Annotated in this window: 53 protein-coding genes (2 of these 53 only partly in view); 34 read left to right on the forward strand and 19 right to left on the reverse strand. The window is 67.5% G+C overall.

From position 1 onward, the window contains the following. The 5 genes in view from DAT37_RS08410 to DAT37_RS08430 are tightly spaced (at most 36 nt apart) and all read right to left on the reverse strand, a layout consistent with a single transcriptional unit that may run on beyond the window. Positions 1-1,712, reverse strand: partial view of a CaiB/BaiF CoA transferase family protein gene (locus tag DAT37_RS08410; RefSeq protein ID WP_109524146.1) — the 5' portion only. 757 nt of this gene lie to the left of the window's left edge; 1,712 of the gene's 2,469 nt are visible here — the first part of the coding sequence; the start codon lies at positions 1,710-1,712; the stop codon falls past the left edge of the window. A 36-nt stretch (positions 1,713-1,748) separates the two neighbouring features. Then, positions 1,749-2,795, reverse strand: coding sequence for an enoyl-CoA hydratase/isomerase family protein (locus tag DAT37_RS08415; protein WP_109524147.1), 1,047 nt, complete (start codon positions 2,793-2,795; stop codon positions 1,749-1,751). A gap of 8 nt (positions 2,796-2,803) precedes the next feature. Next, entirely contained in the window at positions 2,804-3,925 is a 1,122-nt protein-coding gene (locus DAT37_RS08420; protein WP_109524148.1) for a M24 family metallopeptidase, read from the reverse strand. Beyond that, on the reverse strand, positions 3,915-5,150 hold the full coding sequence (locus DAT37_RS08425; RefSeq protein ID WP_109524149.1) for a M24 family metallopeptidase: 1,236 nt from the start codon (positions 5,148-5,150) through the stop codon (positions 3,915-3,917). The genes DAT37_RS08420 and DAT37_RS08425 overlap by 11 nt, the downstream gene beginning before the upstream one ends. Positions 5,151-5,183: 33 nt before the next feature. Further along, positions 5,184-6,353, reverse strand: coding sequence for an amidohydrolase family protein (locus DAT37_RS08430; RefSeq protein ID WP_109524150.1), 1,170 nt, complete (start codon positions 6,351-6,353; stop codon positions 5,184-5,186). Between the two features lie 440 nt (positions 6,354-6,793). Between DAT37_RS08430 and DAT37_RS08435 the strand changes: the two genes are divergently transcribed. The 11 genes from DAT37_RS08435 (at position 6,794) to DAT37_RS08485 (ending at position 18,528) form a co-directional block, all read left to right on the forward strand. After that, positions 6,794-7,399: a TetR/AcrR family transcriptional regulator gene (locus DAT37_RS08435; protein ID WP_109524151.1), complete on the forward strand. Its 606-nt coding sequence runs from the start codon at positions 6,794-6,796 to the stop codon at positions 7,397-7,399. Beyond that, positions 7,396-7,902 (forward strand): hypothetical protein, encoded by a 507-nt coding sequence (locus DAT37_RS08440; protein ID WP_109524152.1) that lies wholly within the window; start codon positions 7,396-7,398, stop codon positions 7,900-7,902. Before DAT37_RS08435 ends, DAT37_RS08440 begins: the two co-directional genes overlap by 4 nt. A 314-nt stretch (positions 7,903-8,216) precedes the next feature. Beyond that, the gene (locus DAT37_RS08445) at positions 8,217-9,710 is read left to right on the forward strand and encodes an aldehyde dehydrogenase family protein (RefSeq protein ID WP_109524473.1); all 1,494 of its coding nucleotides are present in this window, start codon (positions 8,217-8,219) and stop codon (positions 9,708-9,710) included. A 49-nt stretch (positions 9,711-9,759) separates the two neighbouring features. After that, a complete protein-coding gene (locus tag DAT37_RS08450; protein ID WP_109524153.1) occupies positions 9,760-10,554 on the forward strand; it encodes an MlaE family ABC transporter permease in 795 nt (264 codons plus the stop codon). A gap of 10 nt (positions 10,555-10,564) precedes the next feature. Next, positions 10,565-11,410 (forward strand): MlaE family ABC transporter permease, encoded by an 846-nt coding sequence (locus DAT37_RS08455; protein ID WP_109524154.1) that lies wholly within the window; start codon positions 10,565-10,567, stop codon positions 11,408-11,410. A 4-nt stretch (positions 11,411-11,414) separates the two neighbouring features. Continuing rightward, complete coding sequence (locus DAT37_RS08460) at positions 11,415-12,569, forward strand: MCE family protein (protein ID WP_109524155.1); 1,155 nt, start codon at positions 11,415-11,417, stop codon at positions 12,567-12,569. Further along, entirely contained in the window at positions 12,566-13,591 is a 1,026-nt protein-coding gene (locus DAT37_RS08465) for an MCE family protein (protein WP_109524156.1), read from the forward strand. The genes DAT37_RS08460 and DAT37_RS08465 overlap by 4 nt, the downstream gene beginning before the upstream one ends. Before the next feature lie 2 nt (positions 13,592-13,593). Then, positions 13,594-14,628, forward strand: coding sequence for an MCE family protein (locus DAT37_RS08470; RefSeq protein WP_109524157.1), 1,035 nt, complete (start codon positions 13,594-13,596; stop codon positions 14,626-14,628). Further along, positions 14,625-15,863 carry an MCE family protein gene (locus DAT37_RS08475; RefSeq protein WP_109524158.1) on the forward strand — a complete coding sequence of 413 codons (1,239 nt, stop codon included), beginning with the start codon at positions 14,625-14,627 and terminating at the stop codon, positions 15,861-15,863. Before DAT37_RS08470 ends, DAT37_RS08475 begins: the two co-directional genes overlap by 4 nt. Before the next feature lie 5 nt (positions 15,864-15,868). Continuing rightward, a complete protein-coding gene (locus DAT37_RS08480) occupies positions 15,869-17,026 on the forward strand; it encodes an MCE family protein (RefSeq protein ID WP_232839590.1) in 1,158 nt (385 codons plus the stop codon). Beyond that, entirely contained in the window at positions 17,026-18,528 is a 1,503-nt protein-coding gene (locus DAT37_RS08485; RefSeq protein ID WP_232839591.1) for an MCE family protein, read from the forward strand. The genes DAT37_RS08480 and DAT37_RS08485 overlap by 1 nt, the downstream gene beginning before the upstream one ends. Before the next feature lie 121 nt (positions 18,529-18,649). On the opposite strand, the gene DAT37_RS08490 is transcribed toward DAT37_RS08485, so the two are convergent. After that, complete coding sequence (locus tag DAT37_RS08490) at positions 18,650-19,918, reverse strand: PucR family transcriptional regulator (protein ID WP_109524476.1); 1,269 nt, start codon at positions 19,916-19,918, stop codon at positions 18,650-18,652. 202 nt (positions 19,919-20,120) lie between these two features. Beyond that, a complete protein-coding gene (locus tag DAT37_RS43950; RefSeq protein ID WP_157978359.1) occupies positions 20,121-20,285 on the reverse strand; it encodes a hypothetical protein in 165 nt (54 codons plus the stop codon). A gap of 229 nt (positions 20,286-20,514) precedes the next feature. Between DAT37_RS43950 and DAT37_RS08495 the strand changes: the two genes are divergently transcribed. The 6 genes from DAT37_RS08495 (at position 20,515) to DAT37_RS08520 (ending at position 25,980) form a co-directional block, all read left to right on the forward strand. Then, a complete protein-coding gene (locus DAT37_RS08495; protein WP_109524477.1) occupies positions 20,515-21,183 on the forward strand; it encodes a GntR family transcriptional regulator in 669 nt (222 codons plus the stop codon). Positions 21,184-21,238: 55 nt separating this feature from the next. Beyond that, on the forward strand, positions 21,239-21,709 hold the full coding sequence (locus DAT37_RS08500; RefSeq protein ID WP_232839592.1) for an NUDIX hydrolase: 471 nt from the start codon (positions 21,239-21,241) through the stop codon (positions 21,707-21,709). Positions 21,710-21,770: 61 nt separating this feature from the next. Further along, positions 21,771-22,073: a hypothetical protein gene (locus DAT37_RS08505; RefSeq protein ID WP_109524159.1), complete on the forward strand. Its 303-nt coding sequence runs from the start codon at positions 21,771-21,773 to the stop codon at positions 22,071-22,073. A 195-nt stretch (positions 22,074-22,268) separates the two neighbouring features. Further along, on the forward strand, positions 22,269-23,657 hold the full coding sequence (locus tag DAT37_RS08510; protein ID WP_109524160.1) for an allophanate hydrolase: 1,389 nt from the start codon (positions 22,269-22,271) through the stop codon (positions 23,655-23,657). Continuing rightward, positions 23,654-24,352 carry a cysteine hydrolase family protein gene (locus tag DAT37_RS08515; protein ID WP_109524161.1) on the forward strand — a complete coding sequence of 233 codons (699 nt, stop codon included), beginning with the start codon at positions 23,654-23,656 and terminating at the stop codon, positions 24,350-24,352. The genes DAT37_RS08510 and DAT37_RS08515 overlap by 4 nt, the downstream gene beginning before the upstream one ends. A 26-nt stretch (positions 24,353-24,378) precedes the next feature. Continuing rightward, positions 24,379-25,980, forward strand: coding sequence for a SulP family inorganic anion transporter (locus DAT37_RS08520; RefSeq protein WP_109524162.1), 1,602 nt, complete (start codon positions 24,379-24,381; stop codon positions 25,978-25,980). 55 nt (positions 25,981-26,035) lie between these two features. Here the strand turns inward: DAT37_RS08520 and DAT37_RS08525 are convergent, their stop codons facing one another. Then, a complete protein-coding gene (locus tag DAT37_RS08525; protein WP_157978360.1) occupies positions 26,036-26,539 on the reverse strand; it encodes a hypothetical protein in 504 nt (167 codons plus the stop codon). A 102-nt stretch (positions 26,540-26,641) separates the two neighbouring features. Next, complete coding sequence (locus DAT37_RS43955) at positions 26,642-26,818, reverse strand: hypothetical protein (RefSeq protein WP_157978361.1); 177 nt, start codon at positions 26,816-26,818, stop codon at positions 26,642-26,644. 411 nt (positions 26,819-27,229) lie between these two features. Here DAT37_RS43955 and DAT37_RS08530 point away from each other — a divergent pair, with 411 nt between their 5' ends. Further along, positions 27,230-28,849 (forward strand): amidohydrolase, encoded by a 1,620-nt coding sequence (locus DAT37_RS08530; RefSeq protein ID WP_109524164.1) that lies wholly within the window; start codon positions 27,230-27,232, stop codon positions 28,847-28,849. Between the two features lie 15 nt (positions 28,850-28,864). On the opposite strand, the gene DAT37_RS08535 is transcribed toward DAT37_RS08530, so the two are convergent. Beyond that, positions 28,865-29,875: a polysaccharide deacetylase family protein gene (locus DAT37_RS08535; RefSeq protein WP_232839593.1), complete on the reverse strand. Its 1,011-nt coding sequence runs from the start codon at positions 29,873-29,875 to the stop codon at positions 28,865-28,867. A 115-nt stretch (positions 29,876-29,990) separates the two neighbouring features. Between DAT37_RS08535 and DAT37_RS08540 the strand changes: the two genes are divergently transcribed. From DAT37_RS08540 to DAT37_RS08560, 5 genes are all read left to right on the forward strand, one after another. After that, the gene (locus tag DAT37_RS08540; protein WP_232839594.1) at positions 29,991-31,568 is read left to right on the forward strand and encodes a putative glycoside hydrolase; all 1,578 of its coding nucleotides are present in this window, start codon (positions 29,991-29,993) and stop codon (positions 31,566-31,568) included. Between the two features lie 125 nt (positions 31,569-31,693). Then, positions 31,694-32,707, forward strand: a complete 1,014-nt coding sequence (locus tag DAT37_RS08545) for a crotonase/enoyl-CoA hydratase family protein (RefSeq protein WP_109524165.1) — start codon at positions 31,694-31,696, stop codon at positions 32,705-32,707. A gap of 135 nt (positions 32,708-32,842) precedes the next feature. Further along, positions 32,843-34,252 (forward strand): amidase, encoded by a 1,410-nt coding sequence (locus DAT37_RS08550; protein WP_109524166.1) that lies wholly within the window; start codon positions 32,843-32,845, stop codon positions 34,250-34,252. Between the two features lie 184 nt (positions 34,253-34,436). Continuing rightward, a complete protein-coding gene (locus DAT37_RS08555) occupies positions 34,437-36,371 on the forward strand; it encodes an MFS transporter (RefSeq protein ID WP_109524167.1) in 1,935 nt (644 codons plus the stop codon). 64 nt (positions 36,372-36,435) lie between these two features. Continuing rightward, positions 36,436-37,974 carry a DHA2 family efflux MFS transporter permease subunit gene (locus DAT37_RS08560; RefSeq protein ID WP_198654152.1) on the forward strand — a complete coding sequence of 513 codons (1,539 nt, stop codon included), beginning with the start codon at positions 36,436-36,438 and terminating at the stop codon, positions 37,972-37,974. Between the two features lie 116 nt (positions 37,975-38,090). On the opposite strand, the gene DAT37_RS08565 is transcribed toward DAT37_RS08560, so the two are convergent. Continuing rightward, positions 38,091-38,522: a type II toxin-antitoxin system Rv0910 family toxin gene (locus DAT37_RS08565; RefSeq protein ID WP_109524168.1), complete on the reverse strand. Its 432-nt coding sequence runs from the start codon at positions 38,520-38,522 to the stop codon at positions 38,091-38,093. A 165-nt stretch (positions 38,523-38,687) separates the two neighbouring features. On the opposite strand from DAT37_RS08565, the gene DAT37_RS08570 reads away from it, so the two are divergent. The 6 genes from DAT37_RS08570 to DAT37_RS08595 all read left to right on the forward strand — a co-directional run bounded on the left by DAT37_RS08570 (position 38,688) and on the right by DAT37_RS08595 (position 43,810). Continuing rightward, positions 38,688-39,239 carry a YceI family protein gene (locus DAT37_RS08570; protein WP_109524169.1) on the forward strand — a complete coding sequence of 184 codons (552 nt, stop codon included), beginning with the start codon at positions 38,688-38,690 and terminating at the stop codon, positions 39,237-39,239. Between the two features lie 532 nt (positions 39,240-39,771). Further along, positions 39,772-41,205 (forward strand): ATP-binding protein, encoded by a 1,434-nt coding sequence (locus DAT37_RS08575; RefSeq protein ID WP_109524170.1) that lies wholly within the window; start codon positions 39,772-39,774, stop codon positions 41,203-41,205. Continuing rightward, complete coding sequence (locus DAT37_RS08580) at positions 41,205-41,636, forward strand: roadblock/LC7 domain-containing protein (protein WP_109524171.1); 432 nt, start codon at positions 41,205-41,207, stop codon at positions 41,634-41,636. Before DAT37_RS08575 ends, DAT37_RS08580 begins: the two co-directional genes overlap by 1 nt. After that, a complete protein-coding gene (locus DAT37_RS08585; protein WP_109524172.1) occupies positions 41,633-41,983 on the forward strand; it encodes a DUF742 domain-containing protein in 351 nt (116 codons plus the stop codon). The genes DAT37_RS08580 and DAT37_RS08585 overlap by 4 nt, the downstream gene beginning before the upstream one ends. Beyond that, on the forward strand, positions 41,958-42,563 hold the full coding sequence (locus tag DAT37_RS08590; protein ID WP_109524173.1) for a GTP-binding protein: 606 nt from the start codon (positions 41,958-41,960) through the stop codon (positions 42,561-42,563). Before DAT37_RS08585 ends, DAT37_RS08590 begins: the two co-directional genes overlap by 26 nt. Before the next feature lie 29 nt (positions 42,564-42,592). After that, positions 42,593-43,810: a cytochrome P450 gene (locus DAT37_RS08595; RefSeq protein ID WP_232839595.1), complete on the forward strand. Its 1,218-nt coding sequence runs from the start codon at positions 42,593-42,595 to the stop codon at positions 43,808-43,810. Positions 43,811-43,856: 46 nt separating this feature from the next. Here DAT37_RS08595 and DAT37_RS08600 read toward each other — a convergent pair whose 3' ends face one another. The 3 genes from DAT37_RS08600 to DAT37_RS08610 form a co-directional block, all read right to left on the reverse strand. Continuing rightward, positions 43,857-44,237, reverse strand: coding sequence for a DUF1304 domain-containing protein (locus DAT37_RS08600; protein ID WP_109524175.1), 381 nt, complete (start codon positions 44,235-44,237; stop codon positions 43,857-43,859). 109 nt (positions 44,238-44,346) lie between these two features. After that, positions 44,347-45,582, reverse strand: coding sequence for an MFS transporter (locus tag DAT37_RS08605; protein ID WP_109524176.1), 1,236 nt, complete (start codon positions 45,580-45,582; stop codon positions 44,347-44,349). Further along, a complete protein-coding gene (locus tag DAT37_RS08610) occupies positions 45,582-46,223 on the reverse strand; it encodes a GntR family transcriptional regulator (protein ID WP_109524177.1) in 642 nt (213 codons plus the stop codon). Before DAT37_RS08610 ends, DAT37_RS08605 begins: the two co-directional genes overlap by 1 nt. Before the next feature lie 106 nt (positions 46,224-46,329). Between DAT37_RS08610 and DAT37_RS08615 the strand changes: the two genes are divergently transcribed. Next, positions 46,330-46,785 (forward strand): DoxX family protein, encoded by a 456-nt coding sequence (locus DAT37_RS08615; protein ID WP_109524482.1) that lies wholly within the window; start codon positions 46,330-46,332, stop codon positions 46,783-46,785. Here DAT37_RS08615 and glpK read toward each other — a convergent pair. Then, a complete protein-coding gene (gene glpK, locus DAT37_RS08620) occupies positions 46,762-48,318 on the reverse strand; it encodes a glycerol kinase GlpK (RefSeq protein ID WP_109524178.1) in 1,557 nt (518 codons plus the stop codon). The two genes, DAT37_RS08615 and glpK, sit on opposite strands and share 24 nt — an antisense overlap. Next, a complete protein-coding gene (locus tag DAT37_RS08625) occupies positions 48,315-49,133 on the reverse strand; it encodes an IclR family transcriptional regulator (RefSeq protein ID WP_232839596.1) in 819 nt (272 codons plus the stop codon). The genes glpK and DAT37_RS08625 overlap by 4 nt, the downstream gene beginning before the upstream one ends. A gap of 134 nt (positions 49,134-49,267) precedes the next feature. Between DAT37_RS08625 and DAT37_RS08630 the strand changes: the two genes are divergently transcribed. Further along, positions 49,268-51,049, forward strand: a complete 1,782-nt coding sequence (locus tag DAT37_RS08630; protein WP_109524179.1) for a glycerol-3-phosphate dehydrogenase/oxidase — start codon at positions 49,268-49,270, stop codon at positions 51,047-51,049. Positions 51,050-51,078: 29 nt separating this feature from the next. On the opposite strand, the gene DAT37_RS08635 is transcribed toward DAT37_RS08630, so the two are convergent. Both DAT37_RS08635 and DAT37_RS08640 read right to left on the reverse strand, forming a co-directional pair. Then, positions 51,079-51,633, reverse strand: coding sequence for an Lrp/AsnC family transcriptional regulator (locus DAT37_RS08635; protein WP_109524484.1), 555 nt, complete (start codon positions 51,631-51,633; stop codon positions 51,079-51,081). A 194-nt stretch (positions 51,634-51,827) separates the two neighbouring features. Then, entirely contained in the window at positions 51,828-52,553 is a 726-nt protein-coding gene (locus tag DAT37_RS08640; RefSeq protein ID WP_109524180.1) for a uracil-DNA glycosylase, read from the reverse strand. Positions 52,554-52,876: 323 nt separating this feature from the next. Between DAT37_RS08640 and DAT37_RS08645 the strand changes: the two genes are divergently transcribed. From DAT37_RS08645 to DAT37_RS08655, 3 genes are all read left to right on the forward strand, one after another. Beyond that, on the forward strand, positions 52,877-55,330 hold the full coding sequence (locus DAT37_RS08645; RefSeq protein ID WP_109524181.1) for an ATP-dependent Clp protease ATP-binding subunit: 2,454 nt from the start codon (positions 52,877-52,879) through the stop codon (positions 55,328-55,330). 158 nt (positions 55,331-55,488) lie between these two features. Continuing rightward, positions 55,489-56,151 (forward strand): LutC/YkgG family protein, encoded by a 663-nt coding sequence (locus DAT37_RS08650; RefSeq protein WP_109524182.1) that lies wholly within the window; start codon positions 55,489-55,491, stop codon positions 56,149-56,151. Between the two features lie 176 nt (positions 56,152-56,327). Continuing rightward, positions 56,328-57,287 (forward strand): acyl-ACP desaturase, encoded by a 960-nt coding sequence (locus tag DAT37_RS08655; RefSeq protein WP_109524485.1) that lies wholly within the window; start codon positions 56,328-56,330, stop codon positions 57,285-57,287. Positions 57,288-57,293: 6 nt separating this feature from the next. Here the strand turns inward: DAT37_RS08655 and DAT37_RS08660 are convergent, their stop codons facing one another. Continuing rightward, positions 57,294-57,671, reverse strand: the 3' portion of a protein-coding gene (locus DAT37_RS08660) for a QsdR family transcriptional regulator (RefSeq protein ID WP_109524183.1). The gene runs 231 nt beyond the window's last position; only the last 378 of its 609 coding nucleotides appear in the window; its start codon lies off the right edge, out of view — the gene reads right to left on this strand; the stop codon is at positions 57,294-57,296.

Below are 57,671 nucleotides of genomic sequence, written 5' to 3' on the forward strand. Positions count from 1 at the left end.
ATGGAATACGGCTCCACCGGATTCATGTCGGGATGACCGGTCAGCCAGGTCAGGCCGGAGGTGTCCTCGATGACGTAGGCGAAGGCCGGATTCTCCCGCCACGGGCCGTCGAGCCCGAAACCCGGCATCCTGACCATGATCGCGTCCGGGCGCAGCGCGCGCACCGCCGGATAGTCGAGTCCGATCTGTTCCAGGACGCGCGGGGTGTAGTTCTCCACGATCACATCGCAGCCGCGGATCAGTTCGGCGAGCAGTTCACGTCCGCGTTCGGTGCTGAAATCCAGTGTCAGGCCCTTCTTCCCGGTGTTGAGACCGGAGAAGATCGGGGATTTCTCCCACCACAGATCCTCGGTGACCGGCACACCCGCGATGAGCCGGGTGCCGTCCGGGCGTGCCGCGGACTCCACGTGGATCACCTCCGCGCCGAGCATGGCCAGATAGTGGGTGCACGACGGTCCCGCCCAGAAAGTGGTCAGGTCGAGGACGCGCAGCGCGCGGAACGGCAACGGGTCAGGTGCGCGTCCGGAGTCGGGAACCGCGCGGCGCGGTGGTTCGGCTCGATAGTGTCCGGTGTGCTCGCCGAGGCGCGGGGCGGGTCCGGGGCCACGCAGCAGTTCCGGGCTGGTGCGGAAGGGACGACCGGGCTGGGTGAAGCCGTCGCGCGGATTGGTCGTGAAGAACTCCCGCGCCCGATGATGATCCATCCGCGCGACATTCTCCCCGTTGGCCACCGGCCCGTTCGGTATCCGGAAAGCCGTGGCCAGATCACGGATATCGGCCACGGTCTGCTCGGCGAGCCAGCCGTTGATCTCCGGCGCCTTCTCGGTGGCGCGCTCGGTGATCGACGGCGCGATACCCTCGTCGATCCATTCGTCGTGTCCGACCATGGCGCACAGATCGAACCACTGCTGGGCCGTCCCGCAGCCGAGCGCGACCATGCCGTCGGCCGCCGAGGCGACGCCGGGCACGCTGAGCCTGCGCTGGGTGCGGAACGGACGCCCGAGGGCCTCGTGGAACGAGACGGGGAAGTAGGTGAGGCTCAGGATCTGGGTTTCCAGTATCGCGAGATCCACCAGTTCACCGATATCGGTGCCCGCGGTGCGCATGCGCGAGGTGATGGTGGCCGCGGACGCGTAAGCGCCCGCGAACCATTCCCCGATGCGACCGCCGACGTGCACCGGAGCCCGATCGGGCGCGCCGCGCCCGAGTCCCATGATCCCGCCGGACCACGCCTGGAGCGTGAATTCCGTCGCGGGCCGGTCCCGCCACGGGCCGTCGAGCCCGAACGGGGTGATCGTGGTGACGACCAGGTGGGGGTGCTCGCGTCGGATCTCGGTGGGGGACAGGCGCGGATGCTCGGAGACCGATGTCCCCGACGACCACACCACCACATCCGCCCCGGCCAGGAGCGCGGCCAGGAAATCGAGATCGTCCGCGACGGTGACGTCGGCGACCACGCTGTCCTTGGTGCCGCTCAGGAAGGCGAACAACGCCCCGTCGTCCCCGTCGGCGATCTCGGCGCCCGACGCCGACCACCGTCGCAGCGGATCGCCCTCGGGCGGTTCCACTTTCACGACCTTCGCGCCGCCTTCGGCGAGCAGTTTCGTGCAGTAGGCCCCGGCGATCCCGGTCGAGAGATCGATGACGACGACACCGCTCAACGGCGGTTCGGTCCGCGATGCCGACGTATCGGGGGCATGTTTCGACGCCATCTCACTCCACCTGTCATACCCGCGTGAACGCGCGGGTCACGAATCCTGTTTCCCGGTCGCCTTTTTCGCGGCGGGCCTGCGCGCGGGTGCCTTCTTCGCGGCGGCCTTTCGCACGGGAACCGTCTTGCCCGAACCGTTGCGCCCCGATTTGCTCAGCCGGAAGTCGGGCGGGTACTTGCTGTCGACGTCCTTGACCGCGTTGTTGAGCCCACCGCTGATCGCGTCGTCGAGCATGAGGTCGTTGTCGTCGGGCCGGACATAACCACCCATGGATTCGAAGAAGCCGCTGAGCAGGCTGCCCATGTATTCGCCCTGGTGCTGCTTCATGATCTCGAAGAACACCTTCTGCATGAAGACGGTGTCCGTGGGACGGGTGCGGGCGCAGGCCAGCGCGTACTTCTCCGTCTCGGCCTCCAGTTCGTCCCTCGGCACGACCTTGTTGAGGAAGTTGCAGTCGTACATCTCCGAGGCCGTGAACGGCCGACCGGTGAACACCATCTCCTGGAACCTGCGCATGCCCATGGTCTGCACCCAGGTCCACATGCGCGGTCCCCAGCCGTAGTACCGGAACGACGGATGCCCGAACAGCGCGTCGTCGGAGGAGATGACGAGATCGGCGTCGGCGGCCTGGTAGAAGTGCCAGCCGTAGCAGTAGCCCTTGACCTCCAGGATGCTGATCTTCTTGAACTCCTGCAACGTCCGGCACCCCGCCTGCGCGTTGGCGTACCACTGATTGATCGTCGCGCCGTGCCGGAAGGAACCCTTGGGCGGGTACTGGACCTCGTCCGCGCCGATCTTGTACTCGCCCAGCCGCGGCCCCGGATCCGGGGAATCCTGTATCTCCATGAATTCCGGCAGATCCGCGCCGGTTCCGAGATCGTCGCCGACTCCGCGAATGACGAGCACCTTGACCTCGTCGTCCACGCTGGAGCGGTGGATCAGATCGGCGTAACGCAGCCGCGCGGCCGTGGTGGGCGCGTTGAGGTGGTCGGGCCGATCGAAGGTGATCGTCGCGATCCTGGTCTTCGGATCCTTCTCGTAGCGAATGATCTCTTCGGCCGACGGTCGCTCGGAACCGGGCATCGGGGCTCCTACTCTTTCCAGTACGGGCTCGAGGTGAGAACCTCGCAACCGCTGTCGGTGATGAGCACCGCGTCACGCCCGAAGACCGCGCCGACCCCCGACTGCCACACGTATCCGGTGACGGCGAGAACCATGCCGGGCTCCAGTTGTTCGGCCGCGGCGGTCGCCCGCAGGTGCGGGGAGACGACCGGGGTGTCGAAACCCATGCCGAGTCCGCGCGCCACCGGCATCGGCGGCAGCGGTTCGCCCGCGTGCTCGTAGACGGCCAGCAGATCGGAGGCGAGAGCTCCCGGTCGGCACGCCTCGAGCAGCCGGGACCACAGGGCCTCCGAGCGGCGATACAGCTTGCGCGCGGCGTCGTCGGGTTCGCCGACCGGGATCGTGCGGCCGACTTCACCGATATACCCGTCGCCGAGCACACTCGAGGAGAAGGCCACCAGATCGCCCTCGCGCGCGGTGCGGTCACCGCTGGCGCGGCGCCACGGATGCTCCTTGGAGGTCACCCAGGTCGAATCCTGGGTCGCGGGCGTGCTGATGCCGCCCGCGGTCATCGCCTCCAGCAGGATGCCGGTCAAATCCTGTTCGGTACTGCCCGGGCGCAATTCGGCCACGGCGGCCGCCAGACCCGTCTGCGCGACCCGCAGCGCGTCGCGCAGGATCTCGATCTCCGGCGCGGTCTTGATCCGCCGGGCCGCCCGCATCGCGAGCTCCCCGTCGACGATGTCGGCCTTGGGGAAGGCCATCGGCAGCAGGGCCGCGTAGCCGGGCGACAGCGCGTCGGTGCCGACCCGCTGCGCGGTGTCGGCGCCCTCGATGCCGCGCAGGACGGCGACCAGGGTCATCGGATTCCACGCCAGGCCGTACAGGTGCTCGTGCGGGATGTCGTCGGGAATGCCCTCGTCCCACGAACTCAGCAGGTGCACGTCACCACTGCTGCGGACCAGTGTCGCCACCGGGCCGAACGGTCGCGTGCCCGCGACCCACAGCTGCGGCGCTCCCGCGACGTACCTGGCGTTCGCCTGTCGTCCGAGTACGAGGATATCCAGGTCATGGGCTTGCATCTGTGCCAGTGCGCGATCGCGCCGCCCATGCCGCAGGGCGCGATCGTCGGGCAGTACCTCAGTTCCCATAGGGCGCATAGGGGTAGTCGGTGAGGGCGGTCCAGCCCTCTTCGGTGATGACCACGATTTCCTCGCTTCGATAGCCGCCGGTGCCGTCCTCCCAGACCACGGGCTCGAAAACGAGCACCATGCCTGGTTTCAGGACGAAACCCTCGTCGTATTCCTGGCCGAGATCGGTGCCGAGCATCGGCATCTCCGCCGCGCTCACGCCGATACTGTGTGACAGATAGAAATGCGGCAGCCACGGACGGGTGCCGCCGTTCGCCGCGATGGCCGCGGCGGTGAGATCCGCGCCGGTGTTACCGGGACGCAGCTTGTCGAGTACCGCGGTCATGATGTGACGCCATTGCTCGAACTGCGCCTGCTGGCGCGGGGTCGGATCCTGTCCGACGATCCAGGTGCGCCCGAAATCCGAGCAGTAGCCGCCGTAGGTGATGCTGACATCGGTCCACAGCACATCACCGGCCGCCAGTTCGCGCTCGGTGGTCAGCAACGGCAGGGCCAGATCACCGTGGGTGGTCCAGACGCCGTCCTGTTTGCGATCCGGCATCACCTGCCAGATGGCGTCGAGCATGGTCGCGGTCGCGCCGAGTTCGAAGGCCCTGCGCACGAAACTCGCCGACAGATCGATCTGACGACGTCCCGGCGACAAGGCCGCCTGCACATCGACGATCGCCTGCTCGGTGATCCGGCAGGCGGTGCGAATGCAGGACAGTTCGTCGGGGGTCTTGATCAGTTTGGCCGGACCGATCACCGCGGCCGCGTCGCGGGCCGGGCTCGCGGGGAACAGCAGATGCGGCGCGCGCATCATCGCGCCGGTGCATTCGTCGACCGCGACGGTCGCTCCGCCCGGCACGATCTCGCGCAGCAGATCCACGAAAGTGTCGACGCCCTCGTCGAACTCGAGATACACCGGGCCGTGCAGGTGGTCGGCGGGCAGATCCGATTCCTCGGCCGCGCCCTCCCGGAACGGGAGGAACAGGTGCGGCCACGGATCGTCCGCGACGACCACGGCGACCGGGCGTTCCACGTGGGAGACGCCCGCGTCGCCGAGCGGCCAGCTGGTGCCGGTCGCGTAGGCGACATTGCTGTTGTTCAGCAGGATCAGCGCGTCGACGCCCTGTTCGGCCATTGATGCGCGTAAGCGCGCGCCGGTTTCCCTGCGCATCCGAGCACGGTCGGGGGTATCCGGTATGACGAGGGACGAGGGAGTCGCGGTCGCGAACGTTGTCATGGAGTGTGCGTCACTTTCCGAGGCGGGTACGGCTCAGAGGCCGAGGAAATCCTTGATGTTGCCGCTGACGATCTTGGCGGCGGCTTCCGGGCCGACCGCGTCGACGACGGCCGTCAACGACTTCTCCGAATAGCCGAAAGTGCTTTCGTTGTGGGGGTAGTCGGAGGACCACATGATCCGGTCGATGCCGATCTGATCGGCCAGCGACAGACCGAGCGGGTCGACCATGAACGACGCCCGCATGTTGTTGTCCCAGTAGTGGCGCACCTCGTGCTCCACCGGACGGTTGAGCATGTGATGGTAGGAGGCGTTCAGATGCTCGGCGTCCTGGAGCGCCGCCGGAATCCAGTTGATACCGCCCTCGAACCAGCCGATGCTCAGGCTCGGGTGCCGGTCGATGATTCCGCTGAAGATGTACTTGCCGAACATCTCCCGGAACGGCGCCAGATTGTGCATCATGCCCACCGCGACGCTGTTGAACTCGCAGGGGGCCGCCAGCGGCGCCTCCCCGATGTGGTGGGAGACCGGAACACCGGACTCCTCGATCGCGTCCCACACCGGGATCATCGAGGTGCTGCTGTAATCGATCCGCTCACCGTCGCCGTTCTTGCCCGCCGAGAGCGGGAGCAGGAAGGTCTTCAGGCCCAACGACTTCAGTTCGCTCAGGGTCCGGGCCGCGCCTTCGGCATCCCACCAGTTGATCAGGCCGACGCCGTAGAACGAGCCCCCGGACTCCTCCTGCAACTGGGAGATGTATTCGTTGTACACGCGGAAACACAGTTCGCGGACCTCGGTGTCGGGGTAGAACAGCAGCGCGAGCAACGCGTTCGGGAACGCGAGCTCCTTGGCGATGCCGTCACCGCGCAGATCGGCGGCGCGCGCGGGCATATCGGCGCTACCGGAACCGGCCAGCGGGTCGTACTGCATCAATACATGGCTGAAATCGCCTGCTACGAACGACTTCCCCTTGCGTCCCAACATCCAGGCGCCGTCTTCGTACCAGACACGCGGCGCGCGGTCCTTCATCTCCTCGGGGAAGCGCTTGTAGAAGATGTCGTCCGCCAGGGAGATGTGGTTGTCGGCCGAGAACACCTCGGTGCCCTCGGGCAGGCCGACGTTGCCCTCGGTATGTCCACGCCGATCCTTGGGCGGTGCGAAACCGCCGGGGGGATACAGCGAGGAGCTGCTGGTGGAAACCGACATCGTGAGCCTCCAGGGGGAGTGAGTCGTCGCGGAACGTGTCGTATCTGCGCGCGTGCGGATCGTCGATCGGTGCGGTGTGCGTCGACTCGCGTCGGGGCCGTCCGAGGACGCGCGCCGCGTCAGGTGCCGCGGGAGCGGCGTACCAACCAGATGATAGACGCGATTCCATTTGAGGGGAATGACATTTTCATTTTCAGTTGTGCAGACTCTCGGAACGGTAAAATTTGCGGAAGGATAACGCCAGCTCAAGCAATGAGAATGACATTTCCGTAAATGAGAATGAGAAGGCCCCGTAGGTGTTTGCGCACCGTGGGGAACGTGCGGCGCGCCGCACGAACCGCCGTGTGACGAATGCTGATAATTCGCACGCCTGAGACCCTTGTCACAGGGTCGAAACCGGCCTACCGTATGTTCACTAGGTTAGTTGAACGGGGTTCGCAATGACATCACCGCGCCCGTACGAATCCCTGCTCGCCAAGGGTGAGGATCGTCGGCAACGCATCTTGGCTGTCGCCCAGCGGATGCTCACCCGCAGTGGTTGGCGCAGTACGACACTCGCGCAGATCGCACGGGAGGCCGGGGTCACCCCGGCGGGACTCCTGCACCATTTCCAGTCGAAGGAGCAGTTGCTGCATGCCGTACTCGATGCGCGTGACGCGGACGACGCCGCCGTCTCCGACCTGACCGGCGACCTGATCGAAGAGATTCGCAAGGTCGCCGATCGCATCGAGCGCTCACCGGAACTGGTGGGCACGTTCGTCGTTTTACTGGTGGAGAACCTACTGCCCGAGGCTCCCCTCCACGACCGGCTCCTCAACAGGTGGAAGGTCGCCGTCGACATCGTCGCCGAGACCATTCGCCACCACCAGGAGATCGGACGATTCCGGACCGATTTGGATCCTGACATTCGGGCTGTGGAAATCGTCGCCTTCATCAATGGAATGGAGCTCTCATGGCTGCTCGATCACACGATCCCGCTCACCGAGGTGTTCAACGAGTACACGAGGTCGCTGGCTCAGGACTTCGCCCCGGTAGCGAAGTCATGAGGTATCGCCTCGACGTCGTCGGCACCAGCGTCGCCGACGTGGTGCAGAACGCGGGCGGCTGGCTGTTCGACCGCGCCGTGGCGGGCTGGGACGTCACCGTCATGGTTCCGCGCGCCGAGGACACCCGGCCGCTTCAGATCCTCGGGGCGGAGATGCTCGACCTGGAATCGGTACTCGCCGGGGGTGGTCGCGGTCGCAGGCCGCAGGCGCTCGCGGTGGCCGCCAATATCTGCGAGGTCGACTCCCGTGCGCGCAGCGGACTGCTGAAAGCATTGGGCCACGGCGGAATCGAGGTCGTCGTCTGGGGCGACGGCTGGCCGCTCGGCAGCGATCACGGCGTCGATCCGGTGCTGCACCGGCTCAGTCTCGCCGCCCAGGCCTTCAAAGCGCACGCGCTCGCCGCTGGTGCGGTGCCGACGTCCGGGGTCGGTTCGACCGAACTGTTCCGCAGCGGCGTCCTCGACCATCCTCCCGTCGGTGCGGATCTCAGCCCCGTGGGCTGATCCGTCACGTGCTCCTCGCTGGCGGCGATCTCCGGTAGTCCATATCGGAGATCGCACCGTGAAATCCGCTGTACCCCGGTAACTTCCGCCTGTCCGTCCCGCGGACGGCGATTTCCGGACAGCGTGCGGACCGCTCCCGTCACCGGACGCGGGCCGCGCGCCGATCGAGCGTGTCCGTGCACCGCCCGACCGACCACTTACGCGCGTCCACCAGGGAAATCCATCACTCGCGGGTATTGAATTCTCGGATGAGAGATGTGACCCTGTTCACGAATGAGAATGGCATTTTCATCGAATCTCGAGTGGGGCTGACGATGCACTCCGAAACCAGCACAGACCAGGCGGCCGCCGAGGGACAGTCCCCGGCGCGCGAACGCAGGTTGTTGATCGACGGCGAACTCGTCGGGGCCGCCACGACGTTCCCGACGATGAATCCCGCTACCGCAACGGTTCTCGGGCACGCGCCCGACGCCACGGTCGAGGACGCCGAGGCCGCCGTCGACGCCGCGCGTCGCGCTTTCGACACCACCACCTGGTCGACCGACGCGAAATTCCGCCTGCATTGCCTGGAGCAGCTGTACCGGGCGCTGCACGACAACAAAGAGGAATTGCGCGAGCTGACCATCGCCGAAGTCGGCGCGGCCCGGCTGTTGACGCCGGGACCACAGGTGGAAGGTCCCTTCGAGATCGTGCGCTACTACGCCGATCTGCTGCGCGACTACCCGTTCAGCGAGGAACTCGGCGAGATCGAGTCGCGCGGCATGAAACACCGTCGGTGGGTCGAGAAGGAGGCCGCCGGTGTGGTGGCGGCGATCATCGCCTACAACTATCCGACCCAGCTCGCCCTCGCGAAACTCGCTCCCGCGCTGGCGGCAGGCTGCACGGTCGTACTCAAGGCGGCGCCCGACACCCCGCTGGTCACCCTGTGGCTCGGCGAATTGATCGCCGAGCACACCGATATCCCCGCGGGCGTGGTGAACGTGCTCAGTTCCTCCGAGGCCGCGGTCGGGCGCGCGCTGACCTTCCACAGCGGCGTCGACATGATCACCTTCACCGGATCCACCGCGACCGGACGCCGCATCATGGCGGCGGCCAGCGAGACGGTCAAGAAGGTCTTCCTCGAACTCGGCGGCAAATCGGCCATGGTCGTGCTAGACGACGCCGATTTCGCGGCGCCCGCGATGTTCTCGGCGTTCAGCATGGCCTCGCACGCGGGGCAGGGCTGCGCGCTGACCACGCGCCTGATCGTGCCCCGACAGCACCACGACGAGATCGTGGAACTGGTCGCCAACGGTTTCTCCAACATCCCCTACGGCGACCCGTCCCATCCGCACACCTACATGGGTCCACTGATCAGCCAGGCGCAGCGCGACAAGGTCGACGGTATGGTCCGACGCGCGATCGAGGCGGGCGCGACCCTGGTGACCGGCGGCGAACGCGTCGATCCCGGCTACTTCTACACCCCGACGCTGCTCACGAATGTGCACCCGGACAGCGAGATCGCCCAGGAGGAGATCTTCGGGCCGGTGCTCGTCGTCATCCCGCACGACGGTGACGACGATGCCGTCGCGATCGCGAACAACTCGATCTACGGTCTGGCCGGCGGCGTCTTCAGCGGTGACGAGGCCCGCGCGCTCGCGGTCGCGCGCCGAATCCGCGCCGGGGCGTTCATGATCAACGGCGGCATGTACTTCGCGCCCGACACCCCGTTCGGCGGCTACAAACAGTCCGGCATCGGCCGTGAGATGGGCCGGGCGGGGCTGGAGGAATTCCTGGAGAGCAAAACCTTCGCCACGGTGGTCGCGTGAGGTCCCCCGGGTTTCCCGTGACCCGCACACCCCGGGGACCGGCGGTTTGATGACGCCGGGGGGAAAGTGGTCACCGGCGATCGCGCGCGGCTACCGGACACCGTTGCAGATGGTGGGCGGGTTGTTCGCGATGTCGGCCGACGCGATCAAATTCGCGTTCCGGCGGCCCTTCCAGACCCGCGAGTTCTTCGAACAGTCCTGGTTCATCGTCCGGGTGTCGATGGTGCCGACGCTGCTGGTCGCGATCCCGTTCACGGTGCTGGTCAGCTTCACGCTCAATATCCTGCTGCGCGAACTCGGCGCGGCGGATCTGAGTGGGGCGGGCGCGGCGTTCGGGGCGGTCACCCAGGTCGGTCCGATGGTGACCGTCCTGATCGTGGCCGGTTCCGGCGCCACCGCGATGTGCGCCGATCTCGGATCGCGCACCATCCGCGAGGAGATCGATGCCATGCAGGTCCTCGGCATCGACCCGGTCCAGCGCCTGGTGACCCCGCGCATGCTGGCCTCGGGGCTGGTGGCGCTGCTGCTGAACAATCTCGTCTGCATCATCGGCATCCTCGGCGGCTACGCCTTCTCGGTGTTCGTCCAAGACGTCAATCCCGGCGCCTTCGCTGCCGGAATCACCCTGCTGACGGGGATCAACGAGGTCATCATCTCCTCGATCAAGGCACTGCTGTTCGGTCTCGTCGCCGGTCTGGTCGCCTGCTATCGCGGGCTGATCGTGACCGGCGGGGCGAAGGCGGTCGGCAACGCGGTCAACGAAACCGTTGTCTACGCGTTCATGTCGCTGTTCGTCATCAATGTCGTCGTCACCGCCATCGGTATCCAGATGACGGTGCGCTGAGGAGCCCACCATGACCCTGACCGCGCGATATCCCGTGGCCATCCGTCGAATACGCATGCCGATCGTCGGCCTGCGCCGCATCGGCGACCACACCCTCTTCTACTCGAAAGCGTTGGCGTACGCACCCATCGCGGCGTGGCGCTACAAACGCGAGACCATCCGCCTCATCGCCGAGATCAGCATGGGCACAGGCGCTCTCGCGGTATTCGGCGGCACGGTCGTCATCGTCGGCTTCCTCACCCTCGCCACCGGCGGCACCCTCGCGGTGCAGGGCTACAGCTCGCTGGGCAATATCGGGATCGAGGCGCTGACCGGATTCCTCTCCGCCTTCATCAACGTCCGCATCTCCGCGCCGGTGGTGGCCGGGATCGGCCTGGCCGCGACCTTCGGCGCCGGTGCCACAGCGCAATTGGGGGCGATGCGCATCAACGAGGAGATCGACGCGCTGGAAGCGCTGGCCATCGATCCCATCGCCTACCTGGTCGGCACCAGGATCGTCGCGGGCATGATCGCCATCACCCCGCTCTACGCGCTCGCGGTCATCGCCTCGTTCATCGCCAGCCGCTTCACCACGGTCTTCCTGCTCGGTCAATCCTCCGGGCTCTACGACCACTACTTCTCGACCTTCCTGAACCCGATCGACCTGATCTGGTCGTTCGTGCAGGCCATGCTGATGGCATTGACGATCCTGTTGATCCACACCTATTTCGGCTTCTTCGCCAGCGGCGGACCCGCCGGTGTCGGCATCGCCGTCGGCAACGCGGTGCGCACGTCGCTGATCGCCATCGTCTCGGTCACCCTGCTCGTCTCGCTGGCGGTCTACGGCGCCAACGGCAACTTCGATCTGTCGGGGTGAGGCAATGTTCGACAACTTCCTACGTCCGTTCGTCGGCCTGCTGACGCTCGTGGTCGGCGTGGTGATCGTGGCCGTCTCGGTGATCATGTTCGGTGGCGGTTTCACCGATACCGTCGCCGTCACCGTGCTGTCACCGCGCGCGGGCCTGGTGATGTACCCGGACGCCGATGTGAAGATGCGCGGCGTCACCGTCGGCAAGGTCGACGCGATCGAGGAGCGCGCCGACGGACTCGCCGAGATCCGCCTGGCCATCCGTTCCGATCAACTCGCGCTGATCCCGGCCGACGTCACCGTCGAGATCACCTCCACCACGGTGTTCGGCGCGAAATTCGTCCAGTTCATCCCGCCCGCGCGTGCCACGTCGCGGACCATGTACGCGGGCCAGGTCCTCGACGCCGAACACGTCATGGTCGAGATCAACACGGTATTCCAGCAACTCACCACGGTGCTGGCCGGAATCGAACCGGAGAAGTTGAACCAGACCCTCGGCGCGATCGCCGCGGCGACCGGCGGGCACGGCGACCAGATCGGTCTCATGCTCAGCGATCTGGAGAGTTTCCTCGGCAAGCTGGAACCCGGATTACCCGCGTTGCGTACCGATCTCGCGTTCGCGCCCGGCGTACTGAACACCTACGCCGATTCCGCGCAATCGCTGGTCGACACCGCGGCGAACGCCACGCAGATCAGCCGCACCCTGGTCGACCAGCAGCGGAATCTGGACGCGCTGCTGGTCGGGTTGATCGGTCTGGCCGATGTGGGCACCCCGGTGCTGAGCGCCAACGGCGACGCGCTCGCGACGACCCTGCGACTGCTGGTGCCGACGACCTCGCTGACCAACGAATACAACGAGTCGCTGACCTGTTCGCTGGACGGCTTCGGGAAGCTGGCGTTCTCGACACCGGTCGACGTGCCAGGGCTGGGTCTGTCCGCGAACTTCCTCTGGGGCACCGAGCCCTACCGATATCCGAACCATCTGCCGAAGGTTGCGGCCACGGGCGGGCCGCAGTGTTCGGTGATACCCGTGCCCTACGAGGGCAAACCGCCCTACGTGGTCGCCGACACCGGCGCCAACCCGTTCGAGAAGGGAAATCAGGGCGTGCTGCTCAATGTCGACACACTCCCGCAGGCGCTGTTCGGACCGCTCGGGCCGCCGCGATGAGGGATGCCAGGAATACGCCGCTGCTGAAATTCGGAGTCTTCGCCGCGGTCATGGTGGTGCTGTCGGGATGTCTGATCCTGGTCTTCGGCCAATACCGAACCGGCTCGACCTTCGAATACGGCGCGGTCTTCGAGGATTCCTCCGGCCTGCGCACGGGCGACACCGTCCGGGTCGCCGGTGTCGAGGTCGGCGCGGTGCGCGAGGTCGTCCTGCGCGAGGACCACACGGTGAGCGTGCGATTCGACGCCGACCGGTCGCTGGCGCTGACCACGGGCACGACCGTCGCCGTGCGCTACCTGAACCTGGTCGGTGATCGCTATCTCGAACTCACCGAGGGGCCGGGCAGCACCGAGATTCTCTCCGAGGGTGCGGAGATCCCGCTGGACCGCACCTCGCCCGCGCTGGATCTGGACATGCTGCTCGGCGGTCTCAAACCGGTCATCCAGGGGTTGAACGCGAAGGATGTCAACTCGCTCACCTGGTCACTGCTCGAAATCGTGCAGGGCAGAGAGGGATCGCTGGATTCGCTGCTGGCCAGAACCGCGTCGTTCACCTCCACGCTCGGACGCGACAACGTCGTGGTCGAGCAGGTGATCGACCACCTGAACACCGTCATGACCACCCTGGCCGCCGAGGGCGGTCGTTTCACCGAGACCATCGACCGGCTGGAGCGACTCGTCGGCGCGCTGGCCCGCGATCGCGATCCCATCGCCGCCGCCATCGACGCGCTCGACGACGGCACCGCCACGATCGCCGATCTGCTCACCACCGCGCGACCGCCGTTGGCGGGAACGATCGACGAATTGGCCAGACTCGCACCGCTGATCGACGACGACAAGGACCGGCTCGACGACGCCCTGCGGCGCGCGCCCGACAATTTCCGGAAGCTGGTCAGGGCGGGCGCGTACGGGAATTTCATCCAGTACTACATCTGCGCGGTCACGGTCCGGGTGACCGACGAATCCGGCCAGGTGCTCGTGCTGCCGTGGATCGAACAGACCACAGGAAGGTGCAGCCCGTAGCCATGCTCCAGTATCGCGGTGAACATCTGTTCCGGCACGGACTCGTCGGCGTCGTCCTCGTGGTCTGCGTCATCCTGGTGGGATTGCAATCCCAGCAGTTCATCACCTGGGCGACCACCGTCCGCTACGAGGCGGTGTTCACCGAGGCCGGGGGACTGGCCGTCGGCGACGACGTGATCGTGTCCGGGGTCAAGGTCGGCCGGGTGACGAAGGTGAGCCTGGACAACGGGGACGCGCGGGTGGTCTTCGCGGTCGACGAGGACATCAGGCTGGGCGACCGGACCTCCGCCCAGATCAAGACCGGCTCGCTGCTCGGAAAGCGGATCCTCACACTGCGTTCCGAAGGCGAGAATCCGCTGCGGCCGCTACAGGTCATCCCCGCCACTCGCACGTCCTCGCCCTATTCGCTCACCGACGCGGTCGGCGATCTGACGACCAACGTGTCCGAGATGGACACCGAATCGCTGAATCGGTCGCTGGACATGCTGTCCTCCACTCTGGACCGGATCGCCCCGCAGGTCGGTCCCGCGTTCGACGGTCTGACCGCGCTCTCGAAATCGGTCAACAGTCGCAACGACTCGGTGCGCGAACTGCTGTCGTCGACCTCCGAGGTCACCGGCATCCTCGCCCAGCGCGGGCAGCAGCTGAATTCGCTGTTGCTCAACGCGAATTCGCTGCTCGAAGTACTGGCCGCGCGCAGGCAGGCGATCGTGGAACTGCTCGCCAACACCGCCGCGGTATCGCGGCAGCTGACCGGGCTCGTCGCCGACAACGAGGCCGAACTCGCACCGACGCTGGATCGGCTCAATTCGGTCGTCGCCATGCTCGAACGCAACCGCGACAATATCGCCGCGGCACTGCCCGGACTCGCGAAAGTCGCTCTGACACAGGGCGAAGCGGTTTCCGGCGGACCGTTCTACAACGCCTATGTGGCGAATCTGATCCCAGGGTCGTTGATCCAGCCCTTCATCGATCAGGCCTTCGGTGTGCAGCCGCAGAGCCAGATCCCGCTACCGCACCCGGAGCCGCCGCGATGACGAGAAACCGAATCCTGCGGATCGGCGCGGTGCTCGTCGCCGCGGCGGCGCTGCTCGCCTGCGCGGTCACCGGATATCGAATAGCATTCGGTCCCAAGCAGATCAGCGCGATATTCACCAGCGCGACCGCCATCTACGAGGGTGACGACGTCCGGGTGTCCGGGGTGAAGGTCGGTCGGATCGCGGCCATCGAACCGCACGGGACCACCGCCGAACTCGTCCTCGAGGTCGACCGCGGCCTCTCGATTCCGGCGGACGCGAAAGCTGTGATCGTCGCCCAGAGCCTGGTCGATTCACGCTATGTCCAATTGACCCCGGCCTACCGCTCGGAGGGGCCGACCATGGCCGACGGCGCCGTCATCCCGGTCGAGCGGACCGCGGTACCGGTCGAATGGGACGAGATCAAGACCCAGTTGACGCGCCTGGCCACCGACCTCGGCCCCGGCGCCGATATCGCGGGCAGTTCGACCGGACGATTCATCGACAGCGCGGCGAACGCGATGGCGGGCAACGGCGACAAACTGCGCGAGACGCTGACCCAGTTATCCGGTGTCGGGCGAATACTCGCCGACGGCAGCGGCGATATCGTCGACATCATCGGCAACCTCCAGCAGTTCGTGACGATCCTGCGCGGCAGCACCGAGCAGATCGTGCAGTTCCAGGACCGGCTGGCCACACTGTCCAGCGTGCTCGACGACAGCAGATCGAATCTGGACGCGGCGCTGACCGAACTGTCGGTGGCCGTGGGCGAGGTGCGCCGATTCGTCGCCGACAACCGGGACCGGGCGAGCGAGCAGGTGCAGGGGTTGGTGAACGTCACCCAGAATCTGGTCGACAACCGGGACGACCTCGAGCAACTGCTGCACATCTTCCCGACCAGCATGGCGAATTTCTACAATATCTACAATCCGGAAACCGCCACCGAGGCAGGGGTTTTCGTATTGAACAACTTCTCCAACCCGATCCAGTTCGTGTGCGCTTCCATCGCCAGCATCGAAACGGCGACCACGGAGGAATCGGCCCGTAAATGTCGTGACTATCTCGGCCCGGTGCTGAGCCTGCTCAACTTCAACTACCTGCCGTTCCCGCTGAATCCGCTGCACGGTCCCTCCGCGCGCCCGGAGAGTCTGATCTACACCGAACCCGACCTGGTGCCCGCGGTGGTGGACACCACGGGCCCGCCGCCCGCTCCACTGCCGAGCCTGGCGGACATCCTGTTCCCGAGCGGAAGGTGAACATCGTGTCACGCAGCAGAATTCGGGATGTACGAGGTGGCGCGCGGACGGTCGCGCTCGGTGTGTGCGTGGTACTGGCGGCCACCGGATGCGGCTGGCAGGGAGTGAATTCGCTGCCGTTGCCCGGCGCGCCCGGCCGCGACGCCGACGCGACCGTCATCGAGGTCGAGATGGCGAATATCGGTACCCTGGTGGCGAATTCGCCGGTCCTCATCGACGACGTGGTGGTCGGCAGCGTCAGCACCATCGCCCTGCGCGGCTGGCACGCCGTCGTCGAGGTCTCGGTGGATTCCGATACCGTCGTCCCCGCCAATGTGGTCGCCTCCATCGGACAGACCAGCCTGCTCGGTTCGAGCCATCTGGCGCTGAACACCCCGCCGGGCGCTGCGCCGAGCGGACGTCTGGCCTCCGGCGCGACCGTTCCGCTGAACAGGACCTCCACCTATCCGTCGACCGAGCAGACCCTCGCGTCGGTGTCGGTCGTGGTGAACGGCGGCGGGCTCGGCCAGATCGGCGACATCATCGACGATCTCAACGACGCGTTCGCCGGACGCCAGGAACAGGTCGGCGCACTGCTCACCCGGCTCGACACCTTCGTCGGCGCGCTCGACGCCCAACGCGGGGAGATCGTCGCCTCCATCCACGCGCTCAACCGCCTGGCGGGCACCTTCGCCGCGCAACGCGATGTGCTCGCCGAAACCCTGCGTACCCTGCCCGCCGCGCTGGACGTGCTGCTCGAACAGCAGCCGAACATCACCCTCGCCCTGGACAAGCTGCGGACGCTGAGCGACACGGCCGGGTCCGTGATCACCGAGGTCCAGTCCGATCTGGTGACGAATCTGCGCAACCTCGAACCGACGCTGCGCTCGATCGCCGATGTCGGCCCGAAACTCGATGCCGCGCTGGCCTACGCGACGGTCTACCCCTACGGTCAGAAGACCATCGACCGGGCGGTGCGCGGCGATTACCTCAACCTGCACGCGACCGTCGACCTCACGATCCCCCGGTTGCAACGCGAACTGCTGTCGGGCACCCCGTGGGGTGATCCGACAGCGGTCATCCAGGCCGCCGTCGGCGATCCCGGCTACGCCCGCCAGACCACGAACCCGCTCGGCGTCGGCATCACCCCCGACCCCGCGCCGCCGACCGGCGGAGGCCGCTGATGCTGCTCTCACGTTTCGTCCGAACCCAATTGGTGTTCTTCTCGATCCTGTCGGTCATCGGACTCGTCGTCATGGCCACGGTGTACATGCGCCTGCCCACGCTGTTCGGGGTCGGCACCATCGACGTCACGGTGAATCTCACCGACACCGGCGGGCTGTACCGGTTCGGCAATGTGACCTATCGCGGTGTCCAGGTGGGCAAGGTCACGTCGGTCGAACTGACCCCCGACGGGGTCCGCGCGCGGCTGGCCATCGATGGGGGACAACGGATTCCGGCCGATCTGGAAGCCGAGGTGCGCAGCGTGTCGGCCGTCGGCGAACAGTACGTCGACCTGCGTCCGCGGACCGACTCCCCGCCGTATCTGCACGACGGCTCGGTCATCGACTCCGCCGACACCGCCGTGCCGCAACCGGTGGGGCCGATGCTGGACAGTCTCAGCGCCCTGGTCGCCACCATTCCACGCGAACAACTGCACGCGCTGCTGGACGAATTGTTCAAGGGCGTCAACGGCGCGGGGTACGACCTGAATTCACTGCTCACCTCGGCGCAGGTGTTGTCCTCGGATCTCGACGGGGTCGGTGACAAGGCGCGGACCTTCCTCGAGGACGCCGCCCCGCTGCTCGACAGCCAGGCGCGCACCGCCGACGCCATCCGGATCTGGACGAGGAGTCTGGCCGGGGTCACCGGTCAGGTCGTCGCGAACGATCCGCAGATCCGCACTCTGCTCGACGCCGGTCCCGGATTCGCCAGGGAGGCGACGGACCTACTCGATTCGGTGAAGCTGACCTTGCCGATCCTGCTCGCCAACCTGACCAGCGTCGGTTCGCTCGCGGTCACCTATCACGCGGGACTCGAGCAGCTACTCGTTCTGCTGCCACCGTCGATCTCGATGATCCAGGCGGTGCAGCCGTCCAACAACGCCTCGGGTCTGGGACTCGGAACCTTCCGCCTCGGCGGGCTGTCCGACCCGCCCGCGTGCACCGTCGGCTTCCTCCCGCCGTCCTCGTGGCGCTCGCCCGCCGAGGTCGACACCATCGACACCCCGGAGGACCTGTACTGCAAATTGCCGCAGGATTCCCAGATCGCGGTGCGCGGCGCGCGCAATATCCCCTGTGCGGCGGTCCCCGGTAAACGCGCCGCGACCGCCGCCATGTGCAACAGCGACGAGCAATTCGTGCCGCTGGCGACCGATCAACCGCTGCTCGGTCCGTATCCGACCGATCCGAATCTCGAATCCCAGGGTGTCCCACCCGATTCCCGCCGCGTGCCCGCCGAGAACCAGTCCGCACCGCCTGCCGCTCCCGCGATACCGGGGCTGTCGATTCCCGGTCTGACCATTCCGAGTGCGGACACCGGCCCGGCGACGCGAGAGCCGACGATCGGCGTCGCGCACTACGACCCGCGCACCGGCGACTACCTCTCGCCGGACGGCTCGATGCACCAGCAGACCGACCTCGTGCCGGGGCCGACCCGGGTGTGGACGGATATGCTGCCGCGCTGACGGATTCGGCGCGCCGACTGTCGTGTGCCCGGCCGGGTGCGCGCGGGAGGAGCGCCCGAATCGTCCACCGACGACGCGCGGCCCGGCGGCTACGGGCGTGCCGAGGCGGGAGAGCCGACGGTCAACTCGGCCGCGTCGCGGTCACGGTGCGCCGCGACGCGCCGCGATCCCCGGGTTGCTGGTAGCTGCGGGCGACGAGCGCGGCGCGCAGATACCACAGGCCCGCCGCCTCCGAGGGATCGAACCCGGTCAGTTGCCCGATGCGTTTGAGCCGGTAGTCCACCGTGTTGGTGTGTACGTGCAGGGCGCGGGCGGTGCGCTGGCGATTGAGGTTGTTGCTGATGTGACGTTGCAGCGTCTCGAACAGATCCGGATGCTCGTCGAGCGGGGAGAGGATGGTGCGCAGGCGTTCGAGGCCGGGGCCCGGGCGGGTGAGCTGGTACTCCAGGGCCAGATCGTCGAAGCGGTACAGCCCGCGCACACACCGCAACCGCTGGACCATGTCCAGCAGTTCGTGGGCCTGGTCGGTGGCCGCGGGAACGCGTGCGGTGACCGCGTCGACCAGTGTCGCCGCGATCGGCACCTGGGCACTGCGCGAGAGTTGTTCGATCAGATGATCGAGGGCTTCCCCGCTGACCAGGCCGGTCGGCAGCAGGATGGTGCCGCCGTCGACGCTGAGCAACGACAGTGCGCCGTCGCCGCAGCGTTTGGCGAGTTCGGCCTGCACCCGACGCAGTTTGCGGCGGGCGACGACCTTACCGTCGAGCCGGGCGTCGGCCTCCTCCGGATGCGGGGGAATCGACACGGCCAGTACCGAGTACGAGGCCGCGATTTCGATACCGCATTCCCTTGCCATCGTCGAGGTGGCATGTCCGCCGAGTAGTGCCGAGGTGAGGGTATGCGCGGCGGTGTGGTGCTCGCCGACCACCGCGCGTAGCTCGCGGACATAGGCGTGCGAGACGGTGGAGGTGATGATGTCGAGAATTTCCAGTAGCCGCCGTCCCACGGATTTGAGGCTGTCGAAATCCGCCGCGGTGGCATCGGCGAGGATGAGATCGAAACCCAGTTTGAAACCCTCGTGCACCGCGTGATGGATGGTGTCGATCGGAATACCCTCGCGCGCCCAGCCTTCCGCGCCGACGCGCAACTGCTGGGTCTTCTCCGGGATATCGCTGCCGTCGAGCATGCTGACCGCGAGTTCGAGGCAGGTGCGGGTGATGGTCGTGATATCACCGTTGATCGCCTCGCCCGGTAATGTCCGGCACGGGGCGACGTTCTCGATGAAGTGGCCCACCATCTTTCGGGAAAGAGCGCGGACATCCTTCAGTGACGAAGTGACCGGCTGGCCCGAAACAGTCAAGTCCGGCTGGGCTGTACTGGCGATGGTCATCGTGAACTCCCTTTCGTCCCCGCACCCGGCGAAGCACATCACGGTAGCGCGCTCGCGGCGCCGATCGCGTGGGCGCGAAACGGTTTCTGAGATCTGTCGAAGCGTGACCGAGCTCACCTGTGATCGATCACAGCGTCGATGGTGAATTCGTGAATCGGCCACGATGAGCTGGACAAACGTCCGAGTTTGGGGCGCGGTCGATCTACAGGGCGATCTCGGCCGCCGCGGCGGCGTCGACGAGAACCAGCGCGAGTTCGATTCCGGCCTTGAGGATCGAATCGACGTCGCGCCCCGGCATCGGGCAGCGCTCGGTGGCGTCGGGAACGTCCACCCCGCTTCCGCATTCCTCCTGCGGGCCCATGCGCATGCCACTCCTCGTCGTGACGTTTCTCCGAGTATCGACGGTACGTGCCGCCGCCGTGGCGTTCGACCCCGCCGCCGCGTTTCATCGAGAAAACGAACGACCGTCACCCAGGATTGTGAATCCTCCCTATTGCGTTCGCCGTCGCGCGCCGTCGCCGCTGCGGGCGTCCCGGCCCGGCACGGCCGAACCGCTCGCCGGAGCACTATTCCGCGAAATTCGTACACTCGAACTCATGACCCCGCGGACGCACGTGACCGTCCTGCCGCCGAGCCTGGTCGAGATGGCCACCAGGCATGTGCGGTCCGCCGTGCTGAGCGGAGCACTCGAACCGGGGGAGCGGATCATCGAGGAGACGCTGTGCGCCCGGCTCGGGATCAGCCGGGCCCCGGTGCGCGAAGCACTGCGACTGCTCGCGCAGGAAGGTCTCGTCGAACATCTGCCGCGCCGCGGTTTCCGGGTGCTCGTGTGGTCGGCCACCGACATCCTGCAACTGTTCGAACTGCGCAGAGTCCTGGAACGTCACGCCATCGAGAGCGCGCTGCCGCTGCCCGCGCACGGTGACCCCTTCGGCGCGGTGCGAACAGCGCTCGACGAGATGCGTGCCGCCGACGTCTCCGACGACACCCTCGAACGTGACAACGCGCATCGTCGCTTCCATCTCGAGGTCGTGGCCCTGGCTGGCAATCATCAGCTGAACCTGGCCTACGCGCCGGTGCTGCTGAAACTGCAACTGCCGATGGCACGCAACCTGCGCGAGGAAGCCCGCGTCGCCTCCCGCCGCAACGGCATCCGACGGCACGCCGAACTGCTCGAATCGCTGGAATCCAACGATCCCGACATCGCCTGCGCCGCACTCCGGCGCCACGGTGAACTGACGTATCTGAACCTGGACATCTGCTGACCGGCGGACACGGGTGCTACCGCGCCCGTCGTCCTCCGGCTCGCGGACCGTGTCGGTGGGCACCGGTACCCTGCTGCTCGTGCCGTATACCGCTCCCGTCGATGTCCTGCTTCTGCTCGCGCGCGGCGGGGAGGTGCTGCTCGCCCGCAGGCAGAACACGGGGTATTCGGACGGCATGTGGAACCTACCGAGCGGCAAACTCGAGGACGGCGAAGATGTCGTCGCGGCGATGATCCGCGAGTCCGACGAGGAGATCGGGCTCCGGCTCGAACGCGAGGACCTCCGCGTGGTCTCGACGGTGCATTGGCGGACACCGGAGGGCGGCGGCCGGGTCGGGTTCTTCTTCACCGCGGACCGCTGGGACGGTGAGCCCGAGAATCGTGAGCCGCACAAATGCTCGGACCTGCGCTGGTTCCCCCTCGACCGACTGCCCGCCGAGACCGTTCCCTATACCGCCGCGGGCATCGACCTGTACCGGCGCGGTGAGAATTTCGGCGTGCCCGGATGGGAAACCGCGCTCCGGTAGCGCTGCCCGTCCATCCGGGCCCGCGTCGGCATCGGCATCGCCGTCATGCGATTCTCGAGACGTGGACTCGGACGCGGCGGAACTCCTCGACATCCTCGAACAGGTGCTGGCCCACGTTCGGTCCGGTCCCCAGGATCTGGTCTGGCAGTCGCGCTACGAGAACGAGGACGAACTCGTCGCCGATCTCACCGAACAGTGCGCGCGGATCCGCCGTGGCGATCGGATTCGCCTGCGCTACCTGAGAACTCTGTTCCTCGCCACCGGCCCGCTGTGCGAGATCGCCGCGAGCAGCGGATGGCTGGAGCCGTTCACGGCCCTCGGCGCGCGATTCGACCAGCTCACGGAACGCGGCCGATCTCGCTGAGGGGTTCGCGAAACGGCGGGCCGGCCCCGGTGTACCGGTGAGAAAGCAGCTATCGCCCCTTCGCGGTCGGTCCGCTGATCGAATCCGGCGTGCCCGCGGCGTTCACCCGCGTGGTGGTACGCCCCTCGATATCTGCTAACACAGCGGATACATTCGGAGACCACCGGCTTCACACATTCTGTCGACAATCGACAGATGCTGAATCCCGGGCCTACGGTGGCGGAGATCCTCGCGTCGCACGAAAGTGGCAGTGGCGCACCGACCAGCACCGCGGCGCGTGTCGCGGATGCGATCGCGGCGCGCGGTGACGACGGCACCTGGATCACCCCGGTGCCGCGCGAACAGTTGGTGGCGGCGGCGGCCGAGATCGAATGCAGGCCGGGCGCGCGCACCCTGCCGCTGTACGGAGTTCCGTTCGGAGTGAAGGACAGTATCGACGTCGCGGGCTGGCCGACGACGCTCGCGTGTCCCGATTTCGCCTACGTCGCCACCGAGACGGCCCCGGCGGTGCAGCGTCTGCTCGACGCGGGCGCGCTGTTCGTCGGCAAGACGAATCTGGACCAGTTCGCGACCGGGCTGAACGGCACGCGCACGCCGTATCCCGTTCCTCGCAGCGTCTTCGGCGGGGACCTGATCTCCGGCGGCTCGAGTTCGGGTTCGGCACTGGCCGTCGCGCTCGGCCAGGTGCCGTTCTGCGTCGCCACCGACACCGCCGGTTCGGGCCGGGTGCCCGCCGCGCTCAACGGCATCGTCGGCTGGAAACCCTCACGGGGACTGATCAGCACGGTCGGGCTGGTCCCCGCGTGCAAGTCACTGGACTGCCTGACGCTGATGGCCTCGCGGATCGAGGATCTGGATCGGGTGTTCGAGGTCATCGCCGCACCCGATCCGGAGGACCCGTGGAGCCGCGCACGCGGCCCCCGCTACCGCGGCGAGCGCATCCGAATGGGTCTGCCGCCGGAATCGGAACTGGAATTCTTCGGCGACGACGCCTTCCGGGTCGCGCACCTCGGCATCCGGGAACGCCTCGGCAGACGTGGATTCGACACCACGACCACGACACTGCGACCGTTCCTGGACGCGGGCGAACTGCTGTACCAGGGACCGTGGGTCGCCGAACGGCTGGTGGAATTCGGTGACTTCCTCGCCGAGAAGCCGGAGTCGATCCTGCCGGTGATCCGCGAGATCTTCACCAGCGGTTATCAATTCAACGCCGTCGACGTCTTCCGCGCGCAACAGCGACTCCAGGAGCTGCGCGCGGTGGTCGGACGGATGTGGGCCGAGATCGACGTCGTCGTGGTACCCACCCTCGGCACCACCTTCACCGTCGATCAGGTCGAGGCCGATCCCATCCGCACCAATACGATGCTCGGCCACTACACCCACTTCGGCAATCTGCTCGACCTCACCGCCGTCGCGGTGCCGATGGGGACGGCGGCCGACGGCCGCCCGGTCTCGGCGATGGTCTTCGGCCCGGCGCAGTCCGACGACACCGTGCTCGCCGCGGCCGCCCGGATGCTCGACGAGCCGCGCCCGGTCGAGGCGCACATGGATGTCCGGCTCGCACAGAAAGAACGAAGATGACCGCACCCCAGCATATTCCGGCGACACCGACCCCCTTCTCCTTCGATCCGAGCACCACCGCCCTACTCGTGATCGATATGCAACGCGACTTCCTGCTACCCGGCGGATTCGGCGAAAGTCTCGGCAACGATGTGGAACTGCTGCGCGGTGTGATCGACCCGCTGGCCCGGTTGATGACAGCGGCGCGTTCGGCGAACATCCCGGTGATCCACACCCGCGAAGGTCATCTGCCCGACCTGTCCGACTGCCCGCCCGCGAAACTGCGTCGCGGCAACCCCTCCCAGCGCATCGGTGACCCGGGACAGTTCGGGCGCATCCTGGTGCGCGGCGAGTACGGACACGACATCGTCGACGAACTGGCCCCGCTGCCCGGCGAGGTCGTCATCGACAAACCCGGCAAGGGCGCGTTCTACGCCACCGAACTCGGCGCGGTACTGGCACGGAACTCCGTCGAATCGCTACTGGTCACCGGTGTCACCACCGAGGTGTGCGTGCACACGACGGTGCGCGAGGCCAACGATCGCGGCTACGAATGCCTGGTCGTCTCCGATTGCGTCGGTTCGTATTTCCCGGAATTCCAGCGCGTCGGACTGGACATGATCGCCGCCCAGGGCGGCATCTTCGGATGGGTCGCAGACTCGGCGACCGTCATCGACGCACTCGCCTCATCGACCCCAGCGCATACCTCCGCGTAGCGAAAACGACAGCATAAGGAAAGCCGATGTCCGTCGATACGAAACTCCCCGACGAATCCAGTCCCGTCGCCAAACTGTCGCTACCGTGGTGGACCCGAGGGGATACGAACGCCTTCTTCGGGCTCTCGTTCAATATCCTCGTCAACGTCCTGACCCTCACCACGCTGTCCATCGCCGTGGTGAAGATCCCCAGCGGTGACGTTCTCGGCACGGTGCTCCCCGCGCTCGGCGTCGCCCTGGTCCTGGGCAACCTGTACTACATGCTGCTGGCGCGCAGGCTGGCCAGGCGCGAGAACCGCGACACCGTCACGGCACTGCCGTACGGGCCCAGCGTCCCGCATATGTTCATCGTCGTCTTCGTGGTGATGCTGCCGATCTACCTGAAGACCAACGACGCGTTCCAGGCCTGGTCCGCCGGTTTGGCGTGGGCGTTCATGATCGGCGTGATCGTGATGATCGGCGCGTTCGTCGGCCCGTTCATCCGCAAGATCACCCCGCGCGCCGCGATGCTCGGCACCCTGGCCGGTATCTCCATCACCTTCATCGCGATGCGCCCCGCCGCCCAGATGTGGGAGGCGGCCTGGATCGGGCTCCCGGTGCTGGCGATCATCCTGATCGGGTTCTTCACCGACGCCAAGCTGCCGGGCAATATCCCGGTCGGACTCGTCGCACTGCTCGTCGGCACGGCCATCGGCTGGATCGGCGGCTACATGTCGGCTCCCGATGTGTCCGAAGCCGCGCGTGATATCGCGCTCGGCCTGCCGGACCTGCGCTTCGACCTGCTGTTCGACGGTTTGAGCAATCTCGCTCCGCTGCTGGCCACGGCGATTCCGCTGGGTGTCTACAACTTCACCGAAGCCATGAGCAATGTGGAGAGCGCGGCCGCGGCCGGGGACAACTACAACCTGCGCAGCGTCCTGCTCGCCGACGGCCTCGGCGCCATCATCGGCTCAGGATTCGGCTCGCCCTTCCCGCCCGCCGTCTACATCGGGCACCCCGGCTGGAAGGACGCGGGCGGGCGCACCGGATACTCCCTCGCCAGCGGCGCCGCCATCGGATTGATGTGTCTGCTCGGCCTTTTCGGAGTCCTGTCCACCATCCTGCCGATTCCGGCCATCGTGCCGATCCTGCTGTACATCGGTCTGCTGATCGGCGCCCAGGCCTTCCAGGCGGTGCCACGGCTGCACGCGGTCGCGGTCGTCGCGGCCCTGTTGCCCAACCTCGCGGAATGGGCGGTCGGACAGATCGACAACGCGCTGAGCGCGGCGGGAACCTCGGCCGACAAGATCGGCTCGGACGCGCTCGGTCAGGCCGGTGTCGTCTACGACGGGCTCAAGACTCTGGGTTCGGGCGCGGTCCTGGCGGGCCTGGTGCTCGGCGCGATCGTCACCTTCGTCCTCGACAAACGGTTCGTCGCGGCGGCGATCGGCTCGGCCGTCGGCGCGGCGCTCAGCTGGATCGGACTCATCCACGCGCACGAAGTCGATTGGGCGGCAGCGCCCCAGGTCGCCTTGGGCTACCTGTTCTTCGGCCTGGTGTGCCTGGCCTACTCGTTCTTGCCGAGCGCGAAGAAGGCGCCACCGGCGGAACCGGAGGAGAAGGCCGAACCGGAGGTCGCCACGACCTAGCGAACGACATGAGCGCCGCCGCGCCCGGTTCGGGTGCGGCGGCGGTCACGTGTGGTTACCAGGTGCGCTGATCGTCTTCGTCGGCGTCGTCGGCCCGGTCGGCGGCGTGCGCGTGTTCGCCACAGGAGCGATCGATATCGCGGCCGATACGGGCGTGCGCGTCGCCGAGCGCGTCACCGAGGGCGGTCGCGTGTTTCTGCGCGTCGCGGAACCGGTGCGCGGTCCACACCGCGTCGATACCGTTGAGTGTGCCCTCGGTGGCGCATTCCTGCGCCCACCGGTCGAGCAGCCAGTACAGTCGCCGCTGTTCGTAGGCCATTTCGGTGAGGGCGCAGACGAATTCGTAGCGCCTGTCCAGGTCGGCCGAGTCCAGCTGGCCCGAATGTTCCACCGCGTCGGTGAGATAGCGCCCGACGGTGCCCATGAGCTCGATGGCCTGCGCGACCCGGGTGGGCGGATACGACCAGCCCTGGTCGGTGAAATAGCCCATCGCTTCCTTGGTCGCCGCCGCACACGCCAGATCCTCGGCCGTCGGTTGCCGCGCAACGTCACTGGTCATGTCGGCACTGTAGGGGTCCGATTCGCGCGCCGGGGTCGATGACTCGCCGGGAAGCCGTGCGCGGTTCGTCGCGTCGTCGCCGCTGTCGTCGCCGCGCATATATCAGCTGGCCTGTCGTGCGGGAACGGCCCAGAACTCCGTGACAGCAGGCAATTCCATGGTGTCGGCGAAGGGGTCGGCGCGTAGCCGGGCGATGAATTCGTCAACCGACGCGTATCCGGCGCGGGCGATACTCGCCAGCAATTGCTCGGCCGGGGTGCATTCCTCGATACCGCTCATGGTGGTCCTTCGATCAGAATCTACGCCGCAACGGTCTTGTGCTGGTCAGGTGGGGTCGGGTGAAGCCTGAACCCGTGAACCCCACCTGACCTACTCAGCGATGACGGGTGCGTTGGGGGCTTCGCTACCCGTCCTGCAACCCCGGGGTTACCGAGGTGGACCCACCGTATGCCACGAGCTTGCTCTCGCGGGCCGGTTCGGGCGAAGTACACGATCTCGTAATCTGTCCGCGACAGACCTCTCAGGGCGCCGACCGGTCGGTTCGCGACGGCGCGCGCGGCACGCCGGTAGCGCCGATGGCGGCCACGCTGCTGTTATCGTCGTCGCTTGTCGGATGACAGCTACCCCTGGGCATACGACGCTCGATCGGAACGCGCCCGATATTCGCCCCCGTTGTCCCGCGGAGGTTCGATGAGCACGCCAGATCTGATCTTCACCGGTGGTCCCGTCATCACCGTCGATCCCGACCGTCCCGTGGCGAGTGCCGTCGCGGTGACCGGCGATCGCATCACCGCGGTCGGCGGCGAGGAGGTGCTGGCGACACGCGGTTCGGGTACCGAGGTCGTCGACCTGGGCGGGCACTGCCTCATGCCGGGGTTCGTCGAAGCGCACACCCACCCGACGCAGGACCAGATGCTCTACTCCGACACCGTGATCGACATCCGACCGGTCACCACGTGCCCGACCGCAGACCAGGCGCACGCCACGATCACGCGCACGGTGGCGAACGCGCCCGCGGGTCGTCCGTTGATCTTCTACGGCGTGGATGTGCTGTTGCAGACCGGTTTTCCGGAACCGACGCGGGAATGGCTGGACGAACTCGGCCCCGATCGGCCGATCATCGTGTGGCAGAACTCCGGTCACCTCGCGTGGGCCAATTCGGCGGCGCTCACCATGGCCGGCCTCGACGCCGACACCCCCGATCCGGTGGGCGGTTCGTTCGAGCGCGACGCGCACGGCAGACCCACCGGCAAGGTCTACGAGGCGCCCGCCGTTCTCGCCGTGGTCGCCCCGATCCTGGCGGGGGAGCTGTCGGGCCCGCAACTGCTCGCCCGCCAGCACGCCGATCTGGCGGCGCGCGGGGTCACCCTGTGCAGCGATATGGCGTTCTCCGACCAGATGCGCCCGCTCACCGCGGAGCTGTACCGGCAGGGCGCGGCGAAGGTGCGCATGCGCGTGTACGAGATGTCGAGCGTCGACGGGGTGACCTACTGTCCGCTGGCCAACGGCGACGACATGTTCCGTCAGGTCGGCATCAAACTGTGGGTGGACGGTTCGCCGTGGATCGGCAATATCGACATCTCCTTCCCGTACCTGAACACCCCGGCGACCGCCGCGCTCGGACTCGGGCACGACCACCGCGGACATTCCAATTACACCGAGGAACAACTGTTCTCGATCGTGCGCGCCTACTATCCGCTCGGCTGGCAGATGGCGTGTCATGTCCATGGCGACAACGGCGTCGACATGATCCTCGATGTCTACGACGAGGTGCTCGGGCAGTATCCGAGGCCCGATCACCGCTTGCGGCTGGAACATTGCGGCGCGATGACGAGCGCGCAGTTCGAACGCGCGGCGCGGCTCGGGATCACGTGCAGCCTCTTCGTCGACCACCTCTACTACTGGGGCGACGTCCTTGTCGACGATCTGTTCGGCCCCGAGCACGGCGCGCACTGGGTGCGCGCCAGATCGGCGCTGGACGCGGGGATGCGGATCTCGTTCCACAACGACAGTCCGGTGACCGAGGAGGAGCCGATGCGCAATATCGCCGCGGCCGTCACCAGGACGTCGCGATCCGGGCGCGTGCTCGCCCCCGAGGAGCGCATCTCCGTCGACCAAGCGCTGCGCGCCCAGACCATCGACGCCGCCTACCAACTCTTCGCCGACGACATCACCGGTTCCCTGACGCCAGGAAAGTACGCCGATCTCGTTGTGCTCGAACATGATCCGCGTGTGGTACCGGCCGAGGACCTGGCCGATGTCGCGGTGCTCACCACCTATCTGAACGGTGTGCGGACTTTTTCGGGCTGAATCCGCGCTCGGGGCTCAGTACGGTGTCGCCCGGCTCGACCACCGGGCGGCGAGTTCCCCGGCCCGTGCGGTGGGAAACGAGATCCCGGCCGGATCGCCGTCGGAGGTGTAGCGGCGCTCCGGACTCTCGGCGAGCCGATCGAGCCAGTACGCGGAATCGAAATCGACCTCGCCCCGACCGGATCTGATCCGCGGCACCGCGACCGGGTCCACCGGCCCGAACGGCGACGGCGCGGGCCCGGCCCCGACCAGCATCACGGCCTCGAAGGAGTACGAGGTCCCCGCCCAGCTGCCCTGCCGGGCCAGCGACCGATCGGCGGGAGCGAGACCGAACGGCAGCGCCATGGTGCGCACCCGGACACCGGAAACCTCGATCGCACGGACGTTCTCGGCGAGTTCACGCTGCACGCCGTCACCGTCGAGGCGGGCCAGGGCGGCGTGACCGGCGGTGTGCGCGCCGATTTCGTAGCCGTGCGCCGCGAGCCAGGTCAACGCGGGAGCGCCGAGGGTGAACGGGTCGTCGTTGACGTAGAGCGTCGCGGTGGGGCGGAAATCGGGACGGCTCGCGCCGAATTCCTCGAGAATGCCGATCGCGCACTCCGGCGTCGGCCGCCCGTCCGGTGCGAAGGCGAATTGGCTGACGGTGGAATCGTCGAAGGTGAGAACAACCGGGTGGGTGCCCGCGGGAATATCGATGCGGCCGGAAATGTAATCGGCGGCGGTCACCGGGCGATATCCCTCCCGGTACAGCCGGTCGAGTTCGGCGCGGAATTCCTCGGGGGTCTGATCGTATTCGCCCGCCGGATTCGCGGTCACCTGGTGGTACATGAGGATCGGCACCGCGCCCAGTTCGTTCGCGGCGATCCGGGCCGGGTCGACGAACGTCGGCGCAGGTCCGGTGACGGTCATCGAGACCTGTTGTTCGGGAGCGGCTTCGGGAGTGGGCGCGGTCGCGCATCCAGCGACCGCCGCGACCAGCAGCGACATCAGGATGGATCGTATTCCGGGGATCGTTCGCACCACCATCGGGGTGACGGTACCCGCCGGATGAATTTCGTTCGCGGGATATTCGCGAAAACCACGACGCGACCGAATATGCCGGGGATAGTGGGAACACTCGGTACGAAAGTTGGTGTGGGCGTTGTTGGAAAGTGTCCGGCAGCCGGGCCGTCGGCGGCTGGTGTCGGTGGCGATCGCGGTCGTGTCCTCGGTGGTGATCGCCTCGGTGATAGTCGGAATGAGAAGCGAATCCGACGGGCTCACGGTGACCGGGCTGCCGGAAGGGATCGTCGGGGCCGCGCAGCTGAGCGCCCTGGAATTCCGGGTGGACACGCGAGGACACGACGCGAAGCAACTGCGTCTGGAACTCGACGGTGCCCCGGTCACGGGCACGGTCGACGGCGATGCCGTCGTCTTCCGTCCCGGCCCGCTCGCCGACGGGGAACACCGGTTCGGCGCGCAGATCCCGCGCGGCGGACCGTCCGGCTGGTTGCGCCCGGGCCCGGCGTCCGTCGAGACCTTCACCGTCGACACCGCCGCTCCCCGGGTGGAACTGGCCCCGACCGCGCCCGTGCGTTCCTATCGCGAGCCGGTGACGGTGCGCGGCAGGATCATCGGCGCGCAGCGTGCCTCGATCGGGTCCGAGCCGGTACCGCTCGCCCCCGACGGCACATTCGACATCACCCTGCCGCGCGCGCCGGTGCGCGCGGAACTGGTCGCGCTGGACGCGGCGGGGAATTCGACCACCGTTCCCCTCGCCGCCGCGGCCGCGGTTCCCCGGATCAGGGCCGTGCACGTCACGGCGCACGCCTGGTCGCACGAGGGGCTGCGCGAGGATGTCCTCGAACTGGCGCGGTCCGGGCGCATCGACACCGTCCAACTCGATATCAAGGACGAGGACGGCGTGGTCGGCTACGACTCCCAGGTGCCGCTGGCACGGGAATCCGGCGCCGTCGAGGCGATCTACGACGCGTCGTCGGCCCTGCGCGTGCTGCACGACATGGGCCTGCGCGTGGTGGGCCGGATCGTCGCGTTCCGGGATCCGGCCGTCGCCGAATGGGCGTGGCACGCGGGCCGACCGGACTGGGTGATCCAGAATCCGGGCGGTCAGCCGTACTCGAGCAAGTACGGTCCGATCGCCTTCACCAATTTCGCGCATCCCGAGATCCGCCGCTACAACATCGATCTCGCGGTCGAAGCGGCGCGGCTGGGCTTCGACGAGATCATGTACGACTACATCCGACGCCCGGACGGCCCGGAATCGTCGATGGTGTTCCCCGGCGCCACGGTCGACGCCGCCGTCTCCATCGCGGATTTCCTGGGGGAGAGCCGCGGCCCGGTGCACGACGCGGGCGCCTTCCAGAGCGCGGCGGTCTTCGGCATCGCCTCGACCCGGCCGCAGCAGATCGCCCAGGACATCCCGTTGATGGCGCGGCAGGTGGATTACGTCGCGCCGATGCTGTATCCGTCGCATTGGAACGCGGGGGAGTACGGCGTCGCCGACCCGAACGGGCAGCCCTACGACATCATCTTCCGATCACTCGACGACTTCCGCAGGCAGACCGAGGGAACCGGCGCGAAAGTCGTTCCGTGGCTCCAGGATTTCAGTCTCGGAGTGAACTACGGACCCGCCGAGGTCCAGGCGCAGATCGACGCCTGCGCCGCCGCGGGTATCGACAGCTACTTCCTGTGGAGCCCGAACGTCCGCTACCACCTCTAGCGCCGCCGCCCACAGCTCGAATTCGGCCGTGGCGGCGGGGCCGGTCATCGCCTCGTGGAGCGCGTGGACCAGACTTCGACCCGTCGAGTATCCCCCTGTCTAGTCCGGGTACGAAAGGAAAACCAGTGACAGACAACCGATTCCAGGCGGGCTCCCGCCCCGCGGCGTGGTACGAGAACTGGACCGAGACACCGGATTCGCGCTGGCACGACCGCGCGCAGCCGGAATCGGAACGCACCTACCCGACTCTCACCTACGAGGTCGACGGCCGGATCGCGCGCATCACCTTCGACCGGCCCGAGCAGGGCAACGCGATCACCCCGGATACCCCACGCGACCTGGCGCACGCGGTGGAACGGGCCGATCTGGATCCGCGCGTGCATGTCATCCTGCTGTCGGGGCGCGGCAAGGGCTTCTGCGGCGGCTACGACCTGAGCATGTTCGCGGAGAATTCCTTCCGGATCGCCGACCCCGCCGACGACGTCACCGGGACCGTGGTCGATCCGGTCGTGCAGGGCCGCAATCACGATCCCGCCGCGACCTGGGATCCGATGGTCGACTACGCCATGATGAGTCGGTTCAACCGTGGTTTCGCCAGCCTGCTGCGCGCCGACAAACCGACCGTGGCCAAACTGCACGGTTTCGCCGTCGCGGGCGGCAGCGACATCGCCCTGTTCGCCGACCAGATCATCTGCGCCGACGATACGAAGATCGGTTATCCGCCGACCCGCGTGTGGGGTATCCCGGCCGCCGGGATGTGGGCGCATCGCCTGGGCGATCAGCGTGCCAAGCGGCTGCTGTTCACCGGTGACTGCCTCACCGGCAAGCAGGCCGTGGAATGGGGTCTCGCCGTCGAGTCCTGGCCCGCCGACGAACTCGACGAGCGCACCGAAGCGCTGGTCGCGCGCATCGCGCGGATGCCGGTCAACCAGCTCATGATGGCGAAACTCGCGCTCAACTCGGCCCTGTACTCCCAGGGCGTGCTCAATTCCGGGATGATCTCGACCGTCTTCGACGGCATCTCCCGCCACACCTCGGAGGGCTACGCCTTTCAGACTCGGGCGGCCACCGTCGGTTTCCGCGAGGCCGTGCGCGAACGCGACGAACCGTTCGGCGATCAGAAACGTTCCCGTTCGTGAGCGTGGCCGACGTTCACATATCTCCGCGATATGGCGATATACGTCGGTAGGCTCGCCTGACCGGTCGCCGACCGTGAGGCGACGCGCGTTCCCGGTCGAATCGGATCGATCACACGAATGTGAGAAGCAGGACGGATGGATATTCACGAGGTTGCGGGTTCGGGCATCGGCGAGCAGCGCGAATTGTTGGACAGCGGCGCCGTCTCGGTGACCGAACTCGTCGAGGCGACACTCGAGCGGATCGACAGGGCGAGCGAACTCGGCGCCTTCATCCGGGTGCTGCGCGAACAGGCGCGAGCCGAAGCGGCCGCCCGCGACCGGCAGCGTCTCGACGGTGCGGAACTCGGTCCGCTGCACGGTATTCCGGTTGCCGTGAAGGACGAGATCGACGTGGCCGGGGTGGTCACGACGTTCGGTACCCGCGCCAATCGCACCCCGGCCGCGGCCGACGCCGAGATGGTGCGGCGACTGCGCGCGGCGGGGGCCGTCATCATCGGCAAGACCGCGATGCCGGAATTCGGCCAGTGGCCGTTCACCGAGTCCAGCACGTACGGGATGACCCGCAATCCGTGGGATCCGAGCCGTTCGACGGGTGGTTCGAGCGGCGGGTCGGCGGCCGCGGTGGCCGCAGGGCTGGTCCCGGTCGCCCTCGGCGGCGACGGCGGCGGTTCGATTCGGATTCCGGCCGCCTGCTGTGGCCTGTTCGGGCTGAAACCGCAGCGCGGCCGGGTGCCGGTGGCGCCGCACGAGCACCTGTGGTGGGCGCTCGGCGTGGCGGGACCGTTGACGAGGAGTGTGCTCGATTCCGCGATCGTCTACGACGTCATCCGCGGCGGGGCCCCCGCCGACCGGTTCGGCGCCCCCGACCCGATCATGTCGTTCGAGGAGGCCGCGCGCCGAACCGATCGGGTGCTGCGCATCGGATACAGCACGCGCTCGCCGGTGCCGATGGTGAAACTCGATCCGGAGCACCGGAGGGCGGTGGAGGAGACGGCCGCGCTGCTGGCCGGGCTCGGCCATACCGTCTTCGAGGTCGACCCCGACTATCCCGATCCGACGCCCGCGTTCTTCCCGCAGTTCTTCGGCGGTGTTCGCGCCGAGGCCGAATCGGTCGAGCACCCGGAACTGCTCGAACGACGGACCAGGGAGACCCTGCGACTCGGGGCGTGGGCGCGGCGCGGCGTGGTGGAGCGGGCGATCCGCCGGGGCGAGGCGCTCACCCGCAAGGTCGATCGGATCTTCGAAGAATGCGATCTGCTGCTGACACCCACGCTCGCGATCCGGCCGCCCGCGGTCGGTGTGCTCGACGGTCTCGGTAGTGTCCGGGCCCAGCTCGCGGCGATTCCGATGGTCGCCTACACCGGTTTGTGGAATGTCACCGGTAATCCCGCCGCCTCGGTGCCCACCGGGGTCGCCGCGGACGGGCTGCCGCTGTCGGTCCAGCTGATCGGCCCGGCCAACGGTGAGACCACGATTCTCTCGGCGGCGGCGCAGTTGGAGCGGGAACGTCCGCAGGCGCGTGCGCCGTACCGGATTCCCGGCTGATTTCGGGGACGAATGCCCTGGTGGGGGCCTCGCGCGGGGGCGGATGCCGCCGAACCGGACAACCCTGCGCAAACAGTGATGTGCATCACGTCGTCTCGGTAGCCTGATCCCACCCGGCTGCTCGTTCCTGAATCGCGGTGGTCCAGCTCGTGCGAGGTGCCGTGGCTAGAAAGGCACCTCGACCATGAGTTCTTCGTCGATACCAACCACCTCGCCGACCCTGCTGACCGGGCTCTGGCAGCGAAAACTCCCGCACTATCCGGACACTCCCGCCCGTTCCTGGTATCTGGCCGTCGTGGTGATCGCCTCGATCGCGCTGTACTACCAGCTGTTCGTCACCGGGGCCGTCGGCAACGAGCTGATCGACTACTTCGATCTGTCGTTCGCCTATTTCGTCTGGATATTCATCATCGGCGCCGCGTTCGGCGCGGTCGCGTCGGTGCTCGCCGGGCTGCTCGACCGATGGGGGCGAGCCAATATCGTCGCCTACGGCGTGGTGATCTGCTCGCTGCTGACGCTGTTCGCGGTGCCCGCGGTGACCACCAAGGAGGCCTACCTGGCCGTCTACATCCTGGTGAGCATCGTCGAGGGCGCGGTACTCGTGGCGACGCCCGCGTTGATCCGCGATTTCTCCCCGCAGCTGGGCCGGGCCTCGGCGATGGGGTTCTGGACGCTCGGACCGGTGATCGGCGCGCTGGTCACCACGGCGATCTCCACCCGCACCCTGGACGCGCATCCGGACTGGCAGTTCCACTACCGGGTCTGCGGCGTGATCAGCATGGTGATCGCGGTCGTCGCGGTGATCGGGCTGCGGGAGCTGAGTCCGCCGCTGCGCGATCAGATCATGGTGTCGCTACGCGACAAGGCGCTGATCGAGGCGCGCGCCCGCGGCCTGGACGTGAACGCGTTGGAACGTGACCAGTGGAAGCAGATGATGCGTCTGAACATCGTCGGCTCGGCGCTGGGCATCAGCCTGTTCCTGGCGTACTTCTACACGATCGTGTCGTTCCTGCCGGTGTACATGGCGACCAATTTCGGATTCAGTCCGTCCCAGGCCAACGCGCTCGGCAACTGGTACTGGGGTCCGAACGCCATCGCGCTCGTCCTGGCGGGAATCGCGTCGGACTACCTGAAGGTGCGCAAGCCGTTCATGATCGTGGGCGCGCTCATCAGCATCGTCGGCCTGTTCGTCTTCATCGGCTTCACCGACAAGCCGGACACGGGCTATTACACCTTCGCCGGGGTTTTCGTCGTCATCGCGGTCGGCACCGGCATCGCCTATTCGACCTGGATGGCGAGTTTCACCGAAACCGTCGAAGCGCGCAATCCGGCGGCCACCGTGGCAGGCCTCGCGGTATGGGGCGGCATCCTGCGCGGGGTGGTGACCCTGGTGCTGTTCGGGCTGCTGATCGTGGTGAACGCGGCGGGTCCGTTGGTGAACCACGGTCCGCGCCTGGGCGAGATCCAGGAGAAGTACGGCGCGGAGTTGGCCACCATCCAGACCGTGGGCACCGAAACCCTCGCCGCGTTGCAGAAGAACCCGGGCGATCAGGCCGCGCAGGTGCGGGCGCTCTCGGCGCTGAGCGGCGCCACACCGGAGCAGGTACAGGCCACGCTCGCGCTGAACGCGAAATACCCGCAGGAATTGCAGACCCTCCAGGCGATCCAGCCCGAGACGCAGGCGAAGTTGGCCGAGAATCCCACCGACGCCGCCGCCGGACTCGCGGCGGTCGGTCAGGTCTCGCAGAAGTTCGGCATCCCGGTGGACCAGGCGATCGCGCGACTGACCGCGACCCAGCAAATTCCGAGGGATCAGCTGGCGGTCGCCGCGACGGTGGGTCCGAAGGTGGCGACGGCGGCGTCGCAGTTGGCCGCCGTCGGCGGTATCGCACCCGACGACGCCGCCTACCTGGCCGAGTACGGTCCGGAAGTCGCTCAGGCCAAGGAGGATTCGCCCGCGCAGTGGGAACTCTGGTGGTGGATCTGCCTGCTGGCGCAGGTGACCTTCCTGCCGTTCGTCTTCGTCATGGCGGGACACTGGAGCCCGAGGAAGGCGGCCGCCGCGGCGAAGGAACACGACGAACTGGTCCAGAGCGAACTGGCGGCACTCACCCCCTAGGAGTTTCGCGATTTGCTTCGTCGCGGTACTGGTTCTTTTGCCGCCGAGGTGCCACTCTTAAGCGGTGACACTATCTCCGGATAAATCGCCGGGTCCCGATCCCGCCAGCGACAAGCTGGACGCGCGGGTGTACAAGGTTGCGGGCGTGGTCGTGCTCGGCGCGATCATGTCCATCCTCGACATCACGGTCGTGACCGTCGCGATCCCCACCTTCCAGGCTGAGTTCGACACCAGCTACGCCATCGCGGCGTGGTCGATGACCGGCTACACCCTGGCACTCGCGACGGTCATCCCGCTGACGGGATGGGCGGCCGACAGGTTCGGCACCAAGCGCCTCTACATCATGGCGCTGACGTTCTTCATACTCGGCTCGCTGCTGTGCAGTACGGCTTGGAATATCGAGTCGCTCATCGCCTTCCGAGTGCTCCAGGGCATCGGCGGCGGCATGCTGATGCCGCTCGGCATGACGATCATGACCCACGCGGCGGGGCCGCAGCGGGTCGGCCGGGTCATGGCCGTACTCGGTGTGCCGATGCTGCTCGGCCCGATCAGCGGGCCGATTCTCGGCGGCTGGCTGATCGACACGTTCAGCTGGCACTGGATCTTCCTCATCAACCTGCCGATCGGCGTGGTCGCGCTGATCCTCGCCTTCGTCGTCCTCGATTCCGACCGTCCGGAGCCGTCGGAATCCTTCGACTTCCTCGGTATGCTGCTGGCCTCGCCGGGTCTGGCGCTGTTCCTGTTCGGCGTCTCCTCGATCCCGGAACAGGGCACCATCGCCTCGGCCAGGGTGCTGATCCCCGCGCTGGTCGGCGTGACGCTGCTGATTCTGTTCGTGCTGCACGCGTTGCGCACCGAACATCCGCTGATCGATCTGCATCTGTTCCGCGACCGGGCGATGACCTTCGCGGTGCTCACCATGGTGCTGTTCGCGATCGCCTTCTTCGGCGCGGGTCTGCTACTGCCCAGCTACCTGCAACAGGTCAGGGGCGAGACCGCGCTCGCGGCCGGTCTGCTGATCGCGCCACAGGGCATCGGAGCGATGATCACCATGCCGATCGCGGGGCGGCTCGTCGACAAGATCGGCCCCGGCAAGATCGTGCTGACCGGCATCACCCTGATGACCATCGGCATGGCGTTCTTCACCCAGCTCGAGGCCGACACGGCGTATCCGATCATGATGGTCGCCCTGTTGATCATGGGCTTCGGCATGGGCTGCACGATGATGCCGACGATGACCGCGGCCATCCAGACGCTGACGCATTCGCAGGTCGCCCGGGGTACGACGTTGATGAACATCGTCAACCAGACCTCCGGCTCGATCGGTACCGCGATCATGTCGGTGGTGTTGACCAACCTGCTCCAGGACAAGCCGGACGCGGGGGCCGCGATCGCGTCGAATACCGACCCGTCCCTGGCCGCGAAACTGCCGCCGGGCACGATCGAGTCCGGTTTCGATCAGGCCGCCGACGCGTTCAGCTCGACCTATGTCGTCGCGGTGGTCGTGCTCGCGCTCACCCTGATCCCGGCGTTCTTCCTGCCGAGGACCAAGCCGAAGAATCCGGAACTCGCCGCGGATACGCCCGCGGCGATGATGCACTGATAGACGATGCGCTGAGATCGTCGGCGTATCCGCCGGTGTGAACGACCGAGATCCGGGTCGATGAACGTCTACCGACGTCACCGACCCGGATCTCGGCGTTTCGCGGGCGCTCGGGCTCAGCCGTAGAGCGCGACGAAACGTTGCAACGACCGCTCGATATCGCCTCGCACCGCCCGCGCCACGCCCGTGCCGATCGGTCCGAACAGCGGCGCTCCGCCGAGTGCGATGTCGACGGTGACCTCCGAGCCCGCCCCCTTCGGCGCGACCCGGAGTTCGAGGCCGAGCTTCGTGCCGCCCTTGCCCGCGCCGCTGAGCGCGAGTCGACGGGGCGGTTCCGCCGCGTCGACGGTCCAGGTCACCCGGTTGCGCAGACCTTTCACCGTGGCCACTCCGACGAGTTTCGTGCCCCTGGTCAATTCCGCGGGCACTTCGCCGCGCCACGCCTCGTGCATGGTCAGCCATTTGTCCAGATCGGCCAGGTTCGAGGTGTGCGCCCACGCCTGTTCCGGCGGAATCGGAACGTCGACGGAGACCTTCAGCTTTGCCATGCGCGCATGGTATCCGGTACCGCGGGTTTGGGTATTCGGCCGCGCGAAGGCCCGTTGCCATCCGCTGTGCCGTGCGTCACAGTGGAAATGTCTCGCCGTGCGGTTGCGTTATAAAGGTTGCCACATCAACCAAAATGCAGCGACAGCACAGCAGAGGAGCGCTCCATGACCGCCGGAACCACGACCGCCCTGTCCGCGGGTACCTGGGTCATCGACCCCGCCCATTCGCTCGTCGGTTTCTCCGTCCGCCACCTGATGGTGAGCAAGGTGCGCGGCCGATTCACCGATTTCTCGGGCAAACTCGTCATCGGCGAGGACGGTTCGGCCTCGGCCGAGGCCGAGATCCGGATCGACTCGGTGACCACCGACAATCCTCAGCGCGACGCCCATCTGCGCACGGCCGATTTCTTCCACGCCGAGCAGTTCCCGGTCGCGAGTTTCGCCTCGACCGGCTTCCGGGTGAAGGGCGACGCCTTCGTCGTCGACGGAGACTTCACCTTCCACGGTGTGACCAAGCCCGTCTCGCTCGAGGTGGAATTCCTCGGCGTGAATCCGGGCATGGGCAACGGACCCGTCGCCGGTTTCGAGGCCACCACCGTGGTCAGCCGTCGTGATTTCGGCGTGGATATCGATATGCCACTGCCGGACGGTGGCGGCGTCGTGGTCGGTGACAAGATCACCCTCTCCCTCGAGGTGGAAGTCGGCCTCCAGAGCTGACCCACCCGTGCACGCGTATCCCGGCCGGGGTTCACCGAATTCGGTGAACCCCGGCCGATTGCTTTGTGTTCGCGGTGGGTAAGGGCGGAGATGTTTCCGTTCGGACGCGTGATCCGCACCGGCTCAACTTCTTTGCGTCTCATGGTTACGTCGTGCGTTCGCGAGGTTGCTGCTAGGGTGGGCGGGTCGTCGGGTTCCGGGCTGTGCGGGAGCGCTCCGTTCAGTTGGCGATCGATTGTCTGATCGCCTGTCCCACAGGCACTGTGGGTCGGGGCTCGACCGGCGATGACCCGCGCCGCCCGGTCGCCGCTACGGGATTCGGGACCTCCGATGGTGAACGGTGAGGTGACCCGATCGCGGTGGTGTATCGAGGTGGTCATCGTGATCGGCAATATGTGTTCGGCAAATATGTATTGGGCAGACGTTCGGAAGGTGAGACGGAGTTCGGTGGCAGCAGGCTGTGGGATTCGACGCGGACCATAGGCAACTGGTTCTCGGGGGGAGGTTGAACCTGTCGACGACGAGAGAACTGATGAATGTGGATATCGCCGTAGTACTGCCATGGATCCTCGCCCTTGCACTCGTGCTCGCGGTGGCGGGGTTTTCGGTCAATACCGGAAGACGCCAGAGAGCCCGGATCGACGAGCTCGCGGCGAGACAGAGCGCGTACGAGGACGCACTGGAGGCGTTCGCGGTCAAGACCCTACCCGCGGTGACCGAAGCGGTGCGGCGGTTCGAGCCCTCCGCTCCCGCCGTGGGAATTCCTGTGGGACTGGAGAATTCGCGACTGGCGCAGGGGCTGCGCTGGATCGGCGAACGATTCGACGAGGATCTGCGTCGGGTGCAGACCGAGACCCGCGAGATGATCGCGCACGAGGCCGAGGAACAGGCCAGGCTGGTCATCAAGCACACCGAGTCCACGGTGCGATCGGAGGTCGCCACCTCCGCCCGTGAGGCGACCAGTGGCGCGGTGCGCTCCTTCGGCACCTCGGTGGTGAGTCTCGGCGCCGACGTGAGCCAGGTCGTGAGTGCCGCGCTGCGCGAACATCGCGACGACGAGGTCTACGCGACGCTCACCAGGATCGACCACACCGTGCAGCAGATGATCCGTCAGGCGCAGTCCTACGTGATCGTCTGCGGTGGCCTGCCGGGACGGCGCTGGCCCGCGCAGTCGCTGACCGACGTGGTCGGCGGCGCGGTCGGCCGTGTGCGCGACTACCTGCGCGTCCGGCCGAATCAACTCGACCGGGTCGTCATCAGCCGTGCGGTGGAACCGCTGGTCCATACGCTCGCGACGTTGCTCGACAACGCGTTGCGGTATTCGCCGCCAACCTCTTTCGTCGACGTCAGCTTCCAGACCGGCCATCACGGCGTCACCGTCATCATCGACGACGCCGGTGTGCGGATGAACTCCGAGCAGATGGAGGAGGCCAGGCAGATCCTCGCGAACGAGCGCCCGGTCGACATCCACCAGCTCGGCCCGGCCCCCAAGGTCGGCTTCCCCGGTATCGCGGCCTTGGCGCGACGCTACGGATTCACCGTCTACATCGATGGGCCGAACGCCTACGGCGGTATGCGCGCCATGGTGTACGTGCCCGAGGCCCTGCTCGCCGCGCCGACCAGGTCCGACGAACCCCCCGCGCCCGCCGAACCCGAACCGCAGGTACTCGAACCGGCCCTCGTGCCGGCCGCCGCGGAACCGGCCAGTGAGGAGAGCGAATTCGCCGTGCACGACATCACCAGCGGTGGTCTCCCGAAGCGGCGACGCCGCACGGTCGCGTCCGCCTCGTCGGCCCGGCCACGTACTGCCCGATCCGATACCGCGACGGCGTCGGGACCCGCTCGACCGGATATCGCCGCAGCATGGCAATCGGGTTCCAAGAGCGGCCGCGCCGCCGCGGACGACAACCCCGCGACCGCTCCGAACAGCATCGCGACCGAACACCCGGAAGGGACGACACCCTGATGAGCACACCGAACACGGCCGCGACCGATAACAGCAACAAGCTGGGGTGGTTACTCGAGGATCTGAACGTCCCCGGGGTGCGATTCGCGGTGCTGCTTTCCGACGACGGACTACGGATCGCGCACTCGGCGGGTATCACCCGCGACAACGCCGAACGGTTCTCGGCGGCGGCGTCCGGCCTGCGCTCACTGGGTAAGGCCCTCGGCGAGTTCTGCGGTGGACCGGAGACCAATCTGCGGCAGGCGATGACCGAATACGACGACGGGATGATCTTCATCACCGCGGCGGGCGAGGGTGCGCTGCTCGGGGTTTCGACCACCGGGGAGATCGACGTCAGTCTCATCGCCCACCGCATGAACGAGTTGGCGGCCAGAGTCGGTCACGAGCTAGGCAGCATGTCGCAGCGGAGAGCCGATAGCGACCGGCGATGACCAGATCCCGACGCGATCCCGACCTGGTGCGCGCCTACGTGCGCACCGGCGGGCGCTTGCGCCCGACCCGCGAACTGGATCTGGTCACCCTGGTCATCGCGAAATCCGATCCGACGCCCGGCGCCGCGCCGGACGTCGTTCGGGTGATGAACCTGTGCAGCAGGCGCGGCGCACTGTCCGTCGCCGAGATCGCGGCCTATCTGGATCTCCCACCGTCGGTGGTGAAGATCCTGGTCGCCGACCTGATGGACAGCGAGCATCTGGTCACACCGACCCCGGCCGAGAATCTGCCGGAGATCGCCCTGTTGGAGGAGGTACTCAATGGGCTCCGTGCTCTCCCGGCCTGAGCGCGCTGTCGACTACGTACCGGAGACGGTGACACGCTCGGTCAAACTGTTGGTAGCGGGCAATTTCGGGGTCGGAAAGACGACGTTCGTCAGCAGCGTGTCGGAGATCAAACCGCTGCGTACCGAGGAGACCATCACCGAGGCCAGTGTCGGCATCGACGACATGGTCGGTCTGCCCGGCAAGGTGAACACCACCGTCGCCATGGATTTCGGGCGGATCACCCTGAATCCGCAACTGGCGCTGTACCTGTTCGGCACGCCCGGACAGCAGCGGTTCGTGCCCCTGTGGGAGGAATTGGCGCGGGGCGCGCTCGGCGCGCTCGTCCTGGTCGACACCCGCCGGATCGAGAAGGCCGACGAGGTGCTGTCGGTTCTCGAGGAGCGCGGGGTGCCGTATTCGGTCGCCGTCAACCGATTCGAGGGCGCGCAGAGCTATCCGCTCGACGAGATCAGGGACGCACTCGACCTGACCGCCGACACCCCGTTGACCGCGCTCGATGCCCGACATCGCGGCACCTGTCTACAGTCGTTGATCACCCTGGTCGAATTCCTGTTCCATCGCGTGGAGACTCGTCGTTGACCCTTTCCTCTGTACCCGGGCGTTGCCCGGTGCCCCACGGATCGCCGATCGATACCGACGGCCCGCGGGTTTCTCTGTTCGACCCGGAATTCGCGCAGGATCCGCACGGCGCCTATGACCGGATGCGCGCGCGTTACGGTTCACTGGCCCCCGTCGAGCTCGCTCCGGGTGTGCCCGCCACCTTGGTGATCGGCTATCACACCGCCGTACGCATCCTCAACGATCCCGAGCATTTCCCCGCCGACCCCCGTACCTGGCAGCGTGACATCCCGGGGGAGTGTCCGGTGCTGCCTATGCTGGAGTGGCGACCGAATGCCCTGCGCAGTGCGGGCGCCGAGCACACCCGCTACCGGCAGGCCAATGTCGAGGCCATCGCGGCCCTGGATCTGCACGCGCTGCACGCGGTGGTCGAGCAGATCGCCCTTCCGCTGATCAACGGGTTCTGCGGGGACGGCGCCGCGGATCTGATCAGCCAGTACGCCTTTCCGCTCGCGTTCGCGGTGCTCAACGAGATGCTCGGTTGCCCGCCCGATATCGGGCAGCAGGTGGCCACCGGCATGGCGGCGATCTTCGACGGCGTGAACGCGGCGAAGGGCAATGTGATGCTCGCCGACGCGCTGCTGGAACTGACCGCGCGCAAACGCCGTGAGCCCGCCGACGACATCACCTCCCGGCTCATCGCCCATCGGGCCGGTCTCGACGACGTCGAGATGGTCCACCAGCTCGCCACGCTCTACGGCGCGGGCATCGAGACGCAACAGAATCTGATCGTGCACACGGTGCTGCTGATGCTCACCGACGAACGTTTCAGCGGCGGCATCCTCGGCGGCAGTCTGTCCACCCGGGACGCGATCGACGAGGTGCTGTTCAACGATCCGCCGATGGCGAATTACTGTGTCACCTACCCGCGTCAGCCGATCCTCATCGATGAGGCCTGGTTACCCGCCCATCAACCCGTCGTCGTCAGCATGACCGCGTGCAACAACGATCCGGCGATCACGACGCGGCGCGAGTTCTCCGACAATCGGTCGCACCTGTCGTGGGGTGTCGGCCCGCACGCCTGCCCCGCGCGTTCGCTGGCGTACCTGGTCGTGCAGGACGCCATCGACCAGTTGCTCGACGCCCTGCCCGAACTGAGTCTCGCGGTGGCGGCCGAGGAGTTGATGTGGCGACCGGGACCGTTCCATCGCGCCCTGGTCTCGCTGCCGGTCAACTTTCCGAAATCGACTCCGCTGTACGGGAATTGATGGATCGGCCGCGGCGCCGGTAGATATCGGACGCCGCGGTCGACGGTCAGAGTTGGGTGAGCGAGGCGAGCAGGGCGAGCGCGGGGATGGTGCCCTGCGACGCGGCGGCCTTGACCATGCGGCGGTCGGTGGCGAGCAGGACGAGGGCGGCCAGGACCATCGATCCGCACCCCATGACGATCAGCGCCCAGCCCGCGGCCTCGACCGAGCGGACGAGCAGGGCGCCGACGAATGTCCCGACGGCCAGGAACAGATTGTAGAAGCCCTGGTTGAAGGCCCACGGGCGGACGGCGGCGACGTCGGTGTCCGCCACCCCGAAGATGCCGCGATGCACCTGGGGGAGGCCGAATCGCAGCGTCTCCAGGGTGAAGATGTAGACGTGGAGGACGGCGGCGAGAATCGCCAGGATCTGCACGATCGCGAGCAAGGGAACTCCTCTGGTGAACACGGCGGATTCGGTGCTGGGAGAACGGTAGCGCCGTGTCGGTCCACCGTGGCGCGCCGCGCCGTTTTCTACCGTGGCGCGCCGTTTTCGACTACCGCCGAGCCTCGTCGGCGACGTAATCGCGCGCGACCAGTGCCAGACAGGCCGCCGCCGCGAGCGCGCCCGCGGCGGACATCACGGGGTAGCCGAGCCCCGCGGACCGGTGCAGCCAGGCCAGCAGCGCGGGGATCCCGAATCCGAGGTAGGACACGGAGTAGAACACCGCGGTCAGCCCGGCGAGATCGTCCGGGCGCGCGATCCGTTCGATCTCCTGGAGACCGGCGACCATGCCGATGCCGTAGCCCGCGCCCAGCACCACCGCGGTGAGGATCGTCGCCCACATGGTCAGCAGGTGCGAGGCGAACACCGCCGACACCATGCCGCACACCACGAGTGACAGCGACACCACCGCGGCACGGGCGGTGCCGGGCCGGTCGATTCGGCGCGCGACGGACTGGATCGCGAAACCACAGCTCAGTGTGATCACGGTGATCAGGGCTGAGAACGCGATGGACGCGCCGTGCACCCGGGGCGCCATCAGGGTCGGCATGACGGCGTAGGCGGTGGCCGCCGAGGCGAAAAGCCACGCGGCCACCGGCAACACCACCCGGGCGAAACGCGGGTGGCTGCCCGCCGGAATCCGCAGGTCGTCACGTAGACGCCCCGGATCAGCCCGCGGCACCACCGTTTCCGTGGCACGCGAAACCCGGACGGCCGCGACCGCGCACAGCGCCACATTGATCAGGTACGCCAGGGAGTGCGGCCACGGCGCCCATTGCGCCAGCACTCCGGCCACACCGGCGCCGACCGCGAAACCGCCGGTCAGGCTCATCGCCGAACGTCGGGCTCCCTTGCCGGAGCGGTGATCCGGGGCGAACGGCGGTTGCGACAGTTCCTCGAGCCAGCTGCTGCCCACCGCCATGGCGAGTCCGAGCGCGACACCGCACAGAATCCGTCCCGCCGAGAGCATCGGCACCGAATCCGCACCGCAGGCCAACAGCAGCGAACCCGTGGCCGCGATGACCGGAGCCGGTCGCATGAGCGGTTTGCGCCCGTACCGGTCCGACAGCGGCCCGCCGATCAGCAGCGCGGGCACGATGCCGAGCACGTATTGGAACAGCAGCAGGTCGACCGTCGTGACCGCGAGCCCGTTCGCCTTGTACATCACCAGTAGCGGCGTGAATTCGTTACCGCCCCAGGCGATCGCGAACATCGAGGCCGCGACGGCCCGCCACTGCCGCGTCGACGTCGCGACGGCGGGGGAGCGTAGATCGGTGAGCGTCGCCATCACAGGCCCGACAGTGATAGTCGGTGCACCGTGGACAGGTGCGCGACGAGTGCGGTGGCGAAACCGTCCGCGTCGCCCGCCTCGATCAGATCCGCGAGTTCCGCGTGCTGTTCGATGATCGCCGCCATATCGGTGGCGCCCCGGTGCAGCGCGAGGCTGTTCATCCGGCGCTGCCGTTCGCGCAGTGAGTCGTAGAACCCGGCCAGCAGCGGGTTGTCGGCGGCGACCACGTAGGTGCGATGGAAGTCGGTGTCCTCCAGCGCGAATCGTTCGCGGTCACCGGCCTCGGCGTCGGCTCGCTGTCGGTCCGGCGAGGCGCGTAGCGCGGCGATCAGCGCGGTGCGGTCGCGCACGGCCACCGCGCGCACCGCCGCCACTTCGACGACGTAGCGCGCGTGCGCGACATGTTCGGCTTCCGCGACGGGGATCGGCACGACGAGGGCACCGCGCTTGGGGTAGAGCCGCATCCAGCCCTCGGTCTCCAGTCGCAGGAAGGCCTCCCGCACCGGTGTGCGCGACATGCCGAGATCGCTCGCGACCTCACCTTCGCTGATCAGCTCACCGCCCGGCAGAACGCCGGTCAGAATCCGCTCCTTGACCTCGCGATAGGCATGATCAGCTGATGAGTACGTCTTAGACACAAGTTGCATTCTAGATTTCCGCCCGTCGTACGGCCGGACCGGGGTGCGCCATGGATCCATCGCCAACAACTTGATCGTGCACAATGTTTCTGGAACGATCATCGACATGAGCACCCCGGTGACATCGGATCGAACATCGTCCTCCCGCTCGGTCGGGGTGATTCGCGTGATCGCCCGCCTGTGGCTCGGCGCGAGTCTCACCTTCGCCGGAATCAGCCATCTCAGCTTTTCCCGTCAGGAATTTCGCGCTCAGGTACCCGCGTGGGTTCCGGTCGACGAGGATCTGGTGGTACTCGCTTCGGGCGTCGTCGAGATCGTGCTCGGTCTGGCCCTGCTCTTCGCCGTCCGTCGGTGGCGGCCGATCGTCGGTGTCGTCGTCGCCGTGTTCTTCGTCGCGGTCTTTCCCGGCAATATCGGCCAGTGGCGCGAGCACGTGGACGCCTTCGGGCTCGACAGCGACGGTAAACGGTTCACCCGGTTGTTCTTTCAGCCCGTCCTGATCGCGATCGCACTGTGGTCGACCGGCGGCTGGTCCTGGCTACGTGACCGATTCCGGCGATGACGGCGGTCGGGTCACCGGGTCGTGCCAGTTGTAGGTGAGTTCGGCCGCCCGCGACCACTGCCGGTATTCGTACTCGCGCCGATCGGCGGCGGCCGTGGGCTGCCAGCGCGCCGCGGTGTGGCGATTGCGACGCAGGCCCGTCATATCGGGCCACAGTCCCACCGCGAGTCCGGCGGCGTAGGCGGCACCGCGCGACACGGTCTCGGAGAAGAGCGGACGTTCCACCGGAATGCCGAGTGCGTCCGAGATCTGCTGCATGAGCAGGTGATTGGAGGTCATGCCGCCGTCCACGCGGAGTTCGGCGAGCGCGTGACCGGAATCGGCGTTCATGGCGTCGACCACCTCCCTGGTCTGCCAGGCGGTCGCCTCCAGCACGGCCCGCGCCAGATGCCCCCTGGTGATGTAGGAGGTGAGTCCCGCGATGACACCGCGCGCCTCGGCCCGCCACCGTGGCGCGAACAGGCCGGAGAACGCGGGAACCACGTAGCAGCCGCCGTTGTCGGCGACGGTGGCGGCGAGGGTCTCGATCTCCGGGGCGGCGTCGATCAGGCCGAGACGGTCACGGAGCCACTGCACCAGGGTTCCGGTCGCGACCATGGAACCCTCCAGCGCGTACCTCGCCGGTTCGTCGCCGATGCGGAAGCCGACGGTCGTCAGCAGACCGTGGGTCGAATACACCGGTTCGGCACCGGTATTGGCCAGTAGGAAACTGCCGGTGCCGTAGGTGCATTTCGCCTCGCCCGCTTCGAAACAGGTCTGTCCGAACAGGGCGGCCTGCTGATCGCCGAGGGCGGCGGCGATCGGGATGCCGTTCGGCGCGATCGCGGTGTGCCCGTAGATCTCGGCGTTGGAGCGGATTTCGGGAAGCATCGCCCGCGGCACGCCGAAGAAGGCGAGCAGATGGTCGTCCCAGTCCAGGGTGCGCAGATTCATCAGCATGGTGCGCCCGGCATTGGTGACATCGGTGACGTGCACGCCGCCGTCCGCGCCACCGGTCAGGTTCCAGATCAACCAGCTGTCCATGGTGCCGAACAGGATGTGGCCGCGTTCGGCCCGTTCCCGTAGGCGCTCGTCCCGGTCGAGCATCCAGCGAATCCTGGGGGCGGCGAAATAGCCGAGCAGCGGCAGCCCCGACCGCCGCGTCACCTCGGCGGCCCCGGCCGAACCCGCCAGCCGGGTGACCAGGTCCTCGGTGCGGGTGTCCTGCCACACGATGGCATTACCCACCGGGACGCCGGTGCGGCGGTCCCACAGCACCGTCGTCTCGCGCTGGTTGGCGATCCCGATCGAGACCACCTGCGCCGGGGTGATCCCGGCCGCGCCGATCACCCGCCCGATCGAGGCCTCGACATGCCCGCGGATCTCGGTGGCGTCGTGTTCGACCCGCCCCGCCGCCGGATACAGCTGCCGGTGTTCACGCTGGACGATCGAAACCTGTTGGCCGGTGGCGTCGTAGAGGATCGCGCGGCTGGAGGTGGTGCCCTGGTCGATCGCCATGACGAAGCGCCCGGTGCTCGCGGTGGCCGCCCTCATCGGGATCCGGGCCGTGCGGCGGTCAGATCGCGCGAAATCCCCGCGGCGGCGGCGGCGACCAGTTCGATCAGACCCGGTCGCGGCACGGTTCCGCGTTCGGTGATCCGGTCGATCGTCCCGACCAGCCCGATCGCCCCGACCACCCGTCCGCCCGCGTCCCGGATCGGTGCGGCCACCGAGGCCCGCTCGGAGGAGAACTCACCGATATCGGTGGCGTGGCCACGCCCTCGCACCCCCGTCACCTCGGCGGACAGCGCGCGCGGCGCGACGAGGGTGCGACGGGTGAACGCGGGCAGCGTCGCACCCGCGCCGCGCTCGGTGAGTCCGGGGGTGTACGCCAGCAGCACCTTGCCCAGCGCCGTGGCGTGCAGCGGCAGTTCGGTGCCGACGCGCAGGGTCTGCGCGGTGTCGTCCGGGCGGAAGACGTGATGCGCGATCCGTACGCACGTCCCGTGCAGCGCCCCGATGCGGACCGATTCCGCCGAACGCGCGGCGAGCGCGTCGGCCCGGTTCATCGAGTAGGACCGCAGCACATTCGTATCCAGGGGCCGGGAGGCGAGCCCGAGGGCGACGGCGCCGACCCGATATTTCCCCGACCCCGCTTCCTGCTCGATATACCCGACCCGCACCAGGGTGCGGAGCAGACCGTGCGCGGTGGTCTTCGGGAGATCCAGCGCGGCCGCCAACTCGCCGACGCCGATGCCGAACGGGGCCTCGGCCACCACGTTCATGATGGCGGCGGCCCGTTCGATGGATTGGATCGGCCCGGGCACGGTGTCCACTGTAGCGGCCGCGATGTCGATACCGTTCGACATTGTCGAACGGTATCGCTTGCCCGCGCTCGGCGGAGTGCCTACTTTCGGGTACGGCTCGCTCGGCGGGGGACGCTCACACTCCGCCGTCGAGCGGAACGCCCACCGAAACGACCAGAAAGACGAATGCGCGCACCATGATTCGAGCCGGAAAGAATTTCGCCGCGGCCGACCGGTCGCCGTTCACCCCCGTCGCCCTCAGCCCGGAACAGCGACAGCACGCCCTCGACACCATGGAGAGCGCCGAACTCGACGTCCTGGTGCTAGGGGCCGGTGTCGTCGGCGCGGGCACGGCGCTCGACGCCGTCACCCGCGGACTGACCGTCGGACTCGTCGAGGCCAGGGACTACGCCTCCGGCACCTCGAGTCGGTCGTCGAAACTGATCCACGGCGGACTGCGCTATCTGAAACAACTGGACTTCCGGCTGGTCTTCGAAGCCCTGCGGGAACGATCGCTGATTCTCGGCACCCTCGCTCCGCACCTGGCGAAACCGGTGGAATTCGTCTATCCGCTGGAACGGCGGGGCCTGGATCGCGCCTGGGTCGGCACCGGCGTCGGCGTCTACGACCTCCTCGGCGCGGGACGCGGCGTGCCCGGCCACCACCGCCACCTCGGCAAACGCGCGACCCTGGCCCGCTTCCCCGGCGCCAAACGCGGCGCGGTGCACGGCGGAGTGAGCTTCTACGAGGGCCGACTCGACGACGCCCGCCACACCATGATGTTGTCGCGCACCGCCGCCTCGCACGGGGCGCTCGTCGCCTCGAGCGCGAGGGTGGTCGATTTCCTCCGGGAGGACGGACGCGTCGTCGGCGCGCTCGTCCACGATCTCGAATCCGGGCGATACCTGCGAGTGCGCGCCACCCGCACCATCAACGCGGCGGGCCCGTGGACCGACGAACTCCAGGATGTGCTCGGCACACCCGGCGACTTCCGGGTCCGCACCTCCAAGGGGGTGCACATCGTCGTCCCGCGCGACCGCATCGATTCCGAGACCGGCCTGATCACCGAAACCGAGAAGAGCCTGCTGTTCGTCATCCCGTGCCCGTGGAGCGATCAGCACTGGGTCATCGGCACCACCGACACCGACTGGGAACACGGCCCGGCGCATCCGGCGGCCACCAGCGCCGATATCGATTACATTCTGGCGCAGGTGAATCGGCTGCTGGAGACCCCGATCAGCCGCGACGACATCGTCGGCGTCTACGCCGGACTGCGTCCACTGCTCGCGGGCACCGCCGCGCAGACCAGCGCGCTGTCACGCGAACACGCCGTCGTGTCACCGGCCCCGGGGCTGGTCGTCGTGGCGGGCGGCAAATACACCACCTACCGGGTGATGGCCGCCGACGCCGTCGACCTGGCCGTCGCGGATCTGCCCGGCCGCGTGGGACCTTCGCGCACCGACCGGGTGCCGCTGGTCGGCGCGCACGGCTATCACGAGCTGACACTGTCGATTCCCCGGCTGGCCGCCGAACTCGGCGTCGACATCGCCACCGCCGAACATCTGCTCGGGCGCTACGGCAGCGCCGTCACCGAGATCCGCGATATAGTCGCCGTACATCCGGAACTGGGTGCGCCACTGGGAAATTCGCGCTACCTGGCGGCAGAGATCGTCTACGCGGTCACCCACGAGGGCGCACTCCATCTCGATGACATCCTCACCCGCCGCACCCGTCTGTCGATCGAGACGGGAACGCGCGGCGCCGACTCGGCCGCCGACATCGCTCGCCTGGTCGCACCGCACCTGGGCTGGGACGACGCGCGGATCGCCCGCGAGGTCGACACCTACCTGGCGCGTGTGGACGCCGAACTGCGCGCCAACACCCGACCCGACGACGAATCCGCCGACGCGATCCGCGCCGCCGCCCCCGACTCCCGCGGCCCGTTCGAATCCCCGGCCGACGACCGGGTTCCGGTGTAGCGGTCCCGGCCCGGGGCGGCATGTTCCGGTCAGGACGCGTTCGGACGTATGTGTTCGAAGATGAGGATCGTCTCGGTCGACGCCACGGCGGTGCGTTCGTTCAGGCGGGTCAATACGAAATCGCGTAATTCGTCGGTGTTCGAGGTCGCGACCTGGATGAGGAAATCGTCGGCGCCCGCGACGAGGTACACGTCGAGTACTTCGGGGAGCGCGGCGAGTTCGCGGCCGAATTCGGCGAGGTGACCGCGTGAATTCCCGTGCAGCCGAACGGCGATCATGGCTTGCAGGCCGCGGCCCAACGCGGCCGGATCGATATCGGCGTGGATGCCGCGGATGACGCCGCGCTCGACCAGTGCGCGCACCCGGCCCAGGCAGGTCGACGGTGCGATGCCCGCGGCGGCGGCGAGCGCGTTGTTGGTCATCCGGCCGTCGCGTGCGAGATGGTCGAGCAGAACCCGGTCGATATCGTCGATGGGCACGGCGCCGCGTCGGGCCGGGGTAGCGGGGCGTTCGATCACCGAAGGACGACGGGGGCTCCGGTGGCCCTCGGACGCGGTCGCCGCGCCGGTTGTGAGCACCCGCATACCGTACCGAATACCGCGCGAGCGATCCTCCGGCATACGGGTGATCTCGTCGTCGGATCCGGGACCGCGCGCCGATGCGGCCGCGGGCCGCGGACGAAGTTGCGTCGTTGCGCCCGTTCGCCTTTGCCGTGTCGTGGCGGTGCGTGTTCGCGGCGCGGCGCATCGAACGGGAATACCGTGGCCCGGACTTCGGATCAGGCGCGGTCGCCCGTCGCTATCCCCGCGGCATCCGCGGCGGTGGTGAAGACCTCCTCCAACATCGCCGGGGTCAATCGTCCGGTGAAGGTGTTCTGCTGACTCACGTGGTAGGAGCCGAACAGGTGCAGCGGCGCGCGATCGGCGTCGGCCGGTGCGAGCAGGACCCGCGCACCGTGCCCGAACGCGGGCCGGGGACGCGGCACGATCCACCCCGCGTCCGCGAGTACCGGCATCAGCGCCCGCCACCCCCATCCGCCGAGGACGACGATCGAGCGGATCGTCGGCGCGAGCAACTCCAGTTCGGTGCGCAGCCAGTGGCGGCACCGGTCACGTTCGTCCGGGGTCGGCTTGTTGTCGGGCGGCGCGCAGTGCACCGGCGCGGTGACGCGGGCGCCGAGCAGGCGGAGACCGTCGTCGCGGTGCACGGCGGTCGGCTGGTTGGTCAGGCCGACCGCGTGCATGGCGGCGAAGAGCACGTCGCCGCTGCGGTCACCGGTGAACATGCGTCCGGTGCGGTTGCCGCCGTGCGCCGCGGGCGCGAGGCCGACCACGAGCAAGCGCGCGTCGTCGGGGCCGTAACCGGGGACGGGCCGTCCCCAGTAGGTCTCCTCGCGGAACGCGGCGCGTTTGTCGCGCGCGACCTGTTCGCGCCAGGCCACCAGGCGCGGGCACGCGCGGCAGTCGGCGACGGCGGCGTCGAGGGCGGCGATGGTCGGGCACATCGGCGGTTCAGCTCCCCACCGACGGTCGGATCGTCACCCCGGTACCCGGCATCATCTCTGCAGCGTAGGCGTCCGCGCGGGTCACGACTCGGCGCGGGCGTATCGAAGGTGTCACGGTCGGGAGCCACTGGGCTCGCGATAGAACCGACCGGTTGCGACCGAATGTCGGACGGCGGTAGTTTGCGGTGGTGGCCGCACCGCGGTGTCAGGGCCATGTCGCGAACCAGTGCAACCGAGTAGTCCGTGGGTGCCGAGATCTCGCAGCATTCGGCCCCTCCGTGATCCGGGCGCCGATCCGGTGCCGCCGACGCAGCGAGGTGGACATGACCGACCCGTGGCCCCGTTCGATGAATTCCTTCGACGATATCTTCCAACGCTTCTTCGGACCGGGATCGACGGCCGAGCCCCCGGTGCAGCGGATCGATCTCGGTCGTCTGATGACCGACAACGCCAAACTGCTGGTGAACACCGCGCGCGAGACGGCACTGGACTGGGGCAATCCGGAGGTCACCCCGGAACACCTGCTCTACGCGGCGACCGAAGCCGAGCCCGGACGCAGCATTCTCGCCGAACTCGGCCAGGACCCGGACAAGATCGCCGAACAGATGCGCACGATCTCCGACACCGGTCAGGCGGCCGAACCCGCGGACGGAACGCTCACGCTGAGCCCGGCCGCCAAACTCGCCCTGCGCGCCGCCCAGCGCAGCGCCGCCGAGGCGGGCAGCAGCTATATCGGCCCGGAGCACATACTGCTCGGCGTCGCGTCCTCGCCGGACAGCCCGGCGGCGCAGGTGCTGCTGTCGGGAGGCAAGAAGCAGGCCGCGGCGGGCCGCGTGCAGAGCCAGACCCCGACCCTGGACGAATACGGGCGCGACCTCACCGCCGACGCGCGCGCAGGAAAGGTCGACCCGGTGGTCGGCCGGGCCGAGGAGATCGAGCAGACGGTGGAGATCCTGTCGCGGCGGCGCAAGAACAATCCGGTGCTGATCGGTGATCCCGGCGTCGGGAAGACCGCGATCGTGGAAGGGCTCGCCCAGCGCATCGTCAACGGCGATGTGCCCGGCACCCTGGCCGATCGCCGCGTGGTCGCCCTCGATATCGGTTCGCTGGTGGCGGGCAGCAAATATCGGGGTGAATTCGAGGAACGGCTCACCAAGGTCCTCGACGAGGTGCGCGCGCATTCCGACGAACTCATCGTCTTCATCGACGAATTGCACACCATCGTCGGCGCGGGCAGCGGTTCCGAGGGGTCGATGGACGCGGGGAATCTGCTCAAACCGGCCCTGGCCCGCGGCGAACTGCACGTGGTCGGCGCGACGACCATCGACGAGTACCGCAAGCACATCGAGAAGGACGCCGCGCTGGAACGCCGCTTCCAGCCCGTGCTGGTGAAAGAGCCCTCGGTGCTGGACACCGTGGAGATCCTGCGCGGACTCGTCGACGTCTACGAGGAACACCACCAGGTGCGTTTCACCGACGAGGCGCTGGTCGCCGCCGCCGAACTGTCGGATCGCTACATCGCCGACCGCTTCATGCCGGACAAGGCCATCGATCTGATGGATCAGGCCGGTGCGCGGGTCCGGTTGCGGATCAGGACCCCCGATCCGGACCTGCGCTCGGCGGAGGAGGAACTGGCACGGTTGCATAGGGAGAAGGACGCCGCGGTGGCGGCCGAGGACTACGAGAAGGCCAACGCGCTGAAAACCGAGATCGCCGACGCGGAAAGGACACTCACCGACGTCGACGCGGGCGAGGTGCCGCAGGTGACGGTCACCGATATCGCCGAGGTGGTGTCACGTCACACCGGCATACCGGTCGCGGATCTCACCGTCGAGGAACGTCAGCGCCTGCTCGGACTCGAGGACGCGCTGCACAAACGCGTGGTCGGGCAGGACGAGGCGATCGTCGCGGTCGCCGAGGCGGTGCGGCGCGCGCGGGCCGGGATGAAGGACCCGAACCGCCCGATCGGCTCGTTCCTGTTCCTCGGACCCACCGGTGTCGGCAAGACCGAGCTGGCGAAGGCGCTGGCCGAGGCCGTCTTCGGTGACGAGGACCGGCTGATCCGATTCGACATGAGCGAATTCCAGGAGAAGCACACCGTGTCGCGCCTGGTCGGCGCGCCTCCCGGATATATCGGCTACGACGATGCCGCCCAGCTCACCGACGCGGTGCGTCGCAGGCCGTATTCGGTGATCCTGTTCGACGAGATCGAGAAGGCGCACCCGGATGTGTTCAATGTGCTGCTGCAACTGCTCGATGACGGGCGGGTCACCGATTCTCGGGGGCGCACAGTCGATTTCAAGAATACGATCGTCATCCTGACCAGCAATATCGGTTCCGACCTGATTCTTTCCGCGTCCGATCCCGGCGCGATCGAGGACCAGTTGACCCAGCGTCTGCGCACACAGTTCCGCCCCGAATTCCTGAACCGGATCGACGACACCATCATCTTCCATCGCCTCGATCAGGAGCAGATCCACCACATCGTCGATCTGGTGCTCGACGGCACCAGGCGACTGCTGCACGCCCAGGACATCGAACTCGACGTCACCGAACCCGCCGTGGACTGGCTGGCCGAGCACGGCTACCAGCCGGAATTCGGCGCGCGCCCACTTCGGCGTACCGTGCAGAAGGAGTTGGACAACAAATTGTCGAGGCTGTTGCTCGACGGCGCGCTGTCCTCCGGTGACACCGTCCACGTCGACGCCGACGACACCGGCCTGGAGCTCGCCGCCGTGCACGGTGGCGGCGGGCACACGGTCGAGAAGTCGGTCTAGACCGCCCGGTGTGTCGGTCGGATGGCGCGTATGGGTCGTGCGTCGGCATCGCGATGCCGGCGTGGAGCAATCGGCGGGCGCTACGGACATCGCTCGGGGAGTTGGGCATTGGGTAGAACAAACGGTGCCGTTCGCGACGAGGCGAACGGTGGGCGGAGATGAATCCGCGCGAGGATCTGCTGCGTCGTCTGCTGGAAGCGCTGCACGATCTTCCCGATGACGAACGGCTCGTGCCGATGTCACGGGCCCATCAGCGGCACCCGTCGGACACCACCTCCGGGGACCGCACCGCCCTGGCCGACCTGTTCTCCGACCGCGTCAAACACTACGGCGGACAGGTGTATCACCTGATCGAGCCCGATATCCCGAACATGGTGTGCGATATTCTCGCGACGCACGGGGTGGAATCGGTGGTGGCGCCGCAGGGGCTGCCCGAATACTGGCTGTCACGGTGGTCGTCCGCGACCGGACACCGCGTCATCGACGACAGCCCGTTCCTTCCTCAGGAGGAGCTGTCCGGCGCCGACGCGGTCGTCACGACCTGCGCCGCGGCGGTGGCCGACGCGGGGATCATCGTCCTCGACGGCAGTGCGGGGCAGGGACGGCGCGCACCCACCCTCGCGCCCGAATGTCATGTGTGCGTGGTCCGGGTCGAGCAGATCGGCGCGACCCTGCCCGAGGTGATCGACCGTCTCGACCATCGCCGCCCGATCACCTGGTTCGGCGGGCCCGCCGCCACCGCCGATCCGCGGTCCGAGCAGGCGGACGTCCTCACCGCGCCGAGAAAACTCATCGTGCTGATCATCGACCCGGCGGTCTGAGCCGCTCGGGAAACCACACCGGCGCACGCCGTCCCGACGACGACGCGCGCACGTGACGTCCTTGGTCCCGCCCGCCGATGACCTTCGGCCCTGATCGCGACGATGCCCGGCCTGATGCCATGGTGGCCGGTCGTCGCGGCCGAATCCCCGAACGTCACAGAGAGGCGGGATATCCGTTGGCACGAGATCTGACCCAGCGTGAGATTCTCAGCGAGTTGGAGCCGGTCGCCGAGACCTGCGTGAACCGGCATCTGGCGTTGGCCAAGGACTGGCAACCGCACGACTACGTACCGTGGGACGCGGGGCGGAACTTCGCGCTGCTCGGCGGAACGGATTGGGAGCCGGAACAATCCGCGCTCGGTGAGGTCGCGAAGGCCGCCATGGTGACCAATCTGCTCACCGAGGACAATCTGCCCTCCTACCACCGGGAGATCTCGCGGAATTTCTCCATGGACGGGGCGTGGGGCACCTGGGTCGGGCGCTGGACCGCCGAGGAGATGCGCCACAGCGTCGTCATCCGCGACTACCTGGTGGTGACCCGTGGCGTCGACCCGGTGGCGCTGGAACGGGCCAGGATGGCGCATATGACCGACGGATTCGCCTCGGGCGTCACCGATATCGAGGTCGACAGCGGTGCCGGGTTCCTGCATTCGGTCGCCTACGTCTCGTTCCAGGAACTGGCGACGCGGGTCGCGCACCGCAATACCGGCCGGGTCTGCCAGGACCCCGTCGCCGACCGCATGTTGCAGCGCATCGCTGCCGACGAGAACCTGCACATGATCTTCTACCGCACCGTGTGCGGCGCGGCACTGGACCTCGCGCCGGATCAGGCCGTCGAGGCGATCGACCGGGTCGTCCAGAATTTCCGGATGCCGGGGGCGGGCATGCCCGATTTCCGTCGGCACGGTGTGCTGATGGCCAAACACGGCGTGTACGACCTGCGCCAGCATGTGGAAGAAGTGCTGTGGCCGGTGCTCAGGCAGTGGAATATCTTCGAGCGCGACGATTTCGGAGCGCGCGGCGAACGGGTCCGCGAAGGGCTCGCCGCCTATCTGGACCATCTCGAGCGAGTCGCCGTGCCCCGTTTCGAGGAGCAGCGCGATCGAGCCCTGGCACGGGAGCGGGCCCGCGCCTGACTCCGCTCATTCCAGCGGCGTGACGCCGAGTAGCACCGCGACGACCTGGCGCAGGCGATCGACATCGCCGCGGATGCCTGCCGCGCGATCGTTGTAGAGGAACGCCTCGCCGAGCCGGACCAGCGCGTAGGCGAGCAGGGACGGCTCCAGCGGCGGCTGATAGCCGTCCTCGGTCATCGCCCTGCCGATCAAATCCTCGATCGCGGCGACGATCTTCGGCTGCACCGGACCGTCGCTCGCGGTGAGGATGCGCAGCCCGGACATGGGTTCGTGTTCGAAGTACCGTCGGAACGGTTCGTTATCCGATTCCCACCGGACCAGGCGGCCGTACACCTCGAGCACTCGCGCCGCGCCTCGGGTGCGCCGTTTGGCGTCGGCTCGGTC

The organism is Nocardia aurea (genome assembly GCF_003123685.1).
Classification (GTDB): Bacteria; Actinomycetota; Actinomycetes; order Mycobacteriales; family Mycobacteriaceae; genus Nocardia; species Nocardia aurea.

Coding starts and splice junctions, on each gene's coding strand:
- DAT37_RS08530 (WP_109524164.1), top strand. CDS start 27,230: ATGAGCACGCCAGATCTGATCTTCACCGGTGGTCCCGTCATCACCGTC.
- DAT37_RS08605 (WP_109524176.1), bottom strand. CDS start 45,582: ATGGCGACGCTCACCGATCTACGCTCCCCCGCCGTCGCGACGTCGACG.
- DAT37_RS08430 (WP_109524150.1), bottom strand. CDS start 6,353: ATGTCGGTTTCCACCAGCAGCTCCTCGCTGTATCCCCCCGGCGGTTTC.
- DAT37_RS08640 (WP_109524180.1), bottom strand. CDS start 52,553: ATGTGCCCGACCATCGCCGCCCTCGACGCCGCCGTCGCCGACTGCCGC.
- DAT37_RS08490 (WP_109524476.1), bottom strand. CDS start 19,918: ATGACCATCGCCAGTACAGCCCAGCCGGACTTGACTGTTTCGGGCCAG.
- DAT37_RS08440 (WP_109524152.1), top strand. CDS start 7,396: ATGAGGTATCGCCTCGACGTCGTCGGCACCAGCGTCGCCGACGTGGTG.
- DAT37_RS08510 (WP_109524160.1), top strand. CDS start 22,269: ATGCTGAATCCCGGGCCTACGGTGGCGGAGATCCTCGCGTCGCACGAA.
- DAT37_RS08520 (WP_109524162.1), top strand. CDS start 24,379: ATGTCCGTCGATACGAAACTCCCCGACGAATCCAGTCCCGTCGCCAAA.
- DAT37_RS08625 (WP_232839596.1), bottom strand. CDS start 49,133: ATGTCGAACGGTATCGACATCGCGGCCGCTACAGTGGACACCGTGCCC.
- DAT37_RS08535 (WP_232839593.1), bottom strand. CDS start 29,875: ATGGTGGTGCGAACGATCCCCGGAATACGATCCATCCTGATGTCGCTG.
- DAT37_RS08580 (WP_109524171.1), top strand. CDS start 41,205: ATGAGCACACCGAACACGGCCGCGACCGATAACAGCAACAAGCTGGGG.
- glpK (WP_109524178.1), bottom strand. CDS start 48,318: ATGAGGGCGGCCACCGCGAGCACCGGGCGCTTCGTCATGGCGATCGAC.
- DAT37_RS08455 (WP_109524154.1), top strand. CDS start 10,565: ATGACCCTGACCGCGCGATATCCCGTGGCCATCCGTCGAATACGCATG.
- DAT37_RS08495 (WP_109524477.1), top strand. CDS start 20,515: ATGACCCCGCGGACGCACGTGACCGTCCTGCCGCCGAGCCTGGTCGAG.
- DAT37_RS08515 (WP_109524161.1), top strand. CDS start 23,654: ATGACCGCACCCCAGCATATTCCGGCGACACCGACCCCCTTCTCCTTC.
- DAT37_RS08435 (WP_109524151.1), top strand. CDS start 6,794: ATGACATCACCGCGCCCGTACGAATCCCTGCTCGCCAAGGGTGAGGAT.
- DAT37_RS08615 (WP_109524482.1), top strand. CDS start 46,330: ATGAGCACCCCGGTGACATCGGATCGAACATCGTCCTCCCGCTCGGTC.
- DAT37_RS08525 (WP_157978360.1), bottom strand. CDS start 26,539: ATGACCAGTGACGTTGCGCGGCAACCGACGGCCGAGGATCTGGCGTGT.
- DAT37_RS08445 (WP_109524473.1), top strand. CDS start 8,217: ATGCACTCCGAAACCAGCACAGACCAGGCGGCCGCCGAGGGACAGTCC.
- DAT37_RS08420 (WP_109524148.1), bottom strand. CDS start 3,925: ATGGGAACTGAGGTACTGCCCGACGATCGCGCCCTGCGGCATGGGCGG.
- DAT37_RS08575 (WP_109524170.1), top strand. CDS start 39,772: ATGAATGTGGATATCGCCGTAGTACTGCCATGGATCCTCGCCCTTGCA.
- DAT37_RS08425 (WP_109524149.1), bottom strand. CDS start 5,150: ATGACAACGTTCGCGACCGCGACTCCCTCGTCCCTCGTCATACCGGAT.
- DAT37_RS08470 (WP_109524157.1), top strand. CDS start 13,594: ATGCTCCAGTATCGCGGTGAACATCTGTTCCGGCACGGACTCGTCGGC.
- DAT37_RS08635 (WP_109524484.1), bottom strand. CDS start 51,633: ATGCGGGTGCTCACAACCGGCGCGGCGACCGCGTCCGAGGGCCACCGG.
- DAT37_RS43950 (WP_157978359.1), bottom strand. CDS start 20,285: ATGCGCATGGGCCCGCAGGAGGAATGCGGAAGCGGGGTGGACGTTCCC.
- DAT37_RS08565 (WP_109524168.1), bottom strand. CDS start 38,522: ATGGCAAAGCTGAAGGTCTCCGTCGACGTTCCGATTCCGCCGGAACAG.
- DAT37_RS08585 (WP_109524172.1), top strand. CDS start 41,633: ATGACCAGATCCCGACGCGATCCCGACCTGGTGCGCGCCTACGTGCGC.
- DAT37_RS08590 (WP_109524173.1), top strand. CDS start 41,958: ATGGGCTCCGTGCTCTCCCGGCCTGAGCGCGCTGTCGACTACGTACCG.
- DAT37_RS08465 (WP_109524156.1), top strand. CDS start 12,566: ATGAGGGATGCCAGGAATACGCCGCTGCTGAAATTCGGAGTCTTCGCC.
- DAT37_RS08415 (WP_109524147.1), bottom strand. CDS start 2,795: ATGCCCGGTTCCGAGCGACCGTCGGCCGAAGAGATCATTCGCTACGAG.
- DAT37_RS08450 (WP_109524153.1), top strand. CDS start 9,760: ATGACGCCGGGGGGAAAGTGGTCACCGGCGATCGCGCGCGGCTACCGG.
- DAT37_RS08555 (WP_109524167.1), top strand. CDS start 34,437: ATGAGTTCTTCGTCGATACCAACCACCTCGCCGACCCTGCTGACCGGG.
- DAT37_RS08645 (WP_109524181.1), top strand. CDS start 52,877: ATGACCGACCCGTGGCCCCGTTCGATGAATTCCTTCGACGATATCTTC.
- DAT37_RS08475 (WP_109524158.1), top strand. CDS start 14,625: ATGACGAGAAACCGAATCCTGCGGATCGGCGCGGTGCTCGTCGCCGCG.
- DAT37_RS43955 (WP_157978361.1), bottom strand. CDS start 26,818: ATGAGCGGTATCGAGGAATGCACCCCGGCCGAGCAATTGCTGGCGAGT.
- DAT37_RS08460 (WP_109524155.1), top strand. CDS start 11,415: ATGTTCGACAACTTCCTACGTCCGTTCGTCGGCCTGCTGACGCTCGTG.
- DAT37_RS08650 (WP_109524182.1), top strand. CDS start 55,489: ATGAATCCGCGCGAGGATCTGCTGCGTCGTCTGCTGGAAGCGCTGCAC.
- DAT37_RS08630 (WP_109524179.1), top strand. CDS start 49,268: ATGATTCGAGCCGGAAAGAATTTCGCCGCGGCCGACCGGTCGCCGTTC.
- DAT37_RS08570 (WP_109524169.1), top strand. CDS start 38,688: ATGACCGCCGGAACCACGACCGCCCTGTCCGCGGGTACCTGGGTCATC.
- DAT37_RS08550 (WP_109524166.1), top strand. CDS start 32,843: ATGGATATTCACGAGGTTGCGGGTTCGGGCATCGGCGAGCAGCGCGAA.
- DAT37_RS08485 (WP_232839591.1), top strand. CDS start 17,026: ATGCTGCTCTCACGTTTCGTCCGAACCCAATTGGTGTTCTTCTCGATC.